This is a genomic window from Paenibacillus tarimensis, from assembly GCF_021532315.1.
Taxonomy (GTDB): Bacteria; Bacillota; Bacilli; order Paenibacillales; family Paenibacillaceae; genus Paenibacillus_I; species Paenibacillus_I tarimensis.
On sequence record NZ_JAKGAO010000007.1, the window covers coordinates 173,015 to 230,685 of the forward strand.

Consider the following 57,671-nt stretch of genomic DNA (forward strand, 5'->3'; position numbering starts at 1 on the left):
CAGCAGAAGAGCACAAGAGGGAAGTATTGTGGACCAATATTCTGTTCTATGGCGCAATAAGTCTATTTGTATTACTAATTTTATTATTTTTTATTCTTAAATCGAAAGTCAATCAACTAGGAAATACAAAAAGCCAAGAAAACCGTATTCGGCGGACGAGGCTTGCCAAAGCTGTTAACGCATTGAAATGGGGATCAATGGCTGCTTTCACTGCTGTTGTTGTGAGTGGTCTCGTTATGACCGGAAATCAACAAGATACAGAGATTTCAGGGCCGATGTTATTAGACGAAGTATCCATTCATCATGCTCACGGGATGAGCTACACACCGGATGGGAATAAGATATTCTTTGCGGTTCATGATGGATTGCGAGTGTACGAAGATGGACAGTGGATTCTTCCCGCTGGAGAGAAACATGACTATATGGGCTTTTCGATGGTGAATGACGGATTTTACAGCAGCGGGCATCCGGCGCCAGGCTCCAATAAGAAAAATCCGCTCGGAATCGTAAAGAGTACGGACGAAGGAGAGAGCTTTGAGACATTGGCGCTGTATGGAGAAATTGATTTTCACGGGATGAGCGTCGGATATGAATCCCATGTGATATATGTCTTCAACCCTTCGCCGAACGAAAAAATGAGCGAAACGGGCCTTCACTACTCGACTGATGAAGCAAAGACGTGGACAAAGAGTGAGGGGAACGGGTTAGCCGGAAAACCCTCGGTACTGGCTGTCCATCCAACCAACCCGGCTGTAATGGCTGTCGGCACTGACCAAGGGATATTTGTGACCAAGGATTATGGCGATCAGTTTGAGACGCTAGAACCATCTCTGGAAGCGTCCGCTGTGTTCTTTAACGCACGTGGTGAACTATATGCAGCAGGATTACGGCCAGAACCAATACTTGTCCGGATGGATGCCGAAATGAACGTGGCGAATGAAATTAACATTCCTGTCTTGAAGCAAGATGCAATCTCTTTTATTGGGCAAAGTCCGGTGAATCCGAAAGACATTTCCATTATGACCAACAATAATGATGTGTATGTTTCCGCAGATGAGGGCGGAAGCTGGACGAATATTATGAAGCAAGGTAAAGCGGCATCCACAAACACTAAAGATCGCCCCAATTTACCGAGTTAACACACGCAGAGAATATACAGCAGATGTATGGTAATCTGAAGGTATGTTTAAGAAGGGGTTGATTGATGTGAAGAGGTATCTGAATTCAATGCTGCTGTTGATCTTGGCCTGTATCATCCTGCCAGTTACAGCAGAAGCTCATACCGGTTTAAAGTCATCTGTACCAGCGAGCGGGGAGACGGTGCAGACCGAGCTTTCAACAATCGAGATGGTCTTCAATACCAAGATAGAAGATCTAAGCTCATTCGATCTGCTTAGTGAAGACAACGAGAAGGTTCCGCTCCAGGAAGTCAGCGTTGAAGGGACCGTTATGACGGGCACACTTAATGAGGCGCTGCCGTCAGGCAGCTATAAGATCGAGTGGAAAATTGTTGGAGAGGATGGACACCCTATTAAGGGTGAAATTCCATTTAGTGTTCAGCTGCTTGAAGCTGAGGGTTTTGATAATACAGAAAATCCTGAATCTCCGGCAGATTCAAGCGGTGAACAGGCACCAACTTCTGCTGACGGGACAGTTGAACAGGCACCAAGTCCAGAAGATGGAACAGAACCTGCCGACCAAGCATCGGATTCTTCGAACGAGCAGGGTGAGGAGCAGGCTAATGCTCAAGATCAGCCTGACGGGAACCGCGAATTTCTCACTCCTGCGCTGATTATGATTTTGGCCGCTGCATGTTTAGCAGGCTTGGGTATTATTCTTTGGATTAGAGGAAGGGGCAAGGGCTAAAGGTGTACGTTTTTCTGGAATCTTTAATGTATCTTAGTTTTTCCGTTCTCTTCGGTGCGTTTATTCTCGAAGCCATACCTGATAACCGTAAACCTGTCGTGACCGTTCCCAGGATATATATGACTGCATCCATTATCGGGATTATAGCAGGTTCAGGCGCGCAGGTAGTAAAGCTTATCATATTCTTTATGGTCGAATTAGGTTATGATCTGGGCTTCGTTGTATTCCGTGTTCTTAGAGATTATGATATCGGCCATGGATGGTTGTGGACGCTAGTACTTGGGATTCTGCTGTATGTCTTGCTGCTGATGAAGATCGAGCCCGAGTACGCACAGCAAGTTCCTTATATTAAACTGGCTATTCTTGTCCTGCTCGTTGGCGCTCAAGGATGGGCGAGTCATGCCAAAGCCGTTACAGGAATGCCGGGATTCTGGTCGCATACCTTTCATCTGCTGGCGGTCACAGTATGGATCGGAATCGTAATTGTCATAGGCTGGTTCACCCTGCGTTCGCAGAACTGGCGGCAGTGGCTAGGCTGGATGACTCCGCTGTCGCTCCTCTGCCTCTCCATAACACTGATTGCGGGTTTCATGATGATGTTCGATCTGGCTCCGAATTACCGTAATTCATGGGTGCTGGATTATGGGCAGGCCCTACTGCTTAAACACATCATGATAGTGCCGCTGCTTACGGTAGCAGGACTGAACAGTGTTTATCTGCGGAGTAAACTCAGACGCGTGCCGGATTACAATCCGCTCCCTGTTCTCAAGCTGGAATCGATGCTCGTGCTGCTGATTTTTGTTACAACAGCCTATATGGGGCATCAGGAACCGCCGCATGATCTGGCAGAAACGCTGACGGAAAGTGAAGTGCATGTTGGGCCTTCGGCGTTGTTTACCTGGTTCTATCCGGGAGAGGTCTTCCCTGAGATGCAGGTTCAGCTTGCGGTAAACCTCACCAGCATTGTGCTGGCCACTGTGGCGTGTTTGAGTCTATTGCTAGGTGTATGGCTTGCCGGGAAACGGAAAGCGGTTGGCAAAGCTTTTGCCGCCTTCATTGTATGTATCCTTACGGGGTATCTGGCTGTCATGACTGCGATCAGTTGAATATCACCTTCCTAGAAGGGGAGATGGACGATGGTCACAGCAGTATGGATTGCCGTTGGGCTTTGCCTGCTTGTTTCGGCGGGCTTTTTCTTCAAAAAGAAGAAGTAGTTTTTTATTCTTAATAAAAAGCCTGTAGAATGCTCCTTGACCGAGGCGGGAAATCATAGTAGGGGCTGACTCGATGATAAAAAAATGCTTGGCGGCGAAATAGCGGTTGTTCCCTGGTAAGGGGGCAATCGCTTTTTGTTGTATGCCTAGAATGAGCGTCATCTTTGGGATGAAAGCCCGAGCGGGGGCTGACGAACGCCTACCCAGAGAAGCCGCGCTGAATCTGCAGGAGTCAGTATTAACATACATACAGAATGTATGTTAAAATATTGATATCAAATATTGAGAGGGGTTTGACAATGAAAGCATTTAGTTTTTATCCCGTCATATTAACAAGGCAGGTTGCCGCTACGACTTCATTTTACACGGAAAATTTTGAATTTGTTAAGGTCTTTGAGGCGGATTGGTATGTTAGTTTGAGAATGTCAGGCAATGAATTCCCATACGAGCTGGCCGTTCTGGATGCAACTCACCCCACCGTTCCCGAAGCCTACAGGACACAAGTTAAGGGGCTGATTCTTAACTTTGAAGTAGACGACGTAGATGCGGAATACGATCGTCTAATACGGGGGGCTAAGCTTCCCTTGGAATTAGAGATCCGAAACGAGGATTTCGGTCAGCGGCATTTCATTACATCCGACCCCAACGGAGTCTTAATCGATGTGATTACTGTTATTCCTCCAACGGGCGATTACAAGAGCCAATATATCGAAGTGAACTAGACGAGAGCCTGACGGATGAACGAGGAGATAATTAATTATGAGAAGAACCAAGGCGGAAACAAATGAAACAATACTCAAATTGCTCAAAGTCGCTAGATTCCATTTTACCCGGTACGGCTATGTCGGTGCCGCTTTAGAATCGATTGTACAAGAAACAAACCTAACACGAGGGGCAGTATATCACCATTTTCGCAATAAGAAGGAGTTGTTCCGAGCCGTGTTGGAAGATGTAATGCGAGAGGTTGCAGAGAAGGTTGAGGAGGGGGCTTCTTCCAGCGGGGAACCCTGGCAACAGCTGTACATGGGTTGCCGGGCATTCATTATAACTGCCGTAGAAGAGCAAAGCAGGCGAATTATGTTAATCGACGGTCCAGCGATTCTAGGTTGGGGAAACTGGAGGGAGATGGATAAGAACCACTCCATGCGTTTATTAAGAGCACAACTCGGTGACATGCAGGAACAAGGATACTTACGGCCAATGCCCCTTGATGCCTTGACCCATTTTATCTCGGGCGGGTTAAATGAGATCGCGCTCTGGCTTGCGAATGAACCCGCGCCCCAAAGCGCTTTGGACGAAGCGATGGGCAGCCTTGCCTTACTATTGGAAGGAATGAAACAACAAACAACTTTGCCTTCCCGGTGAAAATGCAGGATCCTATGAATGACGAAGGAAGGCGCACGAGGGAGTAGAAAGAGGAGGGTGGGCAAAGTTGAGCAATTCATAACGCACAGAAATCCTCTTGAAGGCCTCAGGGCGGAGTTGTTCTATGCCCGGCCTTCATATGGATGGGATTGGAAATCCGAGGGGGCTAGCGTTACTATTAAGGAGGGGCGAGTGACTCTCTCATCGTCCCTATTCCCCCGGTTATCCCGAATGAAAAGAGGAACGCCTTCATGCCAATTAAAGAGATTTTCGTGATCCGCTGCATTTCCTGTCTGAGCGTTGTTCTGCTGCATGTTCTCTCCTTGGTCCTGATGCTGCATGCCGAACAGCTGGCGGGCGTCTCGCATACGATTGACTCACTACGCACGCTGCTGATGTTCAGCACGCCAGCGTTCATCTTCATCTCCGAGTTCCTGCTGGCCCGTTCCTATCCGGACGGGGTGCCGAAGGGGTTCTTGGCGAAACGCGGCCAAGTGATCTTCATTCCGTTCCTGTTTATCGCGGCTCTCGACGCCTTGATGATGACGAGCGCGGCCGAATCGGGCCTCACGGTCAGCGCTTATATGGAGAAGCTGGCGCAGAACGTGCTGCTGGGGAATTTCATCGGTTATTTCATCCTGGTCATCTTTCAATTCTATATCCTGCATATCCTCTTGCATTCCTTCTTGAGACAGGCCTCGCCCAAAGGGGTTCTGACTGTATCCTTCCTGGTAACAGCTGCTTATTTAAGTTATTTTACTTGGGTGGTTCCTCCAAAATCCGATACCGTATTTCCATTCTTCTGGGTTCCATTCCCCGGCTGGCTGTTCTACTTCTGTCTGGCATATTACTGCGGCAGAGAATACGAGACCTTCCTCCAGATGCTGGAGAGGTACCGGCGGGTGCTGTACGGCTCCGTCACCGTCTTGGCTGTCGTGGTCGTAGCGGTATCCTATTACGGGAATATCGGTATGATCAGCTCGAAGCGCCCTGATATTTTGCTGTATTCCACGTGTATGATCTGTCTTTTCTTTCATGTCTTCTCCACGTTAAGGAATGTACCGAAAATCATCATGACGATCAGCAACTATTCCTTTTCCATCTATCTGCTGCACTTCTACTTCATGAGTATCGGGTATGTGGTGCTGACCAGTACCCCCGCTATTCCGGCTCTAGCGGCATTCCTGCTGGTGTTCGCTGCAAGTGTTGTCGGCCCGGTCCTCCTCTCGTGGGCGCTGAACAAGCTGCGGTACGGCTATCTGTTTGTCGGTAAGATCTATCAGCCGAAGCGGCTGGAGAGGACAGCGGACAAGCGGGAGACCGCCGGTTAGGAATCGGATGCCGTACTATGTGGGATGCTGATATTTCGCTCATTAACTCGTATATCGGCGCTATAGTTAGCGGAGACTTGGTTTTTCTGCGGGAGATGAAGGGGCAGCGGCCTTAAGGGACAGGAGGCGAGGCTTGTGAGCAGGTCAGGCGGGATAATAGAGTACGTGCTGCCTAATCCCTTATCATTCCCCTCCTTTATCACGCTTGGTCCGGATGGGGAGATAACCGAATATGAAATTCCCACCGCCAGTGCGGAGCCTCATGGTATCGCCATTAGCTCTAGCGGTGAGATCTGGTTCGCTGAGGAGTGCGACAAGATTGGCCGTCTTCGGGTATCTGGCTGAATGATTATACGGCCGCTGCAATGGAGTAGCTGTCTTGCTGCTGCTTACCGCCCTGTATCCGGCCAATGTCTACGCAGCCCGCAAGAAAGCTTGCAGCGGTGGTATATGCTGCAGGGTCATGGAGAGACGTCCTTCTTGCTTAGGGACGCCTCTCCAAGGACACCCGGCGGCGGTACTCGTTATCTTGTATTAGTTGAGCCTTCTGAACAGATGCGGAGTATACATAACCAGAAATCCGGATCTTCCCACCGCAAACAACAGAAACGACAGCCAAAGCCCGTTGTTGCCATAAGACGGAACGAGGATGACGATGGCGAGCAGATATAAGACCAGTGAGATCAGCATGGAGTTGCGGACGGGATAGGTCAGTGTCATTCCTGTAAACACACCGTAGAAAACAAGGCCTGCACCGGCGCTCAGCGGAAACCAGATCAGCCAGTGGCTGTATGTGCCCGCGATCTCTTGCACGGCAGCATGCTCCGTAAACAAGGCAACCAGCGGCCGGTTAAGCCATCCATACAGGACGCTGATGAATAATGCTACGGCAGCAGTCCACATCCAGGAAAGCTTGAGCGTTCTTCTTAACAGCGGAATGCTGCCAGATCCGCGGGCTTGCCCGGCAAGGATGCTGCTGGCATTGCCGAAGCCATCGAAGAAATAAGCCATCATATAATGCAGTTGCAGCAGAATCGCGTTGGCAGCCAGCACTTCTGTTCCAAGTCCGGCACTCTGCGACGTGAACAGATTGAACATGGCAAGCAGGCAGGCGGTTCGGATCATCAGGTCGCTGTTGGTCGATATGATTCTCTTCCACTGCGAGCCTTGGAACCACTGCTTCCATTCGGACGTCTTGTTCTGGCGCCACTGCTTCCATATCTGTGAACGAAGAACCAGTATGATTCCGAATGCGCATCCCAGCGCTTCAGCAATCAAGGTAGCAGCCGCCGCTCCGGCAACGTTCCAATGAAACACCTGAATGAAGAGCAGGTCGAGCATAATATTAAACACATTCATAGAGATCTGCACGAACAGCGTTTCCTTCAAACGGGACAAGCCTATCAGCCAGCCGACAAGAACATAATTCACGAGTGTCAGCGGCGCGCCCCATATCCGGATATCGAAGTACTGAACCGCTTGAGCGGCGACATCCGGCTCGGGTCCTATAACATAAAGGGCCGCAGCAAGAAGCGGCTTTTGCAGCGCAATGAAGGTCATCGCGATTAGTAAGGCGATCATTAACGGACGGACAAGAGCAGCGATTCCCTCAGCCTGATTCCCCGATCCCGCCGCCTGTGCCGTGAATGCGGACGTGCTCACTCTGAGGAACCCGAACAGCCAGTATAAGGTATTGAAGATAAGCGTTCCGACAGCAATGCCTCCCAGATAGGCCGGGTTGTTCAAATGACCAATGATGGCCGTGTCCGCCGCCCCGAGCAGCGGGGTGGTAATGTTCGATATCGTCAGCGGCAGGGCCAAGGCCAAGTATGCCCGGTGGGAGGGGAGTTGAGATGACCGGTTCGTGTTTATCATTCGAACATGGAGATCAGCTCTTGCGTATACGGATGGCGGTCCGCAGCGAAGAGCTCTTCCTTATCAAACTGATCCACAATGACGCCATCCCGCATAACCATCATATGCTGGCTCATCATATGTACAGCTGCAAGATCATGCGAGATGAAGAGATAAGATAGGCCCAGCTGCTCACGCAGTCCATCCAGCAGCCGGAGAACAGACGCCTGAGACAGAACATCAAGACTCGACGTTGGCTCATCGAGAATAATGATGGCGGGTTCGATGCTGATCGCCCGGGCAATCGTCACCCGCTGCTTCTGTCCGCCGCTTAGCTCATGCGGATACCGGTCGGCCAGTTCCGCTGGAAGCTCTACAGCCTCCAGCAGCTGCGAAGCAAAATCCTGTTTATTCGTATAGCGAAAATGCTTCAGCTCTGTCTGTTCGCCGAACTGCAGATACGGGTCCATCAAGGAATCGATGATCTTCAGCTTGGGGTTTAACGCAGCCGAAGGATTCTGGAGTACAGCCTGGATATGCCTGCGGTAGGGTCTCAGACTGCGTTCCTTCTTGTTGTGAAGAGGGGTGCCTCCAAGCACGATACTCCCTCTATCAATGGGCTCTATGTTTAGGAGGCAGCGTGCAAGCGTACTCTTCCCGCAGCCGCTCTCGCCTACAAGGCCGACACACTGCTTCTTCCCAATTGTGAAATTTATGTCCTGGAGCACTGCCGCTCCGGAATCGTATGTTTTACAGACATTCTTAACTTCCAGCAAACTCATGGTGTCACTCCTGCAGCAGATAGTGGATTCCGGCTTCGAAATGCCGGGGTTGATTGGATCAGCAGCTCAGTATAAGCATGCTTCGGGTTATTCAGCACCCCGTGTTTATCACCTGCTTCGACGATACGGCCGTCTTTCATGACCGCAATACGGTCCGCATATTTCTTCACATGGCGCAGATCGTGGGTAATGAACAAAATCGCACAGCCCGTTTCCTTCTGCAGCCGGGATAACAGCTCCAGCACTCTGAAGGACGATACACTGTCCAAGGCTGTGGTAGGCTCATCGGCAATGAGCAGATCGGGCTTCAGCAGGAGCGCAATAGCAATCGAGACCCGCTGCAGCTGGCCGCCGCTTAGTTGCGATGGATACCGGGTGTACATGTCTTCGGACAAGCCAACGGAGACAAGCGCCGACTTGGCCTGCCGGATCCGTTCACTTTTGGGCAGCGACAGGTGTCTCTGCTGATATTCCTCGAAGTGGCGTCCGATCGTAAGGAAGGGCGTGAAGGAGCCCTGGTAGTCCTGGAAGATGTAAGACACATGCTTCCCGCGGATATGGCGCATTTCAGAGGCGGAGAGCGTAAGGAGATTCTTGCCCCTGTATGCCACTTCCCCTGACGCTTTAAGGTTGGGCGGCAGCAGCTGGCCGATGGCCGACGCCGTCATACTCTTGCCGCTGCCGCTCTGGCCAACGAGTGCCAGCCACTCTCCCTCCTTCATGTCGAACGAGATATCATGTACGATCCTATTGTGTGACCCGGCAACAGACAGATGATGAACCGTTATCATACTCATGATTGGACCTCTTTTTTCACATCAAATGTGTCACGCAGATAATCGCCGAGCAGGTTGGACAGGAGGACAACAAATACGATCATAAGACCCGGAGATATCATAAGTGAAGCGTTGGAATGAAAATAAGGCCTGGCTTCATTAAGCATCGCACCCCATTCCGGCGCCGGCGGCTGTGCACCGAGTCCGATATACGAAAGGGAGGAGATCAGCAGAATGATTTTCCCAAGATCCAGACTCGCAAGCACGAGAACGTGACCGATAATATGAGGGAACAGGTGCTTGGTCATAATCCGGCCCGTACGCACACCATTAATTCTGGCCATCATAATGTAGTCCTTCCGGCGCTCAGTCAGCACGGTGCTGCGTGCAAGCCGGGCGTAGCTAACCCACTTCACAACCACGATGGCGAGCAGCAGATTTTCGATACCCGCACCAAGCAGGCCGGCCAGGACGATCGCTACGATCGTATCCGGGAACGACAGGAAGGCGTCCGCGATTCGCATGAGAATCCGGTCCGTGAGGCCGCCTTTAAATCCGGCTAACAGGCCAATAGGAACGCCGATTACCACTGCAGCGAGCAGTGCTATAAGTCCGTAGCCAACCGTCTGCTTGAAGCCGTGCAGAAGCCTTGTCAACACGTCACGTCCCAGATGGTCCGTACCGAGCGGATGCTCGAGGCTCACTGGCAGTAAACGTTCTGTCAAGTTGACCAAAGCTGGGTCATACTTCAGTACAAGGAAGGCATAGAGAACAGCAGCCAACGGTAAAATCAGCATGCAGAGCAGAGCGGCTGTTTTCCAAAGTCTTCTGTTAGAGCTGGTGCTTATTGCATGTGCGATCTCCATCAGCTGCTCTTCCTTTCCTGTAGTCTTAGTTCAGGGTTAAGATAGCGGTAGGACAAGTCCACCGCGCTGTTCACGAGGAAGACGATAACCGCCATGACAAGGATGTAGCCCTGGATGACCGGATAGTCCCGTGACCTGATCGAGTCGACCACCAGCTTGCCAATACCGGGGTAGGCGAATATCACTTCGATAACGACAACGCCCCCGATCAAGCTGCCCAGACTGACACCAAATACTGTAATAACAGGCGGAAGACTATGGCGGAAGGCATGGCCGAAGAAAATACGCATCTCCGTCAATCCCCTTGAACGTGCTGCCCGTATGAATTCACTGCTAAGCGAGTCGAGCAGGCTTGAACGCAGCAGCCGTACGTACACGCTTGTGATGGCAAGTCCTAATGTAATGGATGGAAGGATGGCCGATACGAAGCCGTCTCTCCCCATCGGAGGAAGGACACCCCACCTCACGGCAAACAGATCAATGAAAATAAGGGCCATCCAGAAGCTCGGGACTGCCGCACCAAGCAGCGAGACAGCCCGGCTGATCTGGTCAATCCAGCTTCCGCGGTACAGGGCACCGAGTGAACCGAGAGGAATCGCCACAGCAAGCATGACAATCAGTGAACCAATTGCCAGTTCAAGCGTTGCGGGAAGTCTGCCTATAACCATTTCCATTACGGGCTGATTCGTAAGGTATGATTTTCCAAAGTCCAAACGAACAAAGTCAGCTAACCAGCGGCTGTATTGAGTGAGAAGCGGGTCGTTAAATCCCAGTTCCTCCCGCAGGGCTTCAACCTGTTCCTTCGTAACGGAGACATCATCCACACGAAGTATTGATAATACCGGATCACCCGGGGCCAGCCGTGCAAAGGCAAAGCTGATGAACGAAACCGCGAGCAGGAAGATAACGACCTCGAGGAAACGTCTCGCTAATATCTGAAACAATTATTTCACATCCAGTTCATTCGTCAGCATGTAGTATTCGCTCCGGGATGTCACCCAGTTCCCGACTGTATCGGACTTGTAAGCGACAAGTGTGTTAGGGTGCAGCACAAATGAGTTATAAGCTTGTTCGTCTACATATAAAGCGATTTGTTCCGCAATATCCGAACGCACCTCTTGTCCGATCGCTCCGTTCAGCTTGTCGATCATAGCCGTAAGTGTCTCGTCCTGGACGCCGCTGAAGTTTAGCGCGCCCTTGGGATGAAAGGTTGCGTTCAAATAATAACCGGCATCACCGCGAGGCGCAGTCAGATTGCTGTAGGTTGCCAGATCCCAGTCCCGGTTAGCGGCCATGTACTCCTCCGGCTTTTCAATTTGTTCAATGGTTACGTTGATCCCGAGCTTGCCTGCATCCGACTGCAAGATCTGTGCAATCAGAGGCAGGTCGGCGCGCGAGCTGTAAGTCAGGAGCTTAAGTGCCAGCGGCTCACCGTCTTTTTGCATAACGCCGCCCGCTTCGGTATATCCTGCCTGCTGAAGATAGGATTTGGCAGCCTCTAAGCCGTGATTTTTACCAGGATAGTCTGGCGCAAAGGAAAAGGTGGACGGGAATGGGCCTGTCGCTGCTTCCGCATGTCCGTTCAGAATCGTATCCACAATAGCCTGCCGGTCAATCAGCGCGTCGATTGCCTTGCGTACATTCACATCTTGAAGCGGCTTGCGGTCCAGATTCATCGTGATTTGATGCACCCGGAAGGTGGACGTGGATTCTACGGTTACGCCCTTGATGGCCTTCAAGCTGTCCAGCGATTCCACAGCAGGCCGGAACACAATGTCAGCGGCCCCCGATTGAAGTGCGAGGGAACGTGCATTGGCATCCTCGTTAAAAGCAAATCTAGCGGTATCCAGCTTGGCAGGACCGTTCCAGTAAGCGTCATAACGAACCAGATCCACTGCAGAGCCCGGCTTGAACGACGATACGGCAAAAGGGCCAGTGCCAATTGGCTTATTCATATAGTCCGTCTCCGTTACATCAATGACCGATGTGTTGGGATGAACCAGCTCCGACGGAAATTCGGGGAAAGGTACTTCTGTCTTGATAGTCAGTGTGTAGCCATCGGCATCAATTGATTCAATGCGAAGGGCATTCTGGATGGCGACATTGTCTTTCACTGCCCGTTCAAGGGAAGCCTTCACAGCGGCAGCATCTACCGGCTTGCCATTGTGGAACGTGACGCCTTCTCTTAATTGGAACGTCCACACCTGCCCGTCTGTACTGTCCCAGCTCTCTGCAAGCCATGGCTCGATGGTCAGAGTCTTATCATTGAGATGGATTAAGGTCTCCGTAATCCCTGCGCGAAGCGACACGTAGCTGGAATCCACATTCGGATCAAGCGAGCTTGTTGCAAAGTTGAAGAGGAAGTTCAGGTGTTTACCTGCTTCGCTTTGTTTATCTGCCGTTCCAGAAGAGCATGCTGCCAAGAGAGCAAGTGATACTAATAAGAACAAAGACGCCATAATCCGGTTCGTCATTCCAATCCCCCATTATGTATAATTGACGTTATATGATAGAGCATGCGATATGTGTAATCATTACGACTAGTAATGCTGTAAAAACCGGACGATATGTCCGGCTGGTTTAGATCGTAATGTTTACATTAGGGTAGTATAGCAACCATCGTATTGCTCGTCAATCCTTTAATAGAGTGATAGGTTAAACGAGCTGAAGAGCAGTGGACAACTAGAAGGGATGGCTAACGTTATGGGAGATTTGTTCGCACATTGGTATGACGATCTGATGAGACCGCTGGAAAAAAGGAGATTTCAGGCCATCCGCAAGAAGCTGATCGGAAAAGCTGCAGGTAATGTGCTCGAGATCGGGTCGGGAACCGGAATTAATTTTGTTCACTATAATCAGGCGGATGAAGTCACTGCCGTTGAGCCTGATGCTGTGATGCGGGAGAAGTCCCGTCAGCGAATGAAGGAGGCTCCTGTCAAGGTGACCCTGCTGGATTCGCCAGCCGAGAAGCTCCCGTTTGCGGATCATACATTTGATACGGTTGTAACGACCCTTGTGCTTTGCACGGTGCAGGATCCGGCTTTGGTTCTGCAGGAATTGCATAGAGTATGCAAACCGGAGGGCCGCCTGCTGCTGTTCGAGCACGTCCGTCATGACAATCGTCTGCTCAGCGCAATCCAAACGCTGCTCACGCCGCTGTGGAAACAGCTTTGCGGGGGATGTCATTTAAACCGTGACACGCTCACCCTTGTGCAGCAGCATGGTTTTCATATCGTCAGCACCGAGCAATTCTACAATCGCATCTTCGTCGCCGTGGAAGCAGCGGCCAGCGTAAAAAGACAGTCCGCACAGTCCAATCCCTAGATACGGGTTATAGGTTATGAAGCTGAGGCTGATCCTGGTTGATCCTGACACTTAAGACCAGACCCACCGCGACCATATTGGTAAGCAGAGAGCTTCCCCCATAGCTGATAAATGGCAGCGCAATACCCGTGAGGGGCAATAATCCCATATGCATGGCGATGTTTTCCACGATTTGTAAAATTAGCATGGACATTATGCCCACTACGATATACGTACCGGTGATATCGCTGCTGTCGTAAGCTATGCGAACCATTCTGTAGATTAGCAGAAAATATAGAGTCAGCAGCACTGCGCTCCCCGTAAAGCCGAATTCTTCTCCAATGACCACGAATATCGAATCGGCGTAGTCATACGGGATGAACCCGTTTTGCACGATAACCCCTTGTCTATATCCCTTGCCGAACAATTCCCCGGTACTAATCGCACGGATGGAATTCAGAACATGCCAGCTTTTGTCCGGATCGGAGGCAGGGTCGATAAATGCTTGTATTCTGGATAATTGATGGGGCTTTACAATCTTGGTTAACAGCTCATTATTCGCCTCATATAACCAAACCAGCAATGCCGCGGTAACAGCAAGCATGGCGGTACTGACCGCTGCATGAATCCAGCGCATATTGCCGAGCAGAAGCAGTCCGGCCAGAATACCGAAATATACAATCGAAGTTCCTAGATCCGGCTGCTTTAAGATAAGCAGTACCGGGATCAACGTAATAATTGAGATGGGAACGATATCTTTGATGATTTGAAGGGGTTCGCCGTTTCGCTTTGTTAACATGCTGGCAATCATGAGAATAACGAATATTTTCACCACCTCGGAGGGCTGGAACTGAATAGGTCCCAAGCTGATCCAGCGCGTGGAACCATTCAGATTCATGCCTTTGAAGTGGACGAACACAAGTAAGCCTACTCCCAGCACATACAACGCAGTAGAGAAGTAACGCACTATTATCCGGTAATCCAGAGCGGCGATGAGAATCATCGGTAGCATTAGAACAGCGTACATCACCAAATTATTGACGTGTAGTCCCTCATATCTGGTGCCCATCGTTGAACTCTTGATTGCAATCGTGCTGATTGCCATAAAACAAATCAGGATTAGCAGGATTGGATAATCTAACCGCTTCGCTAATGTTTTCATCCTAATGAAGGCCATCCTTATGTCGTTGTATTTATGATCCTGTTGTTCTATCTATAGAAGGCCGGTCAAGCGATACAAACTGTCTCAGCAGTACATCCAGTTCCTCTGGCTCAGCGTCAACGTACGGAGCATTCCAATGGCCCGGAAACGGCAAGCTGTAGATATTGTCCCTGGTCATTTTCCCGTAGTATTGTCTTACAAGTGAAATCATCATGTTCGGAGACATATCGGTTTTGAGATTGGATGCGACAATATCCATGATTTCAAATGCCTTTGGAAGGTTATCCCAGGATGTCAGCTTATCAATGAGTGCAATAATGATCTGCTGCTGGCGCATACCGCGTTCAAAGTCGTTGGAATGAAAGCTTGCGCCGCGGTTATCTTTGCGAAAACGAGCGTAATGCAGCGCTTTTTCCCCATCCAGCACCTGCAGGCCCGGTTCGAATCTTATGAACATATTCTCGGAGGGGGCATCGTACTCCATGCTCCGTTCAACATTGATTTCTATGCCGCCTACCTCATCGACCAGCGAAATCAAGGACTGATAATTGGCCAGGAAAGTGTAATCAATATTGATCCCCATGTAACGCTCTAGTGTCTCTCTTGCCATAACCATGCCTGAGCTTATGTATTCTTCGGGCACACTCTTATTACCGAGCCGCACATTTTTGCCCGAAAGCAGACCCGGATTCTCGTGAGACTGCCGAACAGCATAATTGTATCCGTTGGCGAAGATGGAATTAATCTTAGCTTCTGAACCGCGCAAATTAGTGACACGCAAATCCCGCGGGATCGATATCAGCTTGATGATATTGTGGCCGGGTATGACATGGGCAACCAATAACGTATCGGTATTAAGGCCGGCATGGCTGTCGCTGTTATCAAGGCCAATGATCAGTGTGTAAAAGTCCTCTGTCACGATTCCCGCGTCTGACAGCTTCTGTTCCCGATTCTTACTATCTTCCTTCTCTGCCTCATCTAGAATGACATTAGCCAGATTAATCGTCGATTTATGCATGTTCTGGTAGACAGCGACGCATCCCAGTGCGCCGAAGAGTAATAGAATCATTATGCCAAGTATAGTGGTCTTCTGTAACCGTGAACGTCTGGCGTACCATTGCCGCAGGCGTGCAAATCCCGTTCTGGAGCTTCTGGTTCTCAAACACTGTCCCTCCTGAGATGCCAACTAATTCAAGGGCTGAATTGGCATGTTTATAGATTGCAGTATACCAATATACCCACCTGTTGACAAATTGTCAACGCGATAGGTATATTAGTATAACATGCAGCCCGCCTGCCTTTCTTGTATCCTTCAATGGCAGGATATCAGCAATTCTTCAGGAAAGGACATGCACATTATGGCCGAACAACCAATAGACAACAAACTGGGAACGATATTAAAAGACCTGTTGAACGAACGTTCGCTTTCTATACGAAAACTAGATCAGCTTACGGGTATTGATGCCGCTACTATATCCCGAATAATCAATGGCAAACGCAAGGCAACTCCAGCCCATCTGCAGAGACTGGCTGAGTGCCTGGATGTTCCTGTGTCGCGGTTATTCGCTGCTGCCGGTTACCCCGCATCTTCCGGCCAATCCGAGCTTAACAGCTCGATTGCCAATATTGAAGAAGTGCTGCAATCCACTCATTCCTATGACCAGAACTTTAGTATGGGGAGCATGCAAGAGAAATTGTCACAGTATGAGCAGTTCTCACTAACAGACGAAGGAAGACAGACGATTCTTCAGAAGTTTATCGGCAAACTCCAGGAAGTAGGAAGCTCAGGTCCATTCATTCAACAGCTAAAAGAAATGTACGACCGTTTCCGCTTAAAACGCGGCACTGCCCTTGAACTTGCGATAATCGGAAGTGCGCTGATCTACTTCATCCTGCCAACAGATTGTATCCCCGATTTCGTATTCCCGATTGGATATATCGATGATGCGGTCGCTGTAAATTTTGTCTTTAATACACGGTTAGTGAGACCGCGAGAGAACAAGGATTAACAAGAAACTAACCAGCTATCGGAATCGGTGTAGACACTTTGCATTATCCTCGTATTCAATAACGGCTGCTCTAAGCTTCACGATTAAAGGGGCAGCCGCCTTCTTATACCCATAAATCCCTCGCCCCCAAGCACCCGCAGTAGCGGCATGCAGCCCGTTTTGCAAATTAAAGTTGAATTTTTAACGAAAGTGCCACAGAAATTATGACAAATTGATGATGGCTGATGGAGAAAACGAAACAACGGATGATTTTTATGATAGTATGTAGAGGATAGTAAGGGAGGAGGCGTGTTTGACACATGCGCACGATAAGAGAAAATCCGCTTGATGCCGGCTACGATATTTCCGCAGCTTCGTTCTCGAAGGTGCTTTTTGATACGATCAAGACAGGAATCATCAAGTCCAACCTCATCGCGATGTTCGCGGGGCTCAGTATGGCACTGCTCGTTCATCAGATCCCGTTCTTCGATAAAATCGGCAGCATCGTGCTGGCGCTGATCGGCTCGGCGCTTGTCATCGGCTCTGCAGGTGCCTTCAATAATCTGTACGACCGGGATATTGACATTATAATGGAACGGACCAAGAAGCGTCCGACGGTAACCGGTCAGATCACCACGAAAGCGGGACTGGCTCTCGGCTTTGTGATGGCGGCTGTGGGACTCGTCACCCTGTATTATGCTTCACCGCTCGCTGCGTTATTTGGGTTCCTGGGCTTGTTCCTCTACGTGGTACCTTATACGATGTGGACGAAGCGTACGACGATTTATAACACCGAGGTAGGCAGCCTCTCGGGGGCGACACCTCCGCTGATTGGCTGGGCTGCGATCTCGTCTGATATGATGCATACCGGCATTCTGGCGCTCTTCGTGATGATGCTGATCTGGCAGATGCCGCATTTCTACGCGATTGCGATCCGCCGGATGGAGGAATACCGCGCGGCCAAGGTGCCCATGCTGCCGGTTGTGAAGGGCCTTCGCAGAACGTACCTGCAGACGAACGTTTATCTGGTGCTGCTGCTGCTCTCTAGCGTACTGTTCTGGGATTTCAGCCCATTCGTTGCCGTAACCGCGGCACTGCTCAGCCTCGCATGGTTCGTGCTTAGCCTGGCCACCTACCGCCGCAAGCAGGCGGAAAGCTGGGCCAAGACAATGTTTATTTTCTCATTGAATCACATTACGGTTCTGCTGTTTATTATTATCGGTTATTCACTGATTATGCCGCTGTTCTAATTCATATTCGATGTCCGCATGCACCCCCGCTGCGTTCATGGTGACACACTTTGCGTGTGCGAACCATGGAAGCTGCGGGGGTGTTTTAATAACGTGGAAAATAATCGTCAGCCGGAAGGCATATTCGGAATAAAAACCCCCGTATAATCAGACCATAAACCGAATGCAGCTGAGGGGGGGGGGGACATGGTGGATCTCGCTTTGGTACTGGAATATGCCTGGGTTTTGCTGGTCCTGATAGGACTAGAAGGGATTCTGGCGGCAGATAACGCGCTCGTTATCGCCATTATGGTTAAGCACCTGGATGAGAAGGAGAGGAAGAAGGCATTATTTTACGGCTTGGCCGGCGCTTTTGTTTTCCGATTCGGGTCATTATTCATCATTTCCTTCCTGGTGGATGTCTGGCAGGTGCAGGCCATTGGAGCGGCATATCTGCTGTTTATATCCCTTAACCACATGATTAAGAAATTCGTATTGCGCAAGGGCCACAACAAGGAGACCGGGAACACCAAGCAGGGCAGCGGCCTGTGGTTGACAGTACTCAAGGTAGAGCTGGCTGACCTTGCGTTTGCTGTCGATGCTATATTGGCGGCTGTTGCCTTCGCGGTAACGCTGCCCGAGACCAACTTGCCTAATGTGGGAGGGCTTGACGGCGGACAATTCGGCGTCATTCTCGCGGGCGGGATTATCGGACTGGTCATCATGCGGTTTGCCGCTTCCTATTTTGTAGGTTTGCTGCAGCGGAAGCCGGGCCTGGAGACGGCTGCGTTCTTCATCGTGGGCTGGGTTGGCGTGAAGCTGACCGTATACACCCTGTCCCATCCGGAGCTCGGGTACCTGCCTGAAGGGTTTCCGAAGTCGATCGGGTGGAAGCTCACGTTCTGGGGCGTTCTGCTGTCGATTGCTGTACTTGGCTGGTTCCTCTCCAAAGCTAAAGAACCAGGCATAGAGAAGCCGACAGTTTAGTTAAACACAGCAGATACGTACAATGGATGATGGTTTTGATAGTTAAGATTAATGTTACGAGGTTACCGGCATCCGGTCAGGATGCCTTTTTTGCTGCTTGCAGACGCCATTGTTTCCACAATATTCATTTATTAGTTTTCCTGATAGCTATTATAAATTGTTAAGCTTTGACCGCTTCACACGGCTGTGTTACATTCAGATAAGTTAAACTGCGATTTTTGTAAAAAATTAATATACGTTCGTTAGGTGAGGTGGGATTTAAGTTGGAACTTCAAGTGACTAACAGTCCATTCAATCAGGAGCAGGCAGAGCTGCTGAACCGTCTTCTTCCCGGGTTGACGGATGTGCAGCGAATGTGGCTCAGCGGGTATTTGACAGCTACGCAGGGAGCGGCGCTGGCTGTACAGCCAGGCGCGGCGGCAGCGCCGGCAGCAACAGCAGCTGCGGCACCGGCTCCATCGGCGCCTGTCTCCAAGGAAGTGACCGTGCTCTTCGGCTCCCAGACAGGGAACAGCCAGGGGCTCGCGAAGAAGGTAAGCGCCAAGCTCGAAGAGCAGGGCTTCCAGGTCACACTGTCGTCGATGGGTGACTTCAAGACGAATAATTTGAAGAAAGTTCAGAACCTGCTAATCGTAGTCAGCACGCATGGTGAAGGCGAGCCGCCGGACAATGCGATCCCATTCTACGAATTCCTTCACAGCAAGCGGGCACCGAAGCTGGAAGGTCTGAAATATTCCGTACTGGCTCTTGGCGATCTCTCATATGAGTTCTACTGTCAGACGGGCAAAGATTTCGACAAGCGGCTTGGCGAGCTGGGTGCTCAGCAGCTGACACCGCGTGTGGACTGCGATGTAGACTTCGATGAGCCGGCTGCGGAGTGGATGAACAAGGTGCTGGATTCGTTGAGCGCTGGCTCAGCATCCGTGTCCGTGAGCGTAGGCGAAACCTCAGCCATTACAGGACCGTCGGTTGCTTCTGAGTATTCCCGCTCGAACCCGTTCCGTGCTGAAGTTCTGGAGAATCTTAACCTTAACGGACGCGGCTCGGCGCGTGAGACCCGTCACATCGAGCTGTCGCTTGAAGGCTCCGGCCTTCAGTACGAGCCGGGTGACAGCCTGGGTGTCTATCCGGAGAACCATCCCCAGCTCGTTGAGGAGCTGATTGCGGCGATGGGCTGGCAGGCGGATGAGGCTGTAACGATTAACAAGAACGGCGAGAAGACTTCCCTCTATGAGGCGCTTCGCACGCATTTTGAGATAACGGTATTGTCCAAGCCTCTGCTTGAGCAGGCGGGCAAGCTGGTTCCGGGCAGCAAGCTGAAGGATTTTGTCGAAGCTTCCAGCCAGCAGGAGCTGAGAGCGTACATTCAGAACCGTGATCTGCTTGATCTGGTTCAGGACTACGAAGAATTAAAGGGTATTCCGGCCGGAGAGTTCGTACAGGTACTGCGGAAAATGCCTGCGCGTCTCTACTCGATCGCGAGCAGCCCGAAGGCTTACCCGGATGAGGTTCATCTTACCGTTCGTACGGTTCGCTATGAGGCTAACGGCCGCAACCGCTACGGCGTATGCTCGACCCATCTGGCAGAGCGCGTGGCAGCAGGTGATTCCCTGCCGGTCTACATTCAAGCGAACCCGAACTTCAAGCTTCCGGAAAACCCAGATACACCGATCATTATGGTTGGCCCGGGAACGGGCGTTGCCCCGTTCCGTGCGTTCCTTGGCGAGCGTGAAGAGACCGGAGCAGAAGGCAAGACATGGCTGTTCTACGGCGACCAGCATTTTGCAACAGACTTCCTGTACCAGGTGGAATGGCAGCGCTGGCTGAAGGAGGGCGTGCTGACGCGTATGGATGTGGCGTTCTCGCGTGATTCCGCCGAAAAGGTGTATGTACAGCACCGGATGATGGAGAGAAGCGCCGAGCTGTACCAGTGGCTGCAGGAAGGCGCAGCAGTATATGTGTGCGGCGATGAGAGCCAGATGGCACATGATGTTCATGCAACACTTCAGACGATTCTTATGCAAGAGGGCGGCATGAGCCCGGAGGAAGCGGCAGAATATCTGACCCGCTTGCAGCAGGACAAACGATATCAGCGGGATGTATATTAAGTCGGAACCCCGGAAGGAGAGATAAGCATGTCACAGGAGAAGCATTATCCTCCGCATGATCGGCCGCATAGTGATGTAGAGGCGATCAAGCGCAGGAGTAATTATTTAAGAGGAAGCCTTACCGAAACATTGGAAGATCGGATTACGGGATCGATCCCCGAGGACGATAACCGCCTAATGAAATTCCACGGCAGCTACATGCAGGATGACCGCGATCTGCGTAATGAACGGAACAAGCAGAAGCTGGAGCCTGCTTACCAATTCATGCTTCGTGTCCGTGCAGCTGGCGGCGTTGTAACGCCTGAGCAGTGGCTGATGATGGACCGTGTCGCGCAGAAGTATGCGAACGGCACGATCCGCTTGACGACACGTCAATCTTTTCAGCTGCATGGTGTTATCAAGTGGAACCTGAAGAACACGATTCGTGAAGTGAACGAGTCCATGCTGAGCACGCTGGCCGCCTGCGGCGACGTGAACCGCAACGTCATGTGCAACCCGAATCCGTATCAGTCCGATATACATGGCGAGGTATATGAGTGGTCCCGCAAGATCAGTGATCACCTGGACCCTAGAACAAGGGCATATCACGAGATCTGGCTGGACGGCGAGAAGGTAATCGACTCCCGTGAGCTTGAAGGCGAGCAGGAGCCGATCTATGGACCGGTCTACCTGCCGCGTAAGTTTAAGATCGGGATCGCGGTTCCGCCATCTAATGATGTGGATGTATTCTCGCAGGATCTTGGCTTCATCGCGATCGTGGAGGACGGCAAGCTGAAGGGCTTCAACGTATCGGTAGGCGGCGGCATGGGGATGAGCCACGGTGATCCGAAGACTTACCCGCAGGTCGCACAGGTGATCGGCTTCTGTACGCCGGAGCAGGTCATTGAGGTAGCCGAGAAGACCGTTATGATTCAGCGGGACTTCGGCGACCGTGCCGTACGTAAGCATGCGCGGTTCAAGTATACGATTGACGACCGGGGCATCGACTGGTTCATTGGCGAGCTGACCGAGCGTCTTGGCTGGCAGCTGCAGGATGCGCGCCCGTTCCACTTTGATTCCAACGGCGACCGCTACGGCTGGGTCAAGGGCAGCAACGGCAAGTGGCATTACAACCTCTTCATCCAGAACGGCCGCGTTAAGGACGAGGAAGGCTACCTGCTGATGACAGGCCTTCGGGAGATCGCCAAGATTCACGGCGGCGACTTCCGCCTGACTGCGAACCAGAACCTGATTATCGCCAATATCAGCACGCAGAAGAAGAAGAAGATCGAATCGCTGATTAATGAGTATGGCCTCACGGACGGAGCTCATTACTCAGCCCTCAAGCGCAATTCAATGGCTTGCGTATCGCTGCCGACCTGCGGTCTGGCGATGGCTGAATCGGAGCGTTATCTGCCTTCTCTGCTCGACAAGATCGAGCCGATGCTGGAGGAAGCAGGTCTGCGAGACGAGGACATCGTCATTCGTATGACGGGCTGCCCGAACGGCTGCGCCCGGCCAATGCTGGCTGAAATTGCATTTATCGGCAAGGCGCCTGGCAAGTACAACATGTACCTGGGCGGCGGATTTGCGGGTCAGCGTCTGAACAAGCTGTACAAGGAGAATATCGGCGAAGCCGAGATTCTGGATTCCTTGAAGCCGATCATCAGCCGCTATGCGAAGGAACGCCATGAGGGAGAGCATTTCGGAGACTTTACGATCCGTGCGGGCTATGTGAAGGAAGTTCGCTGCGGACAGGAGTTCCACGCTTAAACCGAAGTATCATTTCCACAATTAAAAGGGTAGGATACTGCAGATCATCTGCAGTGTCCTACCCTTTATATTTTCACACTAGCTCTTGGGTAGACTTTGTCAGCGTGGTCGCGGTGAAGCTTCTGATAAGCATCTCCCTTAAGTTATGTCGCTCTATGAGCTATAATATTGCCAAACAATACGGCGTTGTTATTATGGAAATTATGGTATAATATGGCATGTATATGGATGTCAATAAACACGGCTTCATAGAGATAATTACAAGCTAGAACTGGATGGTTGTATTGATAGTCAAGGGCAGGGTATGAAATAATGGTAGTGGTGTGCTTTGTTTAGGGAGTGGGCTCGTGAGAAAAATAGTTACAGTACTGATTGTTACTCTGCTAATCTTGTTAATCGTTGCAGCGGCCTATTCCTATAATCCCCGTTCGGGAGTGGATCCCGTAGATATTAGCTACAAGGGCTATGCATATATGGCTGAAGACAGCTTGTACAACAAAGAAGTTACGATTTCGCTGAAGGGCAGCTATGATGCGGATAAGGAAGCTTTTGCGGGGGCTATATCGGTCAACCGAGTGTCGTTTACCGACTGTTCGCTGTCACCGTACACAGGACTTGTATGCAGCTATGAGGGCGGCAGGATTCGTAGCGGCACGGTGTATTTCAGCAGCGGCCTGAAGCAGTTGAGTATCCTGGTGGGCAAAGGCCCGCTCTATTCCGCTATCGAAGAGAGCGGTACGTATAACGGCGATCTGGTTGTCACGATTCCTTCTTTCGACCGGGCATCTGCGCTGCTGATCCATGATATGCTGAAGAATGAATTCCAGTCCAGACAGCAGTCCGGCAAGGTTCCTTACAGCTGACTGTCCAGCGGAACACTCCGGGCTTGTATGATTCAGATGATCGCCTCCAGGTTATGATAACAGGAGGAGGTGGTTACAATGGAACAATCACTAATCATTCAACAGTGTATTGATGAATGCTTGAAGTGTATGAGGGCCTGCAACACCTGCTACGATGCCTGTCTGAAGGAAGATAATATTGACATGATGCGCGAATGTATCCGTCTGGACAGAGAGTGTGCGGACATCTGTGCCTTTGCAGCCAGTGCCATGACACGCAACAGCCCGTTTGCGAAGCAAATCTGTGAGCTGTGCGCGACGATCTGCGAAGCATGCGGCAAAGAATGCCAGAAGCACAAAGCCGACCACTGCCAGCGTTGTGCAGAGGTTTGTCTCTCTTGTGCGGAAACATGCCGTAAGATGGCAATGCAGATGCAGTAATCTACTGACATATGAGTCGAAAGGCAGGGCATGCCAGCGCATACCCTGCCTTATTTGCCGTTAAATGATTCTTGCAGACTAGTGAAAGAGTTCTGCCTATCATATAAACTGATCTATTGATACATAAGCTGGGTCAGCAGAGGGAGAAGATGAGAGCAGGATGAAGGATAAGATGAAGTATGAATACTATACGGCAGGCAGCAGGCCGAGGCTGTGGGCTGCCGCTGGATTGGCTGCCGTTATGATCGCACTATCCGGCTGCGGGGCCAGCGGTAACAGTGATACGGCTAATGCTCCAGTGGCCGGCAGCAGCGGGAATGCCGAAGTGGGAAGCACCAAGGCTCAAGACGGCAGCCAAGCGGCAGAGACGCTGGAGGAAGGTAATGACTCTTCTTCTGTCGATATGGAAATTATAACGAATGCATCGGCTGAGGACGCACCTGAAGACCAGGGGAGCCCCGAGGTGTGGATTCAAGGCAGCGTCACTGTGGAAGCGGATAAGCTGGTTGTGGAAGGCATGACGAACGTCGTGCCGGGTGCGGAGCTTCATGCGAACGTCACAGCTGAGGGATACAGCATGTGGGGGTATAACGACCGGGCAGAAGTAGAGCCGGACGGGAGCTTCCAGATGGAGATGAAGCGTCCGGATATTAAGGGAGGTGCCGTGCTGGAGCTGGAGATCGCATTTGACCCATCCGGCCAGTCCGCTGTACACGAACAGTATGGTCCGAATGGAGACAAGCTTACAGGTCCGTATATACATAAGACAGAAGATGGCATAACCGTGATCAAACGTGCTGTGGCCGTCATCCATATTGACTCGGATGCGCCAGCCTCCAGCACATTTGAAACAGAGGAGCCGAGCAGGGATATTCCGGAGGATTACGGGGATCCGAATGTATGGATCAAGCCGGAAGTAAGGCAGGAGGATGGCAAGTACATCATTAAGGCAGCGAGCAATCTGCTTGAAGGCACTGTAGTGAGAGCTGGCGTTGATATTCCGGATCATATTCATTTCGGTTATAATGACATGGCGAGTGTGCAGCCGGACGGTTCTTTTGAACTGGTGATTGGCAAGCCGAAGAAGGCGGAGATGTTCTATCTGATGATCAGCGTGATGCCGGAAGACCAGACGGCCGGCTCGGTGATTGAAGCTTACGGAAGCAGCGGGGAGAATTTCTCGGGTAAGCTGCTGAAGATTGAGCAGACGGATGACGGCCCGGTAACCGGTATTGAGATGAAGATGAAGATAAACAACGACTGATGATCTTGGCATAATACAGCAAACCGCCTGTCCCGGTGATGCCGGGCAGGCGGTTTTCGTGTAAGCAGTTTTTCTTTATGTAAGCGAATAGATGAGAACGGCAGTACCGGCAATGACACAGTACCACGAGAAGATTTTCAAGTTGCCGCGGGCCATGATGTTCATGAACCACCTTAAGGAGTAATACGACGCGACAAGTGAGCCGATGAATGCCAGGATGTAAGGAATTAGCAGGGTATCGAGATGCGGATCATTGGCCAGCTCTTTAAATTCAAGCACCATGCCGCCAAGGCTGATCGGAATAAACATCAGGAAGGAGAAGCGGAGCGCGGTCGCCTGCTTCAAGCCTATGCCCATGGCAGCTACGATCGTGGCACCCGAACGGCTGATTCCGGGAATAAGCGCGACGGCTTGTCCCAGACCAATAATAATGGCATCCTTGATCGTAATTTCGCTTTCACCCTTATGCCCGCGCATATTGCGGATGAGCCACAGGGCCAGAGCGGTGACCAGCAGTGTGGCGCCGACGATCGTCAGCCCTTTTAGCCGTTCCGCAATAAAATCATTGAACAGTACGCCGATTACGCCTGCAGGAATCGTAGCAATGACAATGAAGACGATGAACCGGTAATCGGACCGGTACTGTGCATCCCGGTGTCTGAGGTAGAGCAGACCGCCTCGGGCCAGACGGATGAGGTCCTCGCGGTAGACCAGCAGAACGGCAAGCAGTGAAGCGAAGTTAACCAGCACCTCGAAGCTCAGACCCTCGATTTTGAGTCCGAACAGATTCTGGGCGATAACCAGATGGCCGCTGGATGAGACGGGGATGGGCTCCGTAAAGCCCTGAAACAAACCTAGCAGTGTGTACTTTAGCCATAACCATAAATCCATGATTGTCGTGTCCTCCCTGAATAACGTGCTGCTGTTAATGTGAAGCGAAGTGACAATATGTATCGGATGCGTGTCGTAATGTATCACGAATGCCGCCAGACTGCATCCGAACCTGCCCCAAGTGCATGAACCTGATTCTGTTATACGGGCAGGCCGCATTGGTATAGTTCCAACCTACTTATCATAAAATGAGGACAAGCCTATGTCAAAACTAGACAAGTATATAGGCAAGAGGAAGGAATTCGCAATTGCTGCTCCGAATACCTATAAATGATTAATCTGTTCACCGGTTCAGCACAATCACATAACGAGCAGCATGGTCAAAAAGTTTGACGAAGACGAAGTTTTGTGTAATTAAAAATAGCGAAAGATTTGCTAAGGCCTATTACAGCTCAGGGAGATACATATGGAAAATGCACTTATAGGAAGTTTGATTTCAGCTATGGCAACCGTGCTCGGGGCAGTGCCTTTGCTGTTTGTTAGGTCGCTGTCAGAGCGCTGGAAGGATGTCCTGATCGCTTTCACGGCTGGGATTATGGTGTCAGCGTCGATGTTCGGCTTGCTGCCGCAGGCGCTGGAGGAATCGAGCCTGCTGGCCGTGACCATCGGCCTGCTGGTCGGAATTGTCGTCCTTGATATTATTGAGAAGAATATTCCGCATATTGATGTGGAGAACGATAAGAGCGAAAGCCCGTTTGACTATAAAACCTGGCTCGTCATGATTGCACTCATTATACATAACATCCCTGAGGGAATGAGTACCGGCTTCAGCTATGCCAGCGGCAACGAAAGCCTAGGGCCAATGGTCGCCATTGCCATCGGGGCCCAGAATATGCCGGAGGGTCTTATTCTGGCGGTCTTCCTGCTGAATTCGAATGTGGGCAAGGGGAAGCTGTTCTTGATCGTTGCGCTGACCGGGTTTATGGAGGTCATATCCGCGGGCATCGGGTATTTTGCTGCTAGCTATGTCAGCTCTCTTATTGGTTATGGCCTTGCCTTTGCAGCGGGGGCTATGATGTTCATTGTCTATAAGGAGCTCGTACCGGAGACACACGGTCATGGCTATGAGCGTCAGGCGACCTATTCCTTCATGTTCGGCCTGTTGATTATGCTCTATATCAGCCACTGGTTTGGTTAAGGAAGCATGCTTGGGGGAGGCAGTGATGTCTCCCTCTTGTTATGCCGCCGCCTCCGGACTGAAGCATGGGAACTGAAACATATTGGCAGCTATAACGTAGTTATTGTACAGTACAGTTACGGAAGGGATGTGTCAGAGTGGATACGATGCGGGTGATCGTGTACGAGAAGAGGACGGGCGGAGAATTGGTTACCATTGATGAACGAAGATGGTCGGGCCTGATGATTGCCTCACTTGAGCATGCCAATTATATTACAATCGGCGGCAGGGAATATGAGACGGTTGAGGGCCGGCTTAATGTGGACCATGAAACGTTCGAGCTGCTTGTTGTTCCCATGCAGGGCTAGGGCGGTTGTTTCAATCAGGGCCGGTCAATATCCAGCGGAAGGGAAGTGCGGGAATGAAAGAAGAAACCAGACGGCCAGCGGCTTCGCTGTTCTCGGCTGACGGCAAGCCGCTGCGTGTCTTATCGACCTCGCTCGGTATTGCACTACTTGCCAACACGATGCTGGTGCCGGGCGGCACCGTACAGGCATCCAGTACAGAAGCAGATACACCACAGCTTGTAGAGTGGTCAACAGAAGAGGTTAAGGCGTTCTATGATCCAAAAGTGGATTGGAGCCTGCCTCTTCCTGCAGAGGAAAGTACCGAAATTATAGAGGAAGAAGGCCAGGGTGCAAGCGGCAGCGGTGGAACCACCATCATCCATTCGGGATTCGGCTGGGGCGATCTGATGCTGTACCATCTGCTGTTCAACCGCGGCGGGGCCTACTCCTCGACCTCCTGGCACAACAACAAGAGATCGTACCGCACGGGGAGCAGTACGCCATACAAGCCCAAGACCTATACGAGCGGCTCGTTTCAGAATAAGCCGGTAACCGGATCGGCCGTTCCACCCAGAACATCCAACAGCACGGGAAGCATTACGCGCCGTTCGACTTCATCCTCGCCGGGCGGAATTGGCGGCAGGTCCAGCAGCATGAGCTCCTCAGGCTCTTCTTCGAGCTCGAAATCAAGCTCATCCGCTTCGTCCGGGTCTAGCGGGTTTGGCGGATGAGTGACACAGCTCCGGTGTTTGAAGTGTTCGGCCAGCCTGCACCTGACCGGCAGCAGCGTGTCCGGCATCTTCGTGAGCTGGGCTTTGGCTGGGCTGACTTGGAAGAAGAAGTTTACTGGATTGATCAGGCCGCAGGAATGCGTAGAGATGTCTATGATGATTTAATGAAGGCATCGGCCGAGCTGTGGCGCATATTTGATAAGGCGGCGCGTTATGTAATCCGGCGGCATGACCTGTACCAGCTTATTGGCATACCCGAGCTGCTCTGGGACCTGCTTGATGAGCTGCCGGTCAATGAGGAAGAGGGGAAGATCAGCCGCTACGCCAGATTTGATTTTGCCGTGTCGGAATCAGGTGACATTAAGCTGCTTGAGCTCAACGCAGACACACCGACTGGATATGCGGAAGCGTCTGTGGCTACGCCGTGGCTGTGCAGGCAGCTGGGACTTGATTCTCCCAATGAGCAAATGGCGGACAGAGTTGCGGCAGCTTGGGCTGTGGAACAGCCGGAGGCGGCAGCCTGTGTGTCCTACGGCTCGCATTTGGAGGATTCCGGCACGATTGAACTGCTTGTGAAGCACAGCGGCTTGGACATGCGCTGTGTCGATTGTCTGGACCTATGGGTCGATGAGGGTGTGCTGCGGGATGCGGAAGGCCGGGCAATCGAGCGGTTATTCGCCCTGTATCCGAAGGAATGGATGGCTGTCGATGAAGGCGGGGATGCCCTCGCTTATGCGATTGAGACCGGGAAGCTGCAGCTGTTTAATCATCCCCATGCGATTATCCTGCAGTCCAAGGGACTGATGGCTGTCATCTGGGGGATGTATGAGCTTGGTATTCTGTTCACGGCATCAGAGCGGGATGCGATAGCGCGGTATATGCTGCCGACTTACAATAAGGCAGTCTTTGACGGCAGCTTCGTATCCAAATCGATGTTCGGCCGTGAGGGAGGATCTGTTCAGCTGTTCGGGGAAGATGGCGGGCTGGAGGTGCGGGATGAGGACGGCTATGATACCAGCAGCCTGTTTCCGCTTGTCTATCAGAAGCGGGCTGAGCTCGCTAAGATTCGCACGGCGGCCGGGGAGCTGCATCTGCTGACAGGGGTGTTCGTCATTAACGGGGAACCATGCGGCCTTCTGGGGCGTGCAGGCGGCCTAATAACCGGCAATACGAGCCATTTTATTGCTATAGGGGTGAGAGATTAGATGAAGCGTGCGGGAAAAGTAGAGGGCAGACAGGGGCCAATACCTGCAAGCATAGGAGGACCTGCCGGGACAGCCAAACGCCGGGTAAGACACAGTCTTTACGGAGTGAGGCTGTTGCTGGCGCTGATAATGGTCCTGCTGGCTGCCGGCTGCGGCAACTCCCAGTCTGTCTTCTATACGGGTTCAGAGCCCGAGGAAGCTCTCCCTAGTACAGCCAGAGTTCCTTGGGATTACCGGATTGTCGAAGGCAAGGTCGGTGATCTGGTAGGCAGTGATATAACAGTGCTGCCGGATAATGAGATGCTGCCTAACGATGCTAATTACGCTACGGGGGATCCTGTGTGGACCCTGCAATATATGACGGCTGAGCTGATCGCGGGACCGGATAACCGGAACGATCTGGTGCTGTCTTCCTGGCAGACAATCAAGTCGTTTAAGACGGAAGCCGAGGCCAAGTCCGATCTGGAAGAGCTGAAGGTGAGTGTAACAACAGAGGTTGACCTGGTCGGCGTCTATAAGACGGAGTATCAGGGTGCGACCCGTAATTTTGCGGTGCTCAGTCTTCCCTCGGGACATGAGATCAAGCAGCCGGTCAACGATGGGCGCTATGCAGCGCTGAAGGATCAGAAGACCGCCAAGGTAGTGCTGGAAGAAGTACATGATTATATCGATTACGATGCGGCTTATGCCAAGTTCAGGGGGTGGGCGGAGTGATAGTGGTTATGAATGTGGTTATCAGCGTCGCGGTCATTATTGTGCTGCAGCTGCTCGGAATGCTGATTTTCAGCTGGATGACGCCATATAATGATTTGGAAGAGCTCAAGAAAGGGAATCTGGCGGTCGGTTTGGCGATGGGCGGCAAATTTTTGGGAACAGCAATCATTCTTGGGGTAGCGGCCTATACCAACCATAACATTTGGTTTATGATGCTGTGGTTTGCTGTGGGATATGTATGCCTCGTGGTTACCTACTGGATATTCGAGCTTGCAACTCCCGGCCTTAAGCTCCCCGAACACTTGAAGAACGGCAATGTCGCTGTAGGCGTGCTGCTGTGCTTCGTATTCATCGGCATGAGCTTTGCCATCAGCAGCTTGATTATCTAGCGAGCCGTGCAGATCGATTAGCTGGAGCCAATGATTGTATACAGGGCAGCCGTACCCGGCAGAGAAGACCGGTGCGGCTGCTTTTGCATGCATGATGATAGCAGAGCTCTCATTTGGGCGGCTGAAAGCACCTCCTGCATCCATAACTTACTGCCGTTTCCAGTAAACGAAATAAAAGTCCATGATAAATACAAGAATGTCCATTCCAGCATTTGAATTATCGTGTAGAATAGTTGGAGGTGATAATGATTATCACTTGCGCTTGATAAAGGAGCTGGACAACCCAGCCCATTTCGCAATCAACTATAATAAGGGCCTTCATTTGCCAGGCACTCTTACAGGCTGCATCGGCCGGATCGGCAGGGCAGCATAATTTACGCCCTTCATTGAGAATGATTATCCATCACAGTCCAAAGGAAGTCCTATGAAAAAACGATATCTCTGGCTTGCGCTCATTGCACTATCGATCACTTCGGTATTCGTCGGCGTTAAGAACATTACCCCGCTGGACTTGTTCAGCCTGACCGAAGCCCAACAGCATATTCTGCTTGTCAGCAGACTGCCCCGGCTGATCAGCATCATTATCGCAGGGGTGAGTATGAGCATCATTGGCCTCATCATGCAGCAGCTGACCCGCAATAAGTTCGTGTCACCGACCACGGCCGGCACGATGGACTCAGCAAGGCTGGGCATCTTGGTTGCCATGCTTCTGTTCACTTCCGCTTCACCGCTGGAGAAGATGCTCGTCGCCTTTGTATTTGCGCTTGCAGGAACCTTCATATTCATGCGGATATTGGATAAGGTGAAGTACAAGGATGCGATCTTCATACCGCTCGTAGGCCTTATGTTCGGAAGCATCATCGGCTCGGTAACGACATTCTTCGCTTATAAGCATGACTTAATTCAGAATATATCCTCCTGGCTGCAAGGGGACTTCTCAATGGTCCTGAAAGGCCGCTATGAGATGTTATACATAAGTATTCCGCTTGTTATTATTGCCTACTTGTATGCTAACCGGTTTACGATTGCCGGAATGGGTGAGGAATTCTCAACTAATCTGGGTTTGAAGTACAAGCAGGTCGTCAATATCGGCCTCATTCTGGTAGCCGCGGTAACCTCCGTCGTCCTGCTGACGATCGGATCGATTCCGTTCCTGGGTCTTATTATCCCGAATATCGTAACGATCTACATGGGGGACAACCTGAAGAAGGTGCTGCCTCATACGGCGCTGCTCGGTGCGGTGTTCGTACTTGCTTGTGATATTCTGGGCCGGGTGATTATTTATCCGTATGAGATTCCAATCGGCCTTACGGTCGGGGTTATCGGCAGCGGCATATTCGTTTACTTACTAGTGAGAAGAAGGGCATTCGCATGACACTAAAATGGAAATTCAGCCTGCTGGCAGCCGCTTCTGCCGCTTGTGCACTGCTGTTCATCTTCTGGAACGTGATCGGCAGCTGGGATTATGTAGTGCCCCGCCGGTCGCTGAAGATCGCGGCGATTATTCTGACGGGCGGCGCCATTGCTTTCTCGACGGTCGTATTCCAGACCTTGACGAACAACCGGATTTTGACGCCAAGCATTATCGGGCTTGATTCACTCTATATGCTGATTCAGACGGGAATCATCTTCCTGTACGGCTCGGCGAGCATTAACATGCTGAACAAGAATATCAACTTTTTCGTCTCAGCTGTCTGCATGATCCTCTTTGCGGGTTTGCTTTATAGATTTCTGTTCCGGCGTGAAGGGCAGAGTATTTATTTTCTGCTGCTCGTCGGCATTATTCTAGGTACCTTCTTCGGCAGTGTGACAACGTTCATGCAAGTGCTGCTGGACCCGAACGAATTTGCCATTGTGCAGGACCGGATGTTTGCGAGCTTCAATAATGTGAACACCGACCTGCTGGTGCTTTCGGTTATCGTGGTAGCGCTGGTCAGCCTGTACAGTCTGCGATTCACCAAATATCTGGATGTGCTGTCGCTGGGCCGCGAGCATGCGGTAAACCTGGGGGTCAACTATGACCACGTCGTCAAGCGGCTTCTCATGGTCGTAGCCGTGCTCATCTCGGTGGCCACTGCGCTGGTTGGACCGATTACATTCCTGGGACTGCTTGTCGCGAATGTTGCCTATCAGTTCTTCGGTACATACCGTCACAGCGTGCTGATTCCGGGATCGATGCTGATCAGCATCATCGCGCTGACAGGCGGACAGTTCATCGTGGAACGTATCTTTACCTTCTCGACTACGCTCAGCGTCATTATCAATTTTGTCGGGGGCGTGTACTTCATATATCTGCTCTTGAGGGAGAATAAGTCATGATTGAAGTGAAGAATGTTTCCAAGAAATATGGAAACAAGACCGTGGTAGAGCCGGTATCCGTCAACGTTGCCAAGGGGAAGATCACCTCGTTCATCGGCCCAAACGGCGCAGGCAAGAGTACGCTCCTGTCGATGATGAGCCGCCTGATTACGAAGGACAGTGGGGAGGTTCTCATTGACGGTGTGGAGCTCGGGAAGAGCAAGAGCAGCGATCTTGCCAAGAAAATCTCGATCCTGAAGCAGTCCAATCATCTGAATGTCCGTTTATCGGTCCGCGACCTTGTTGCATTCGGCCGCTTTCCCTATTCGCAGGGCAGGCTGAGCAAGGAGGATTGGGTGTTCGTCGATGAAGCGATCCGGTATATGGAGCTGGACGATATGCAGGAGAAGTTTTTGGACCAGCTGAGCGGCGGACAGAAGCAGCGCGCTTTTATCGCGATGACGCTTGCCCAGGATACCGAGTATATCCTGCTGGATGAGCCGCTTAATAATCTGGATATGAAGCATTCCGTGCAGATTATGAAGGTGCTTCGCAGACTTGTCGATGAGCTCGGGAAGACCATTGTCATCGTCATTCATGACATCAACTTTGCCTCCTGCTACTCGGACCACATTGTGGCGCTGAAGAACGGCCGGATTGTTAAAGAAGGGCCAACCGATGAGATGATCGATACAGATGTGCTTCGCGAGGTTTATGATATGGACATTCCGGTCCAGACTATCGGCGATCACAAAATTTGCGTCTACTTTGCCTAGTCTACAGCGTGTTGAACAACGGGATAAAACTTATTCAGGCGGAGACGTCCGCCGGGATAAATTTTATATACAAAAATTTTTAGGGGTGTGAAGCATGAGCAAGAAATTTTCTGTCCTTATTCTCACAATCATTATGGCTGTACTGGTAGCCGCATGCGGCGCTGGTAACAGCAACAATACGAACACAGCACCGGCCAATAGTACTGCTGGTGCAGCAGCAGAGAACACAGCCTCGAATGCACCGGCAGACGAAGCAGCACAGCCTGCGGAGACTGAAGAGCTTACCATTACACATCAGTATGGCGATACGAAAGTGAAGAAGAATCCTAAGAAGGTTGTTGTGTTTGACTTTGGCGTACTGGATTCCCTGGATAAGCTGGGTGTAGAAGTAACCGGCGTACCGCAAGCGAACATTCCGCCGTACTTGGAGAAGTATGCGGATGCGAAGTATGAGAATGTTGGCAGCCTGAAAGAACCTGATTTCGAGCGAATCAGCGCGATTCAGCCTGACCTGATTATTATCTCCGGCCGTCAAGGAGAAGCTTATGAGGAGCTTAGCAAGCTGGGATCGACCATCTTCATGGGCGTTGACGCTAACCGTTACATGGAATCGTTTGAAGAGAACATGAAGACACTCGGCGAAATTTTCGGCAAGGAAGCGGAAGTTGAACAGGAGCTGGCTGCAGTTGAGCAGGCGGTTGCCGATCTGAAGGCGAAAGCGGAAGCAAGCGGCAAGAAGGCTCTTATCATTCTTGCGCAGGATGGCAATATTAGTGCTTATGGCCCAGGTTCCCGTTTTGGCATCATCCATGACGTATTCGGATTTGAAGCAGTAGACCCAGAGATTAAAGTCGACACGCATGGGCAGAGCATCTCGTCTGAGTATATTGTTGAGAAGAACCCGGATTACCTGTTCGTCATAGACCGTGCAGCTGCAGTGGGCGGCGAATCCTCCGCTAAGCAGACTGTAGAGAACGAATTGGTCAAAACGACCAAAGCGGCACAGGAAGGTCATATTTTCTACCTGAATCCAAACTACTGGTACCTGTCTGGTGGCGGTCTGATTTCGGTATCCGAAATGGTTAAGGAAATCGCCGCTACCCTGGAGTAATGGAATTTGGAGTAATGGAATAATTGTTTTGCCAAGAAGGAGCCTCCCTGTCCATTCGGATAGAGAGGCTCCTTTGCTGTATTTGCCGGTCGTTAATTGGCTGTAGTGGGAAGGGGCGCAGGCCCGGTAGTATCACCGAGAAGTACACGGGAGGATATACGTATATTCTCGAAGGGCCGGTGCGGGTTGCCCATCCTCCACAACAGCTGCTCGAATGCACGCTGGCCGAGATCTTTGCCTATTGCTTCTACGGTAGACAGGCGGAGCTGGACGGGGGAAGAGTCCCACCAGCGGGTCATGTGGTCAAAGCCGGTTACCGATATTTGACCGGGTATCCGAACATCCATCCGGGTTAAAATTTTACTCAGCTGCAGGGCGATCAGATCATTCGCGCAGACGAATGCGCTCGGCAGCTTAGGCATAGCGCGGATGGCTGGCTCAAGCTCTTCGGGACTATAATAATGCTTGGGCATAGGCGAGACCAGGCAGTACTCCGGTTGAACGCCGATGCCTGCGTCAAACATAGCCCGCCTGAAGCCAAACCAGCGCTCGGTGAAGGAACGGCAGTTGTCAATGTCGCCGATGAAGCCGATCTCCCGGTGCCCAAGCTGGAGCAAATGACCGGTGAGCTCGTATACGCTCTGTTCGCATTCCATCAGGACGACATCACAATACAAGTCATTGGTTCCGATCCGGCAGTACCCGTCGATGGACACAGCCGGAATATTAAGGTCCTGAACTGCCTTTACGTAAGGAAAGTCGGTCAGCCCGGCTAGCAGAATACCGCCAAGCCGCGGATGTGCGAGCTTATCCAGGAGATTGCCTTCTTCTGCATCTTCAGCTGAGGCAAAGTGAAAGATCATCTCGTAGTTATGCCTTCTCGCCGCTTCTTCCACACCGCGCAGCACATCCATCCAGTAGCCTTCATGCAGGACATCCTTGGACGAGTTAATGAGAAAAGCGAATGCTCTCCGCTGCCCGGTTTCGCCGGCGGCACTGACGCCTGTCGTGTTCCATGAAACATCCAGGCCTGAATGAGTGCCGTATAATGCCGGACCGGCTGTTTCGCTTCCCTGGCCGTCTTGGCTGCCAGGAGCAGCCAAGACGGCATGAGGTTTAAGCTTTTCCTTGAATGATTTGTAGCCGACACGTGCGGCTGCTTCCAGAACAGCCTGCCTGGTTTCCTCAGGTACGCTTGGATGCTGGTTTAATGCCTTGGAGACGGTTGTACGGGAGATATCCAGCATTTTGGCTATATCTTGTGTGGTATATTTCTTCTTCATCAGGTACACCCCGGCAGTCAATATCGTCACAACTGCTGTCTATTATAACAGAATAAAGCGCGCTTTAACGTATTTAACAATTATACAGAGAAAATAGGGTTGTTATTTGAACAGAATGAACATAAATATCTGTTAAGTGTGTATACTTTGTGAAAAAAGGTCGTTATAATGGGGGCGAAAGCCGGTAAGGCCTTCCCTTAACGAGGAATGTAAAATAAGCCAGCGGATCATAATTTATTATGCCGGTTAACGGCACTTGAACAGGAGGTTCTCCATGAACGAGAAGCGGCTAGCACTTACAAACTGGAAGTTCAAGGCGGCAGATGAAGCGGAATGGCTTCAAGCCGTTGTTCCCGGATGTGTACACATGGATCTGCTTCGGAGCGGCAGAATCGACGCTCCCTTCTACGGTACGAATGAACGGGGACTGCAGTGGATCGACAAGAAGGACTGGGATTATGAAACAACGTTTGAGGTAGCAGAGGACATACTGGAACTGCCGCATATTGAGCTCGTGTTTGAAGGCCTGGATACATATGCGGATGTAAGCGTTAACGGTAAGCATGTACTTTCTGCGGACAATATGTTCCGAGTATGGAAGGCCGATGTGAAGCCGCTGCTTCAGTCCGGAGTTAACCGGCTGCATGTCCGGTTTCGTTCCCCGATCATGGAGGATCTTCCGAAGCTGGAGCAATTAGGCTACCCGCTCCCGTCAACGAATGATCAATCCGAAACGGGTGGTCTCGGCGATAAGAAGGTCAGCATATTTGCCCGCAAAGCGCCCTACCACTATGGTTGGGATTGGGGCCCGCGTTTTGTGACAAGCGGAATATGGCGCGAGGTTCGGCTGGAAGCATGGACAGGCGGCCGGATCATTGATTTGTTCATCAGGCAGGATCATATATCCGCCCAGGAGGCAAGAGTGACCGCTGTAGTGGAGGTTGAAACGGACGCTGCCTGGTCCGGCACACTGCATCTGGATACAGAAGGCTTCAACTGGCACACGGAAGTCCGGCTCTCGGCGGGTTCCAACACGGTAGAGCTGGAGGCTGTGATTCAAGAACCGGAGCTTTGGTGGAGCAGAGGACTTGGCAAGCAGCGGCTGTACACGTTCACGGCAGCGCTTCAAGATGGCGGCCGCGAAGTCGCCAGACGCAGCGCGCGAACCGGCCTGCGGTCTATCCGGCTGGTGCGGCAGAAGGATGCCGATGGAACGAGCTTTTATTTTGAGCTGAATGGTAAGCCTGTCTTCGCCAAGGGGGCCAATCATATTCCGAATGACAGCTTCGTTACTGAGGTGACGGAGGAGCGTTACCGGCATGAGATCGCAAGTGCTGTGCAGTCCAATATGAACATGATCCGTGTCTGGGGCGGGGGAATCTATGAAGCGGACCGCTTCTATGAGCTTTGCGATGAATATGGCCTACTGGTCTGGCAGGACTTCATGTTTGCCTGCAGCATGTACCCGGGAGACGAGGCATTTCTTGAGAATGTCCGGATCGAAGCGGAGCAGAACGTGAAGCGTCTGCGCAATCATCCGTCAATTGCACTCTGGTGCGGCAACAATGAGATCGATTCGGCGTGGGCCCATTATGATGAGAATGCGGGCTGGGGCTGGAAGCAGCAATATACCCATGAGCAGCGTGAGAAGCTGTGGGCCGATTATGAGGCGATCTTCCACCGAATCCTTCCGCTGGCAGTAAGCACATATGATCCGCTGGCTGATTATTGGCCTTCTTCACCGATGCAGGACCTGACTGGCGATATTAATCAGCATGCTCACCCGGAGAGTTCTACCGGCGATATTCATTACTGGGGTGTGTGGCACGCTGTCGAGCCGTTCGAGAATTATAAAACCAAGCTGGGCCGGTTCATGAGCGAATACGGGTTTCAATCTTTTCCGGAGGAGCGGACGGTCCGCACCTACGCAGAGGAAGCTGACATGGAGCTGGAGTCGGATGTAATGGTCTGCCATCAGCGGCATCCTTCGGGCAACAGACTGATTAAAGAGTATATGGAAATCTATCTCAAGGACCCGAAGGACTTTCCTTCCTTCCTGTATATGAGCCAGGTGCTTCAGGGAGAGGCTATGAAGATGGCCATTGAGGCACACCGCCGCCGGAAGCCCTATTGCATGGGAACGCTCTACTGGCAGCTTAATGACTGCTGGCCGGTTGCATCCTGGGCGAGCATGGATTATTACGGGCGCTGGAAGGCTGCCCAGTATTATATCCGCTCAAGCATGAAGGATATATCCGTGTCCATCGATTCCGAAGACAGCCGGATTGATATCCACGTTATGTCGGACCTGCCTGAAGCGCTGGACGGAACCCTGCTTATTAATGTTTATCAGTTCGACGGAACGGTCATTCGTTCACTGGCTGTTCCGGCTGCTCTTCAGCCTAACAGTACGGCAGTAATGTATTCCGCACCGGCTGCAGAGCTGTATGGCGATTATGATCCGGCGGAAGTTGTCCTGCAGGCTACGCTTACCGGCGAAAGCGGGATACTGGACCGTAAGGAGCACTATTTTGTACCCTCTAAAGAGATTAAGCTGGCAAAGCCGGCGATTCAGATTACGGAGGTGCTTGGCACAGAAGGTGTCTTCTATAGGCTGGAGACGAATGTGCTCGCGAAGCAGGTATGGCTGCAGGCTGCGCAGGAAGGTATCTTTACCGACAACTTCTTCGATCTGGTTCCGGGCGTGCCTGTAACCGTACAATTCCTAGCCCGCGGCATGGAAGACAAGGCATTCGCGCCGGCCGCTGCAGAATCGCTGGAGCTGCGTTCAATGGCAGATTTCGTGTCTCTTAATTGAGAACAGACGTAACACCCTGCCGTTATAAGCAACAGCAATCCCAGTTATACACTCGATTTGTCATGGATAGCAGATCAGTTATCGGACTATCTCACCTCAAGCAACACAAGCGGCCGCTTCCGAAGCATCGCCAATCAGACGGATGATTTCTACGGCGTGGCCGTATACGACAAGCTTGTGCAGCATTACGAAAGGGAAACACGCGAGCAGCATGAAATCGATCTACGGCCGCTATATCTATTGTGGGAACACAAAAAGCTGATGCTTCACCGTATGATTTTCCTGGAGGAACGGGGTTATCTGAATAAAGGCGGTCTTACGGCTCCTTACACTGCTGTGGAGAGGAAAGCCAATAATCTTCTCAATCTGTTCATCAGAAGCAAGCTGGTAAACAGCAGTGCCTCAAACTATGAGCTGCTCGGCAAGCTGAAGGAGCTTCTAGCCCGCTTGAAAGAAGAGGAAGAAGCCACACTGTCGCGCATGCTGGTGCAGATTAATGATGGCGTAAGGCAGATACAGCGGCAGGAAATGAGTGACAGTGCGAAGAAACCATAATAGGCATATATACTGGACGATGGGGTGGTAACGAATGGCACAGCCATATGATCTTCCGCTGCACGAGCTGGAAAGGTATAAACCGGAGTTAACAAAAGAGCAGGATTTCGACAAGTTCTGGGAAAAGACGCTTGAGGAGCTGAACCGTGTTCCGCTTGAGGTAGAGATGACACCGCACGATTATCCTGCCAAAGGCGTCTCCGTTCACCGCATCGCATTCAGAAGTTACGGCGGTGCGCGTATCGAGGGCTGGCTGGCTATGCCTAAGGGGAAAGGACCGCATCCCGGTCTGGCCTTGTTCCATGGGTACAACTGGGCGATGGACGGCAATCTGCATGATACCGTCAACTGGGCGGCCCATGGCTATGCGGCCTTGCAGATGTTCTGCCGGGGCCAGCATGGGGGCAGTCAGGATACGACCATCTATTCCAACGGCGGACCGGCCGGGTGGATGACGCGAGGCATCCTGTCACCGGAAGAATATTATTACCGCGCCGTCTATATGGATACAGTCCGTGCGGTCGAGGTGCTGGCTTCGCTGGAGCAGGTGGATGCATCCCGAATTGGCGTTTGCGGGGGCAGTCAGGGCGGGGCGCTGACTTTGGCTGCTGCTGCATTCTCTCCGATTCCTGTAGTTGCGACAGCGGATTACCCGTATTTATCGAACTTTAACCGGGCGATCGATATTACGCCGGAAGGCCCTTACGGCGAGCTGAACGAATATTTCAGGAAGGTAGGGGGAGATCCGGAGATTGAGCAGCAGGCGAAGCGGACGCTTTCCTACTTTGACATCATGAATCTGGCAGGCCGTGTAAGCTGCCGTACTTGGATGTCGGTCGGTCTCGTGGATGTGATCACGCCGCCTTCCACTATCTTTGCTGTCTATAATCATCTAACCTGCCAGAAGCAAATATCGGTGAACCGGTATTTCGGTCATGAGTTTATTCCGCGTGCGCATGAGGAGCGTTTGCGCGTGCTGCTGGAAACAATCGGCTGAGTTGGGGCAGGTCGAGCTTGAACGTTAAAAACTCGAACAAAGTCCCGCCTGACACGCTAAATCTAGCGCGTCAGGCGGGACTTTATAATGTGGATTATCTATTTAATATAGACACCGCCGAAGGGCAGCAGCTCCCGCAGCAGCCGCTTGATAAAACCGCCTCCCTGCAGCTCTTCAGCGAGTGCATGGTCGCGGGAGCCGGTCTGAATAAGGACCGGGCCTCTGCCCGTAAGCTGCCACTGCACGTTCATGTGCTGGCTGGCAATTTGATTGCCGTAGACGGAGAGCTTCACGCGGGCGGATTCCGGATAGGCTACAAGCGATCCGGCTTCCACGAACAGCGGCGTATCCGGCTGCAGCTGCATGGGAACCAGATCACCAGTTGTAATCACACCCAGCTGACCGGGACCGCTAAACCGGATGCGAATGAGTTCTCGTGTAATCCAGGCGGTCTTGATCTTCTGGACCCGTGTCGCTGTTCCGATGCCTTCGGTGAAGAAGAGCACATGGCGAAAGTCAAACAGCAGATCGCCGCCCTCCTCAATATCGATGGTCTGCAGCATGCAGCCCGGAGGAAGACCGATAATAAATTCGGAAGGTCCCCTCATCCGGGATCGAATCCAGCGCTTCTTGCGATAGGCATCGGCGAGATCGGTGATCTTGTCTTCGCGATGTCCGGGAGGGCCTTGGTAAGCGACCACGGATTTGGGGTGCAGCACATGAAGTACCTCTCCATCCTCCAGCTCAACCCGGACATGACCGACAGGCTGCGGGGCTGTTACCTTCACAGGATGGAACCCCCGCCCGTCTGCTTCTGTCTGCGCCATACGAGATAGCGCCATACACGGACCGACAGCAGATACAACAGCCCCATCCCGGCAAATACCAGCACGGACTGGGCAATTTTTCGCGTGAAGGAAGCCCGTTCAGCCTGACTTTTCTCCATTGCCGCAAGTCTGTCTGCAAGCTGAGCGTTCTGCTCGCTGAGCACTTCATTGCGCTGCCTGTACTCCTCATTCTGGCGGAGCAGCTCCTGCTGCTGACTGGCATACAGCTCTGCAGCCCGCTCGGCCTTCTCCATCTGCTGCTCCAGGGCGGCCTGGGTTTCTAAGTATTTTGACTGCAGCTCCTCCACCTTCTCGGGTGCGTTATAAATATCCTTGATCCTGTCCATAACACCGGCTTTAGCAGGATGGATGAAGAAGGGCAGAAGAAACAGGCAGGCGGTCAGGAGCAAGGATGCGGTGACTGTTCGACTGGTCAAGGTTATCATTCCTTTCTTTTAACGGGACTAAAAGGACAAGCCCTGATGTCATTGTACCTTGTTTTCCGGCATAAATGAACGGCAAACTACAGGCTTCGCTCGCCAAAGACAGCTGGTCTGCTCGCCCGCAGCCCATTAAAGGCATGTACTATTTAAAACGTTAAGGAACGTATTTTGTTTCAATTGTTTCCGGACGGGCGGAGCGAGGGGCCCTAGAGCCAAAAAGCTGAGGCAGACCATGAAAGCCATGCCTTTAGGGGCATGCTTCGCATGATACGGCCCTAAACAGGGGAGAAGGCTGATTGACGGCAGTACAGCAGCGCTCTAAACTGTGTGTACTGTTAACAAAGCCCGTTTGAGGCGACTCAGGCGGATAGAGGAGAAATCATACTATGCAAACAGCTGCATCATCACGCACGGCTGCGGCCGTCACGCAGTCCACTGTTTATTCCATGCTCTTCGCCATTAGTATCGTACATATGCTGAATGACTCCATGCAGACGGTTGTCACGGCCATGTATCCCGTTTTCAAGGGGGCGCTGAATCTGTCTTATACTCAAATTGGCTGGATCGGATTTGCGCTTAACATGACGTCATCTGTACTGCAGCCTCTTGTTGGGGTATATTCCGACAAGCGCCCGACGCCATCCATGCTGCCGTTTGGCATGGGGCTCAGCCTGATTGGTATAGCCGGGATAGCGCTCGCACCTAACTTTTGGCTGCTGCTGGCGAGCGTCATGTTCGTCGGATTTGGCTCAGCGATCTTTCATCCTGAAGGTTCACGGGTCGTATTCTTCGCCGCGGGCGGCAGAAGAGGGCTTGCCCAGTCCATCTATCAGGTGGGCGGGAATGCGGGGCAGGCGCTTGCGCCTCTGATGACCTTGTTGATTTTCATTCCGCTAGGACAGATTGGCGCGATCTGGGCCACCGCTTTGGCGGCGGCGGCTATCCTTGTCCTGCTGGCTATCGTGCCTTGGTATAGAACTCAGCTGGCCGAGAGGGGCAGGCCTGTCAAGAAGCGGAAGCAGGCTGCTTCGCGCACAGAGCTGCCTATAGGCAGCGGGTCAGCCGGAGTTAACCGCCGGGTAGGCCTTGCGATGTTCCTACTGGTGTTTATTGTGTTTGCAAGGTCCTGGTACGCGGCGGGAATCGTCAATTATTATCAGTTCTATCTGCGTGATATCTATGGCATCCGGATCGAGAACGCACAAATTCCGCTGTTCCTGTACATGGCCGCAGGTGTGGCAGGCACTTATTTCGGCGGGCTGTGGGGAGACAAATACGGGCGTAAACGGATGATTGTTTTCTCCATAGTCGGAGCTATTCCGTTCGCACTGCTGCTGCCGCATCTGCCGCTGATGTGGGTATATCCGGTTGTCGTGCTGCTTGGCTTTATCATCATGTCCGGTTTCTCTGTCAGTGTTGTCTACGCGCAGGAGCTGCTGCCGGGAAATGTCGGTATGGCCTCAGGCCTGATCGTCGGACTCGCATTCGGCATGGGGGCAATCGGGGGGCTGGCGATAGGCTCAGCTGGCGATGTATGGGGCATGGAGCCTGTCATGATCGCATGCAGCCTGCTGCCGCTGCTCGGCCTGCTGTCCTTCCTGCTTCCGAAGGACGCGCCGCGGCAGTGAGGAAAGTAAATATATTATCAACAAACGGACGGCACCATGGAGCAGTAAACCTGCTGTATGGTGCCGTCCTGTATGCTTTCAGTTCTCAATCAGCTGCTTGCTGCTGGCGTGCCGCGAATAACTGCATGGCCTCCCGCATGTAATCCGCCAGCCGCGGATGGTAGCTGTCATACAGCTTCCGGAAATCCGGATGCTCCACGTAGAGATCGCCAAGACCGCTGTACATCGCAGGCGATGGATCATAGAAGCGGCTGACGACATCATAATGCCGCCTTACGAGCTCCTGTACTTCTTCCTCATCTGGCTGAGCCCCCTGCTCAAGCAGCCCGGTAAAGGCCCGGTGAAGTTGATCATATTCCTTCTGAACAGCCTCATAATCACCGCTGTTCCAGTCCTTTACGCGGCTTTTGCTCTCGTCTACCGGCTTATCGCCGTATTTCGCGCGTATCTCCTTCTCATACTGTTCCTGCTTTCGGGCGTCGAATCCGCGGTACAATTCCTCATCGCTCATGTCCGCATCTCCCTTCAATTGTCGGATCGTACGGTCAATAGTTGTGACAAGCATATCTAACCGGTCTTTTTTCTCAAGCAGGTGACGCCGGTGCCCTTGCAGCGTCTGTATCTTGTCTTCTGATCCGGCTGCGAGCAGCGTCTGCAGATCGGCAAGCGGGACATCAAGCTCGCGGTAGAAGAGAATGCTCTGCAGCTGAAGGAGCTGCTCGCGCTCATAATACCGGTACCCGTTGTCTCCGTAATAGGCCGGCTTCAGCAAGCCGATCTCATCATAATAGTGCAGAGTCCGCACGCTGACGCCCGAGAGCTTAGCCAGCTGCTTCACCGTATAAGCCACCGATCATCACCTCCTTGGAATAACAATAAAGGATCACGCAGCGTGAGGGTCAACAGGATAGCTGCAAAAAAACGGACTCCCCGGATAATCGGGAAGGTCCGGTATGGTGAAATGCTGTAAAGGGAGCCGCTGCTTCCTAAGCGAGCATCTGCTCCCAAGCTTCATAAGCTGCCTGCAGGGCGGCCTTCTTCTCGTCGATCTGCGCCTGTTTTTCCTGTACGAGTACATAGTCGTTGTATACATCCGGGAGGGTAAGCTCTGCTTCAAATTCGGCAATCACCGCTTCAAGCTCGGAGATTTCCGTTTCAAGCTGTTCAAGCTTGCGCTGGCGCTGGCGCTCGTCCCGTTTTGCCTGTTTCTCGGCTTCATAACCCGTAACCTCGGCCGCTTCGGCCTGTGACTTGCTTGCCCCGGCCTTTGCTGTCGATTCCCGCTCCTGACGAAGCTCTTCGATTTCCCGTTTTTTCTCCACCATATCGTCATAATTTCCCAGGAAATGATTGGCGCCCTCTGGAGTGAGTTCGACAATCCGCTCGGCCATTTTGTTCAGAAAATAACGGTCGTGCGATATGAAGAGCAGGGTGCCCTCATAGTCGAACAAAGCCGATTCAAGAACTTCTTTACTGTAGAGATCAAGATGGTTAGTAGGCTCGTCGAGGATGAGCACGTTGGCCCGCTCGAGCATCAGCTTGGCTAGAGCCACGCGTGCCTTCTCGCCGCCGCTGAGTGCAGCGATCTTCTTTAGAACGTCTTCTCCGCTGAACAGGAAGTTGCCAAGGACGGTGCGGATGCGGGCTTCCTCCAGATGGGGGTAAGCGCTCCATACCTCTTCCAGAACCGTATTAGCTGGCGTAAGAGCGGTCTGCTCCTGGTCGTAATAGCCGAGTTTAACGTTCGACCCGAACCGGAAGGAGCCTTCCTTGGGAGACAGCTGGCCGGTAAGCACCTTAAGAAGCGTAGACTTGCCGATCCCGTTCGGACCGATGAGCGCCACGGTTTCACCGCGCTGCAGCTGGAACGACACCTGGCGGAACAAGGGAGCGGAGTCCGGGTCGAAGGAAACGGACAAATCCCGCACATCCAGCACATCCTTGCCGGTCTGCTTGTCGATTTCGAAGCGAAAATGCGCTTTCTTCAGATCGCCCAGCGGCTTGTCGAGCCTGTCCATCTTATCCAGGGCCTTGCGCCTGCTCTGGGCACGCTTGGTGGTGGACGCGCGGACAATATTCTTCTGGATGAACTCCTCCATCCGGGCAATCTCGTCCTGCTGCTTCTCGAACTGCTTCATGGCTGATTCGTACTCGGCTTCCTTGACCTCGATGTACCGGGTGTAATTGCCGGTATACCGCTTGGCTTGATGACGCTCAATTTCGACAATCGTACCAACAAGCGCATCGAGGAAGTAACGGTCATGGGAGACGACAAGGATGGCGCCGCTGTAGCTGCGCAGGTAATCCTCCAGCCAGGTGAGCGTCTCAATGTCAAGATGGTTCGTCGGCTCGTCAAGCATCAGCAGATCGGGGGCCTGAAGGAGGATCCGGGCGAGGGCAAGTCTCGTCTTCTGGCCGCCGCTCAAGGTGGAAATCCGGGTATCGGGCGGGAAGGAGCCGAAGCCCATTCCGTGCAGGACACTCCGGATTTTGGTATCGATTTCGAAACCGCCGCGCTCCCGGAACCACTCGGACCGTGTGGCGTATCTTGCCAGCACGTCCTCATAGCGCTTCTCATCCTGCTGCACGGCAGGATCGGCAATCTGCTGCTCAAGCTCGCGGAGCTCCTGCTCGGTGCTGAGCAGATCGTTAAATACTGCGCGCATCTCCGCTTCAATGGTAAGGTCGGAATGAAGCCCGCTGTTCTGGGCCAGATAGCCGATCTTCGTTTCCTTAAGCTTATGAATCGTTCCGGAATCGGCTGTCATTTCACCGGCAATAATCTGCAGCAGTGTGGACTTGCCGGCGCCGTTAACGCCTACAAGACCAACCCGCTCGCGCGGCTGTATTTGAAAGGTGATATTAGAGAGCACGGGCTTTACGCCGTAGCTCTTGGATAAACCTGAAACCTGCAGAAGCATGAGACCTGACCTCCAAAACATCAATCCGTTATTTAAATACACATCACTGTACTTAACAAAAATAAATACGGATTAAGTTTACCATGTCTCCGAGTGCTCGTGCGACTCTTTTCCGGTGGAAAGCAGGCTCGTTCCCGTACGCAAATCGTGAACAGACAGTTATTGAGCTCCCAAGAAAGCTTATGCTAATGGGCGGCTCTAACAACCAGCCTGCGTTCCTGGCGGGATACCGTCCCGGTGCTCTGATAAAAGCTGGATGCCAGGGAGATTCTATCTCCCATATTCGACCGTGATGCTGGCAGGCTCTGACTGGCAGGTGCATTGGCGAAACGGGCGTACAGTGGTAAACTAGAAGCAGATGAATGGAAATGATTGAAAGGCGGTATTCTCTTGGCCACACGGAATGAAGCGAAGACCAAGCAGGAGCTCCGCCAGGCCATGGCAGCTAAGCGGGATTCGCTGGCTCCGGCAGTTAGGCAGCGCAGATCGGAAGAAGCCTGCGCCCGGGCTGCGGACTGGCTGTCAGCCGCCAGGGCAGGGAGTGTCATGCTGTATATTGGGTTCCGGTCCGAGCTTGATACGCGGCCGCTGATAACCTCCTGCTGGGCTCGCGGAATTGAGGTAATCGTGCCCCGCAGCATTCCAGCAGACCGTTCCATGGAGCTGTTCAGGCTGCGAAGCTGGGAGGAGCTTGCTGCAGGAGCGTATGGCATACTGGAACCGGATCCGGCGATTGCGGCGCCTTGGGCGGAGGGCAGGCTGCCGGACATCGTCATAACACCTGGCCTGGCTTTCGACCGGAGTGGAGGAAGACTCGGCTATGGGGGCGGATATTATGACCGCCTGCGGGCAAGGTTGGATGAATCGGAGTATTCCGGGACGACGCTTTGGGTAGGATTGTGCTACGATATCCAGCTGGTCAGCGAGGTTCCGATGGAAGACCATGACGCCAGGCTGCACGGACTGATAACAGAGACTGGCTTCTATGCAGCAGTATAAGGAGGGAGACTGCGTGGACGCTGATCTGACGCATTTTAACGAGCAGGGCAGAGCTAGAATGGTGGATGTATCGGACAAGGAGACGACGGCCCGTACGGCCGCAGCAGCCACAGCAATCCGGATGGCGCCGGATACGCTGGCCCGGATCAAGTCCGGAGGCATCGCGAAGGGTGACGTCCTGGCAGTGGCACAGGTGGCAGGCATTATAGCCGCCAAGAAAACGTCGGACTGGATACCGATGTGTCACCCGCTTCCGCTTACCGGCATTGATATTTCCTTTACCGATAACGGGACGGATGAGCTGATTATTGAAGCGGCTGTGAAAACAACAGGCAAGACAGGAGTTGAGATGGAGGCGTTAACTGCTGTCTCGGCGGCTGCTTTAACCGTCTATGACATGTGCAAGGCGCTCCAGAAGGACATGGTAATTGGTCCAACCCGCCTGATCAGCAAGACCGGCGGCAAGAGCGGAGATTACCGGATAAACGAGTAGCCTGAAACAGGCAGAACGAAGGTCACGGTGGGAGGGATGACGATGCGGTGGAAAGTGGCAATACTGACGGCAAGTGATAAGGGCTCGCGCGGTGAACGGGAGGATACAAGCGCACAGGTCATCAGGGAGCTTGTAGAAGAGGAGATCGGCGGGGAAATAGTCGACTACCGGATCGTACCGGATGAGCAGGACGAAATTATGGCCGCACTAATAGAGATGACCGATTATTACCAGGCAGACCTGGTTCTGACAACTGGGGGCACAGGCCTCGCAGCCAGGGATTTAACGCCGGAGGCTACCCTGCGCGTGATTGACCGTCAGGTGCCGGGCATTGCGGAAGCGATGCGTATGGCTTCGCTGCAGAAGACACGCCAGGCCATGCTATCGCGCGGTATTGCCGGGCTGCGGGGTCAATCGCTTATTATCAACCTTCCGGGAAGCCCGAAGGGCGTACAGGAAAATCTTATGGCAATAATCGATCAGCTGCCGCACGCGCTTGCCATCCTCTCCGGCCGGGTTGGGGAGCATGTCGATGAACGGTGATAAGCGTACGACTGTGCTGCGTGAGGTACCGGCAGCCGAAGCAGTGGGCATGGCACTAGCGCATGATCTGACCCAGATTATTCCCGGTCAGTTCAAAGGCCGCCTATTCAAGAAGGGATACGTGATCACTGAAGCGGACATACCGAGACTTCTTGACATCGGCAAGGAGCATATCTACGTTATGGAGCTGGGCGAGGATGAGCTGCATGAGGATGAAGCGGCTCAGCGGATGGCCTTGGCACTGGCAGGCGACGGCGTTGCCTGCAGCGGAACGCATGAAGGCAAGGTGACGCTTCGTTCTTCGCTGAGTGAGCCGGGCATTGCCGACATTCCCGAGGAGCTGGTCTACCAGATTAATTCACTTGGGGAGATCGCGCTTGCTACTGTTCGGACTCATACGGTAGTTGGGGCTGGCAAGCCCTTGGCGGCGACACGCGCTATCCCGCTTGTGGTGAAGCGCGAGAAGGTAGAGGCTGTTGAAGCTCTTGCAGGGCAGTGGCGGGAACAGCACGGGGCTTCGGGTCCAATCCGGATTAGGCCGCTCCGTAAGCTTCGCGCCGGACTGCTGACTACTGGAGGCGAGGTCTTCAGCGGACGGATCACGGACAAATTCGGCCCGGTTGTGAAGGCTAAGCTGGAAGCGCTGGGCTCTGAGGTAGCTGAGCAGCGCTTCGCGCCGGATGACCGACAAGTAATTGTCAAGGAAATACACTATTTGCTAAGCCAAGGGTATGATATGATATTAATTACAGGTGGCATGTCCGTTGACCCCGATGACCGCACACCGGGTGCTATCCAGGCAGCCGGAGCAGAGATCATCAGCTACGGAACCCCAATGCTTCCGGGCTCCATGCTGCTGATGGGCTATTTGCAGGGAGTGCCGATCCTCGGGCTTCCAGGCTGTGTCATGCATGATCCCTACACCTCGTTCGACGTGCTTCTGCCCCGCATACTCGCGGGCGACACGATCACGAAGGGCGATATCGTTAGCATGGGCTATGGCGGCTTATACGGCTGTTGACCTTGATTGCTGCCAAGCCTTCCGGGCATACGCTGCCCATACAGCGGAGTGAGTTACTTAGACGAAGGAGGTTTTGAGAGCATGCCTAATATCGGACCCACAGGCTTTATCCTGTTGATTCTTGTTGCCCTGCTGCTGTTCGGGCCAAGCAAGTTGCCGGAGCTCGGAAGAGCATTCGGGCGGACGCTTAGAGAATTTAAGAATGGTGCCAAGGACATCATGGAAGATGATGACCGCAGCGACAAGAAGCGCGTGGATGTCAGCCGATCCGAATCGGATGATCAAACGAACAATAAGCGGCTTCCGGAGTAACCGGGATACGCTTTTTTTTTGAAGCGGGAAACGGATGGAAGGAAGTGACATGATTGGCAGGTCCGGAGAAGAATAGCAGCCGGGACAAGCTTGGCGGAATGCTGGGCGATGAACATAAGCTGATGTCGCTGATGGAACACATCGGGGAGCTCCGCAAGCGGCTGCTGGCTGTGGGGGCTGTCCTGGTGCTTGGTCTGATTGGCGGATTGGCGGCAGCCCGGCCGATATACGAATATTTAACAACAACCGACCAGGCCAAGGATCTGGCGCTGCATGCTTTTTCCTTCTGGGACGGCATTGGCTTATATATGAAATTCGCGCTGGTCACTTCGCTTGTTCTGGTCATTCCGTTCGGCTTCTATCAGCTGTGGGCTTTCATTAAGCCGGCTCTGGAGCCGAGAGAGCAGCGGGCGACGCTGCGCTATGTGCCGTTTGCGCTGCTTATGCTGCTGGCAGGTTTGGCATTCTCATATTTTGTCGTATTTCCGCTGGCATTCGGCTTCACAAGAGAGGTCAATGAGCAGCTGGGACTGGAGGAGACATACGGTGTTGTGCAGTATTTCACCTTCATGTTCAACATCGTTATTCCGATTGCGCTGCTCTTCGAGCTGCCGATTGTTATCATGTTTCTGACACGACTCGGCATCCTGAATCCGATCCGGCTGCGCAGGATGCGCCGTCTGGCCTACTTCCTCTTGGTCTTCATAGGGGTGCTTGTGACACCGCCGGATGTAATATCCGACCTGCTCGTTATTTTCCCGCTGATCCTGCTGTATGAGTTCAGTGTGTATCTGTCCGTCTCGGTCTATCGCCGGATGGAACGGGAGAGAGCGGAGCGTGAGAGCGAGCCGGAGGAGAATTAGTTAACAGTGGCAGACTGTATATGATACCATGCAAGGCTTGCAGCAGAGTAATGCGCTGCGATTTAGATGCAGCATAATAAGAGCCAGACCGGCTATCGGTCTGGCTTTTTTGCGCCTGTTATGGCACGCAGATTCGTCTACAAGAAAATTTAACCTTATTTTCGGCTGAAGGACTTGAAATCTGATTTCAAGTTGAGTATTATAAAAATGGTTATTAGCACTAGACGACGTCGAGTGCTAACAGACATAGGAACCATTTTAAAAGGAGGCTATTTTTCATGATCAGACCTTTGGGTGAACGCGTATTGATTGAACCGATCGCGAAAGAGGAGACGACTGCCAGCGGAATCGTTCTGCCGGACACGGCGAAGGAAAAGCCGCAGGAAGGTAAAGTTGTCGCTGTAGGAAGCGGGTCGCTGAAGGACGGCGTACGTGTTCCGCTTGAAGTAAAAGAAGGCGATCGCGTCCTGTTCTCCAAATACGCAGGCACGGAGATCAAATACGAAGGTAAAGAATATTTGATTATGAAGGAAAGCGACATTCACGCCATCTTCGGATAAGACGCATGCACCTGTTAGTCATGCGACACACATACACACAAGAATGAGGTCCTCCGGGGCAGGAATTGGAAGTCCGGGGACGCACATTGTACATGAGCCGGCAAATATGCCGGCATGAACTGAAATCCAAGGAGGTTATTTACGAATGGCTAAAGAAATTAAATTCAGTGAAGACGCTCGCCGTGCAATGCTTCGTGGTGTTGACGCGCTGGCAAATGCGGTTAAGGTAACACTTGGACCGAAAGGCCGTAACGTTGTACTCGAGAAGAAATTCGGCAGCCCGCTGATCACGAACGATGGCGTGTCCATCGCGAAGGAAATCGAGCTGGAAGATGCATTTGAGAACATGGGTGCACAGCTGGTTAAAGAAGTTGCTACAAAGACTAACGACGTAGCAGGTGACGGTACGACGACAGCTACGGTTCTTGCGCAAGCGATGATCCGTGAAGGTCTGAAGAACGTAACGGCTGGCGCAAACCCAATGGTTATCCGCAAGGGTATCGAGAAGGCTGTTAAAGCTGCTGTAGAAGAGCTGAAGCAAATCGCCAAGCCAATCGAAGGCAAGCAGTCCATCGCTCAAGTTGCAGCTATCTCCTCCGCTGACGATGAAGTTGGCCAGCTGATCGCTGAAGCAATGGAGAAGGTCGGCAACGACGGTGTTATCACTGTAGAAGAATCCAAAGGCTTCGCTACGGAGCTTGAAGTGGTTGAAGGTATGCAGTTCGACCGCGGTTATATCTCCCCTTACATGATCACGGATACGGACAAAATGGAAGCTGTTCTCGACAACCCGTACATCCTGATCACAGACAAGAAAATCACGAACATCCAAGAGATCCTGCCGGTTCTCGAGAAGGTTGTTCAATCCGGCAAGCAGCTGGTTATCATCGCTGAAGACATCGAAGGCGAAGCGCTCGCTACGCTAGTTGTCAACAAGCTGCGCGGAACCTTCACTTGCGTAGGCGTTAAAGCTCCTGGCTTCGGCGACCGCCGCAAAGCTATGCTGCAGGATATCGCTGCTCTGACTGGCGGCCAAGTCATCACTGAAGAGCTCGGACTTGAGCTGAAATCGACTACGGTTGAGCAGCTTGGTTCCGCACGTCAAGTTCGTGTTACGAAAGAAAATACAATCGTTGTTGACGGTAACGGCAACAAAGATGATATCGATGCTCGCGTTAACCAAATCAAGGCTCAGCTGGAAGAAACAACTTCCGAGTTTGACCGTGAGAAGCTGCAAGAGCGTCTGGCTAAACTCGCTGGCGGCGTAGCCGTTATCAAAGTCGGTGCAGCTACGGAAACTGAGCTGAAAGAGCGCAAGCTGCGCATCGAGGATGCTCTGAACTCCACGCGTGCTGCTGTTGAGGAAGGTATCGTTTCCGGTGGCGGTACAGCTCTGGTTAACGTATACAACGCAGTGTCTGCCGTTCAAGCTGACGGCGACGAGCAAACAGGCGTTAACATCGTGCTTCGCGCTCTGGAAGAGCCAATCCGCACGATTGCTGCGAACGCAGGCCAAGAAGGCTCTGTTATCGTAGAGCGTCTGAAGAACGAAAAGGTTGGCGTAGGCTACAACGCGGCAACCGGCGACTGGGTGAACATGTTCGAAGCGGGTATCGTTGACCCTGCGAAGGTTACCCGTTCCGCACTGCAGAACGCGGCTTCCGTAGCGGCTATGTTCCTGACCACTGAAGCAGTTGTTGCCGACAAGCCTGAGAAGGACAAAGGCGCAGGTGCCGGCATGCCAGACATGGGCGGCATGGGCGGTATGGGCGGCATGATGTAAGAAGGACCATAAGTCCTTCTATAAGCGGCAGCCGCTGCCGCATAACGCCTGGCATATATGGAAGAAGCTTTCAGCGAGCGTTTGCTCGTTGGAAGCTTCTTTGCGTTTGTTCGGATGTCAGGTGGTCGTGTCATCCCGCAACTAAAAGTTTAAACAGGCAAACTTTTGGTTGCTATCACTCAAGGTAGTTGTTGGGTAAACTAAAGTTGGGCACAGGCTGCCCTAAGCAGGATTGAATACGCTTACTACGGTGAACCATGAGCATACACTTACGATAGATTACGATTAGGATGGACATAAAATATGAACAAACAATGCTTCAACCCTTACTTGCCCAGTTACGAATATATACCCGACGGGGAACCTTATGTGTTCGGGGACCGGCTGTACGTTTATGGTTCCCATGACCGGTTTAACGGAAAGCTGTTCTGCCTGAATGACTATGTCTGTTGGTCAGCGCCCGTCAGCGATCCTAGCGATTGGCGGTACGAAGGCGTCATCTATAGGAAAACGCAAGATCCAATGAACAAGCTGGGACTCTATCAGCTGTTTGCCCCCGATGTCGCGCAGGGGAGAGATGGCAGGTACTACTTGTATTATACGGTTTCATTCAGCAGTGTCATGGGGGTAGCCGTATCCGATACACCGGCAGGCAGCTACGAGTTCTATGGTTATGTCAGTCTTCCGGACGGGACTAAACTATGGGACAAGAAGGGAGACCCCATGCTGTTCGATCCGGGTGTCCTGGTAGATGATGACGGCAGCGTATATTTGTATTCCGGATTTGCTCCCAGGAGGGGAGTGCCGGCTTTTCTGACCGGAGGCAAGAAACGCTCCTTCAGAGGTGGATACGTGATTCCGCTAGAGGCGGATATGAAGACGGTCGCAGGAGAACCCAAGCTTTTGTTTCCGAGAGCAGGTGAAGCGGAAGGCACCGGGTTTGAGGGACATGAATTCTTCGAGGCGAGCTCTATACGGAAAATCAGGGATACATATTATTTCATCTACTCTTCCATCAATGGACATGAATTATGCTATGCCACTAGCAAGAGTCCCATCGGAGGATTTAAGTATGGAGGAACGATTATAAGCAACGGGGACCTGTATCTGAACGGGAGAAGCTCGGATCAGGAAGCATATAATTACATCGGGAACAATCATGGCAGTATCGCCCAGGTAGGAAAGCAGTGGTATGTCTTTTATCACAGGCAGACCAACCGGCATCATTATTCGAGGCAGGGTTGTGCGGAACCGATCGAGATTCGAGAGGATGGAACGATTGCCCAAGTCGAGATGACCAGCTGCGGATTAAACAATGGACCTCTACTGGGGAAGGGAGAGTATGAGTCCCGCATAGCATGCCATCTAATGTCGGCCAAGGGCGCGGGCAGATACGGTGTTTATTGTGGCAATATTACGTTTCGGGGACATCCGTATTTTACCCAGAGCGGAAAGGACCGAGAGGATAATCCGACGCAGCTGATTGCGAATATGCGAGATGGAGCGGCAGCGGGTTACAAGTATTTCTTAATGGAGGATACGTGGAAAATCTCTGTATGCGTCCGCGGCAGCGCATCTGGTTTCATGCTGGTATCGAATGCTCTGCATGAGCAGCCTTTCGCCAGGATACCCATTCATCCCAGCAAGGAATTCGCTTATTACAGCTCAGAAATAACAAGCATGCCAGAGGGAAAGCAGGCACTCTATTTTACATTCGAAGGCACTGGGGCACTGGACTTTCGTTCGTTTGTTCTGGAATAAAATAAATAAAGGGGCGAATCGCAAGTCACGATCCCCCCTTCACATTATACTTTATTCGCCCAACTCAGTTTGGATTGTGGTTAGAGCTTCTCCGATCACCTGATGCATATCGTAATACTTATAAGAGGCCAACCTGCCGCCAAAAATGACATTCGTTTCCCTGTCGGCCAGCTCTTTGTACTGTCTGAAAATCTGAGTGTTCTTATCATCGTTGATGGGATAATAAGGTTCAAGCCCCGGTTTCCATTCCATCGGATACTCTTCGGTTACGACCGTCTTTTCCTGGGTCCCATAATCGAAGTGCTTATGTTCAATGATACGGGTATAAGGTGTGTCTGCATCTGTAAAATTGACGACGGCATTCCCTTGGAAGTTGTCCATATTAAGAACTTTGGTCTCAAATCTCAAGCTCCGGTATTCGAGAATGCCGTACCTGAAGCCATAGTATTGATCAATCATGCCTGTGAAGACGGTCTTCTTGGCTAATGCCGCGAGCTGATCGCGTTCTTCAAAGAAGTCGACGTTCAGCCTAACATCAATGCCTGCCAGCATGTTCTGAATGATCCGGTGATAGCCGCCGATCGGAATACCCTGGTAGCGGTCATTGAAATAGTTGTTATCGTAGGTAAACCGAACCGGCAGACGGTTGATAATAAAGCTGGGCAGGTCTTTGGCGGATCTTCCCCACTGTTTCTCCGTGTAGCCCTTGATGAGCTTCTCGTAGATATCGGTACCGACCAGTGAGATCGCCTGCTCCTCAAGATTACGCGGCTTCACAATACCGGCCGCCTTCTTTTGTTCTTCGATGATTTGTTTCGCTTCTTCAGGCCTGACAACCCCCCACAGCTTGTGGAATGTGTTCATATTGAAAGGCAGATTATAGATCTCTCCCTTATAATTCGCAAGCGGAGAGTTAGTATAACGGTTAAAGTCGGCGAAACGATTGACGTAATCCCATATTTTCTTGCTGTTGGTATGAAAGATATGAGCGCCGTATTTGTGGACATGTATACCTTCCATCTCTTCTGTATACACATTGCCGCCAATGTGGTCTCTTTTGTCAATAACAAGACAGCTTTTGCCTCTTTGAGTGGCTTCGTAAGCAAAGACGGCTCCGAACAAGCCGGCGCCTACGATCAGGTAATCATACATGAGGGTCTCCTTCTACATATACAGTAAATATGTCAATCGTTCATCAGGATATATGCTATACTTAACGTTACTATTATGCCCGCAACTGTCGAAAGGAAGCAACTATGAATATAGAGGCATTAGAATATTTCATCAAGGTCTACGAGAAAAAGAGCGTCAGCGCTGCGGCGAAGGACTTATTCATCACTCCGCAGGGGATAAGCAAAACAATCAAACAATTGGAAATGGAGCTGGAGGCCGAATTGTTCTCGAGGGGTCCGCGAGGGATGGAAGCAACGGAAGCCGGGGAACTACTGCATGCCCGGGCGAAGCACATCCGCTATCTCCTTGAAGACATAAAGAAGGAAATCAGCATTTTGAGCGGGAAGAAGGGCGGCTTACATATCGTCGTTGCCTACTCGGCTTCCTGGGAGCTGCCGGCCGATTATTTGTACGGCTTTACAGCGATGTACCCGGATATCAAGATTAAACTGAGGGAATCTGCAGATGAATATCCGGTGGATGAAATGCTGCAGGATGAAGTGGATATTGGGCTTGTGATCGGGCCGGACGACTTTGATAATTGCGATGTTGACTTGATTACAACCGGTGAAATGGTAGCTGTTATCGCCAAAGATCACCCGCTTGCAGCGAAAGATGTCATATCAATCACAGAGCTCGAGAACGAACCGCTGATTGTAAAGGCGACGGACAAGAGGAAAGAGCATGCCTTCGTTGAGAAATGCCTGGAACAGGGCTTTACACCGAACGTTATGCACCAATACGGCAGTGTTTATACGGCTCACAGATTATGCGAGATGAGCGGGTTCGTGGCGATATCCATTGATTTTATAGAAGAGGCAGTGCGGAACGACAAACTGAAGGTTGTAAAATTCAGGGAAAAAATACCACAAAGTATTTATCTTATGACGAGAAAAAACGGATTTCAGACGACAGCTATTTCCTTATTCAGGAATTATATAAAAGAAAAAAAGAAATCGTGATGATGTGATTTATAATCCAGCATCACGATTTCTTTTTTATTCACTAAACTAAAAGTTACACCCCCCTAACTTTTGGTTGATTCTGCTTTCTACATGAATGCGGTAAGCTTATTTTTGCAATCGGAAAAAGCGCGCATAACTTTTCATTGAAAAGCTATGAAAGCGATTTTAATTTACTTTTATTGGGGGAAAAAGAGATATGGCAGGAAAAAGCAAGAAGAAGTTCCGTATTATCATGAGTTCGTTGTTGTCCTTGCTATTGATCGTTGGCGTAGGGGCAAACATTGCAATGGCCTACTACTCTGACGTCATTACGGCTTATTTCAGCAAGATCGACATTACGACGCCGGAAGCTAAGGAAGCTCGCGCGCATTCCGAAACGATCACCCAGCTTATTACGGACGAAGGGATTGTCGTTCTCCAGAATAATGACAGCATGCTGCCTATGACAGAGAACAAGAAGGTGAACGTCTTCGGCTGGAGCTTTACGGCTCCTGTGTACCTCGGCTCCGGCTCAGGCGCAGCAGACGCATCGACGGCTGTAACGCCAAAAGCCGGCCTCGAAGCAGCCGGATTTGAAATTAACGAGCAGTTATATAACGACTATGTTGCTACAGGGATCAAGAGACCGGTATCCGGTATTGAAGGGTATGACTGGACGATTCCAGAGCCTGTGGCCACTGAGTTTTACACCGAGGAGAGAATGAAGCAGGCAACGGAGTTCTCCGACACTGCTGTTATCTTCATCGCCCGCGCAGGCGGCGAAGGAAGAGACCTTCCATCCGTTCTGGATGGCCCGGACACCTACGACCCGGATGGCAGCACAATGGGTCCAAGCGGGGAACGCTTCGGTAATCCGGATGATCTGGACCCGAACAAGCATTACCTGGAGCTGAGCAATCGTGAACTGGGTATGATTGATGCCGTTACGAAGCATTTCGACAAGATTCTCCTGGTTGTAAACAGCTCGAACACCTTCGAACTGGACTGGGTAAGAGACTACAGCCAGATCAAGAGTAT

Annotated in this window: 57 protein-coding genes (2 of these 57 running past the window's edge); 41 read left to right on the forward strand and 16 right to left on the reverse strand. The window is 51.9% G+C overall.

Features of this window, described 5'->3' with window-relative positions:
- The 3 genes from L1N82_RS07480 to L1N82_RS07490 all read left to right on the forward strand — a co-directional run.
- A protein-coding gene (locus L1N82_RS07480) for a F510_1955 family glycosylhydrolase (protein WP_235286763.1) crosses the window boundary here: on the forward strand, nt 1–1,139 show its 3' portion. It extends 79 nt beyond the left edge of the window; only the last 1,139 of its 1,218 coding nucleotides appear in the window; its start codon lies off the left edge, out of view; its stop codon occupies nt 1,137–1,139.
- Nucleotides 1,140–1,227: 88 nt separating this feature from the next.
- Nucleotides 1,228–1,866 carry a copper resistance CopC family protein gene (locus tag L1N82_RS07485; protein WP_235286764.1) on the forward strand — a complete coding sequence of 213 codons (639 nt, stop codon included), beginning with the start codon at nt 1,228–1,230 and terminating at the stop codon, nt 1,864–1,866.
- Nucleotides 1,867–1,892: 26 nt separating this feature from the next.
- Nucleotides 1,893–2,972: a copper resistance D family protein gene (locus L1N82_RS07490; protein ID WP_235286765.1), complete on the forward strand. Its 1,080-nt coding sequence runs from the start codon at nt 1,893–1,895 to the stop codon at nt 2,970–2,972.
- Between the two features lie 3 nt (nt 2,973–2,975).
- On the opposite strand, the gene L1N82_RS23655 is transcribed toward L1N82_RS07490, so the two are convergent.
- Entirely contained in the window at nt 2,976–3,242 is a 267-nt protein-coding gene (locus tag L1N82_RS23655; protein ID WP_235286766.1) for a hypothetical protein, read from the reverse strand.
- Nucleotides 3,243–3,379: 137 nt separating this feature from the next.
- Between L1N82_RS23655 and L1N82_RS07500 the strand changes: the two genes are divergently transcribed.
- The 4 genes from L1N82_RS07500 (at nt 3,380) to L1N82_RS07515 (ending at nt 6,121) form a co-directional block, all read left to right on the forward strand.
- On the forward strand, nt 3,380–3,802 hold the full coding sequence (locus tag L1N82_RS07500; RefSeq protein WP_235286767.1) for a VOC family protein: 423 nt from the start codon (nt 3,380–3,382) through the stop codon (nt 3,800–3,802).
- Between the two features lie 37 nt (nt 3,803–3,839).
- Nucleotides 3,840–4,445: a TetR/AcrR family transcriptional regulator gene (locus tag L1N82_RS07505; protein WP_235286768.1), complete on the forward strand. Its 606-nt coding sequence runs from the start codon at nt 3,840–3,842 to the stop codon at nt 4,443–4,445.
- A gap of 251 nt (nt 4,446–4,696) precedes the next feature.
- Nucleotides 4,697–5,776, forward strand: a complete 1,080-nt coding sequence (locus tag L1N82_RS07510; protein ID WP_235286769.1) for an acyltransferase family protein — start codon at nt 4,697–4,699, stop codon at nt 5,774–5,776.
- A gap of 135 nt (nt 5,777–5,911) precedes the next feature.
- Nucleotides 5,912–6,121, forward strand: a complete 210-nt coding sequence (locus tag L1N82_RS07515) for an NHL repeat-containing protein (protein WP_235286770.1) — start codon at nt 5,912–5,914, stop codon at nt 6,119–6,121.
- 189 nt (nt 6,122–6,310) lie between these two features.
- On the opposite strand, the gene L1N82_RS07520 is transcribed toward L1N82_RS07515, so the two are convergent.
- The 6 genes from L1N82_RS07520 to nikA form a co-directional block, all read right to left on the reverse strand.
- The gene (locus L1N82_RS07520; protein WP_235286771.1) at nt 6,311–7,651 is read right to left on the reverse strand and encodes an MATE family efflux transporter; all 1,341 of its coding nucleotides are present in this window, start codon (nt 7,649–7,651) and stop codon (nt 6,311–6,313) included.
- Nucleotides 7,648–8,412: an ABC transporter ATP-binding protein gene (locus L1N82_RS07525; RefSeq protein WP_235286772.1), complete on the reverse strand. Its 765-nt coding sequence runs from the start codon at nt 8,410–8,412 to the stop codon at nt 7,648–7,650. Before L1N82_RS07525 ends, L1N82_RS07520 begins: the two co-directional genes overlap by 4 nt.
- Nucleotides 8,409–9,209: an ABC transporter ATP-binding protein gene (locus L1N82_RS07530; protein WP_328284451.1), complete on the reverse strand. Its 801-nt coding sequence runs from the start codon at nt 9,207–9,209 to the stop codon at nt 8,409–8,411. The genes L1N82_RS07525 and L1N82_RS07530 overlap by 4 nt, the downstream gene beginning before the upstream one ends.
- On the reverse strand, nt 9,206–9,985 hold the full coding sequence (nikC, locus tag L1N82_RS07535; RefSeq protein WP_235286959.1) for a nickel transporter permease: 780 nt from the start codon (nt 9,983–9,985) through the stop codon (nt 9,206–9,208). Before nikC ends, L1N82_RS07530 begins: the two co-directional genes overlap by 4 nt.
- A gap of 68 nt (nt 9,986–10,053) precedes the next feature.
- Entirely contained in the window at nt 10,054–10,998 is a 945-nt protein-coding gene (nikB, locus tag L1N82_RS07540; RefSeq protein WP_235286773.1) for a nickel ABC transporter permease, read from the reverse strand.
- Nucleotides 10,999–12,528, reverse strand: coding sequence for a nickel ABC transporter substrate-binding protein (gene nikA, locus L1N82_RS07545; protein WP_235286774.1), 1,530 nt, complete (start codon nt 12,526–12,528; stop codon nt 10,999–11,001).
- 217 nt (nt 12,529–12,745) lie between these two features.
- Here nikA and L1N82_RS07550 point away from each other — a divergent pair, with 217 nt between their 5' ends.
- Nucleotides 12,746–13,378: a class I SAM-dependent methyltransferase gene (locus L1N82_RS07550; protein ID WP_235286775.1), complete on the forward strand. Its 633-nt coding sequence runs from the start codon at nt 12,746–12,748 to the stop codon at nt 13,376–13,378.
- Between the two features lie 7 nt (nt 13,379–13,385).
- Here L1N82_RS07550 and L1N82_RS07555 read toward each other — a convergent pair whose 3' ends face one another.
- Nucleotides 13,386–14,519 (reverse strand): FtsW/RodA/SpoVE family cell cycle protein, encoded by a 1,134-nt coding sequence (locus L1N82_RS07555; protein ID WP_235286776.1) that lies wholly within the window; start codon nt 14,517–14,519, stop codon nt 13,386–13,388.
- Nucleotides 14,520–14,550: 31 nt separating this feature from the next.
- Entirely contained in the window at nt 14,551–15,681 is a 1,131-nt protein-coding gene (locus L1N82_RS07560) for an LCP family protein (protein ID WP_235286777.1), read from the reverse strand.
- 196 nt (nt 15,682–15,877) lie between these two features.
- Between L1N82_RS07560 and L1N82_RS07565 the strand changes: the two genes are divergently transcribed.
- From L1N82_RS07565 to L1N82_RS07600, 8 genes are all read left to right on the forward strand, one after another.
- A complete protein-coding gene (locus L1N82_RS07565; protein WP_235286778.1) occupies nt 15,878–16,528 on the forward strand; it encodes a DUF1232 domain-containing protein in 651 nt (216 codons plus the stop codon).
- A gap of 299 nt (nt 16,529–16,827) precedes the next feature.
- Entirely contained in the window at nt 16,828–17,757 is a 930-nt protein-coding gene (gene cyoE, locus L1N82_RS07570) for a heme o synthase (protein ID WP_235286779.1), read from the forward strand.
- A 189-nt stretch (nt 17,758–17,946) separates the two neighbouring features.
- Nucleotides 17,947–18,723 carry a TerC family protein gene (locus L1N82_RS07575; protein ID WP_235286960.1) on the forward strand — a complete coding sequence of 259 codons (777 nt, stop codon included), beginning with the start codon at nt 17,947–17,949 and terminating at the stop codon, nt 18,721–18,723.
- A gap of 263 nt (nt 18,724–18,986) precedes the next feature.
- On the forward strand, nt 18,987–20,831 hold the full coding sequence (locus L1N82_RS07580) for an assimilatory sulfite reductase (NADPH) flavoprotein subunit (RefSeq protein ID WP_235286780.1): 1,845 nt from the start codon (nt 18,987–18,989) through the stop codon (nt 20,829–20,831).
- A 27-nt stretch (nt 20,832–20,858) separates the two neighbouring features.
- The gene (gene cysI / locus L1N82_RS07585) at nt 20,859–22,583 is read left to right on the forward strand and encodes an assimilatory sulfite reductase (NADPH) hemoprotein subunit (RefSeq protein ID WP_235286781.1); all 1,725 of its coding nucleotides are present in this window, start codon (nt 20,859–20,861) and stop codon (nt 22,581–22,583) included.
- Between the two features lie 347 nt (nt 22,584–22,930).
- Nucleotides 22,931–23,446, forward strand: coding sequence for a hypothetical protein (locus L1N82_RS07590; RefSeq protein ID WP_235286782.1), 516 nt, complete (start codon nt 22,931–22,933; stop codon nt 23,444–23,446).
- A gap of 78 nt (nt 23,447–23,524) precedes the next feature.
- Nucleotides 23,525–23,866 carry a four-helix bundle copper-binding protein gene (locus tag L1N82_RS07595; protein WP_235286783.1) on the forward strand — a complete coding sequence of 114 codons (342 nt, stop codon included), beginning with the start codon at nt 23,525–23,527 and terminating at the stop codon, nt 23,864–23,866.
- 160 nt (nt 23,867–24,026) lie between these two features.
- Entirely contained in the window at nt 24,027–25,130 is a 1,104-nt protein-coding gene (locus tag L1N82_RS07600; protein ID WP_235286784.1) for a hypothetical protein, read from the forward strand.
- Between the two features lie 75 nt (nt 25,131–25,205).
- Here the strand turns inward: L1N82_RS07600 and L1N82_RS07605 are convergent, their stop codons facing one another.
- Nucleotides 25,206–26,021 (reverse strand): undecaprenyl-diphosphate phosphatase, encoded by an 816-nt coding sequence (locus tag L1N82_RS07605; RefSeq protein ID WP_235286785.1) that lies wholly within the window; start codon nt 26,019–26,021, stop codon nt 25,206–25,208.
- Nucleotides 26,022–26,427: 406 nt separating this feature from the next.
- Between L1N82_RS07605 and L1N82_RS07610 the strand changes: the two genes are divergently transcribed.
- The 10 genes from L1N82_RS07610 (at nt 26,428) to L1N82_RS07655 (ending at nt 34,709) form a co-directional block, all read left to right on the forward strand.
- Nucleotides 26,428–27,159 carry a ZIP family metal transporter gene (locus L1N82_RS07610; RefSeq protein WP_235286786.1) on the forward strand — a complete coding sequence of 244 codons (732 nt, stop codon included), beginning with the start codon at nt 26,428–26,430 and terminating at the stop codon, nt 27,157–27,159.
- 146 nt (nt 27,160–27,305) lie between these two features.
- Nucleotides 27,306–27,506, forward strand: a complete 201-nt coding sequence (locus L1N82_RS07615; protein ID WP_235286961.1) for a hypothetical protein — start codon at nt 27,306–27,308, stop codon at nt 27,504–27,506.
- Between the two features lie 53 nt (nt 27,507–27,559).
- Nucleotides 27,560–28,216 carry a hypothetical protein gene (locus L1N82_RS07620; protein WP_235286787.1) on the forward strand — a complete coding sequence of 219 codons (657 nt, stop codon included), beginning with the start codon at nt 27,560–27,562 and terminating at the stop codon, nt 28,214–28,216.
- On the forward strand, nt 28,213–29,421 hold the full coding sequence (locus L1N82_RS07625) for a glutathionylspermidine synthase family protein (protein ID WP_235286788.1): 1,209 nt from the start codon (nt 28,213–28,215) through the stop codon (nt 29,419–29,421). Before L1N82_RS07620 ends, L1N82_RS07625 begins: the two co-directional genes overlap by 4 nt.
- A gap of 105 nt (nt 29,422–29,526) precedes the next feature.
- Nucleotides 29,527–30,135, forward strand: coding sequence for a signal peptide protein (locus L1N82_RS07630; protein WP_407946712.1), 609 nt, complete (start codon nt 29,527–29,529; stop codon nt 30,133–30,135).
- The gene (locus L1N82_RS07635) at nt 30,132–30,524 is read left to right on the forward strand and encodes a DUF350 domain-containing protein (RefSeq protein ID WP_235286789.1); all 393 of its coding nucleotides are present in this window, start codon (nt 30,132–30,134) and stop codon (nt 30,522–30,524) included. The genes L1N82_RS07630 and L1N82_RS07635 overlap by 4 nt, the downstream gene beginning before the upstream one ends.
- 424 nt (nt 30,525–30,948) lie before the next feature.
- The gene (locus L1N82_RS07640) at nt 30,949–31,899 is read left to right on the forward strand and encodes an ABC transporter permease (RefSeq protein ID WP_235286790.1); all 951 of its coding nucleotides are present in this window, start codon (nt 30,949–30,951) and stop codon (nt 31,897–31,899) included.
- Nucleotides 31,896–32,843, forward strand: a complete 948-nt coding sequence (locus L1N82_RS07645) for an iron chelate uptake ABC transporter family permease subunit (protein WP_235286791.1) — start codon at nt 31,896–31,898, stop codon at nt 32,841–32,843. The genes L1N82_RS07640 and L1N82_RS07645 overlap by 4 nt, the downstream gene beginning before the upstream one ends.
- Nucleotides 32,840–33,598: an iron ABC transporter ATP-binding protein gene (locus tag L1N82_RS07650; RefSeq protein ID WP_235286792.1), complete on the forward strand. Its 759-nt coding sequence runs from the start codon at nt 32,840–32,842 to the stop codon at nt 33,596–33,598. The genes L1N82_RS07645 and L1N82_RS07650 overlap by 4 nt, the downstream gene beginning before the upstream one ends.
- A 94-nt stretch (nt 33,599–33,692) precedes the next feature.
- Nucleotides 33,693–34,709, forward strand: a complete 1,017-nt coding sequence (locus L1N82_RS07655; RefSeq protein WP_235286793.1) for a siderophore ABC transporter substrate-binding protein — start codon at nt 33,693–33,695, stop codon at nt 34,707–34,709.
- 92 nt (nt 34,710–34,801) lie between these two features.
- On the opposite strand, the gene L1N82_RS07660 is transcribed toward L1N82_RS07655, so the two are convergent.
- Nucleotides 34,802–35,992, reverse strand: coding sequence for a LacI family DNA-binding transcriptional regulator (locus L1N82_RS07660; protein WP_235286794.1), 1,191 nt, complete (start codon nt 35,990–35,992; stop codon nt 34,802–34,804).
- A gap of 274 nt (nt 35,993–36,266) precedes the next feature.
- On the opposite strand from L1N82_RS07660, the gene L1N82_RS07665 reads away from it, so the two are divergent.
- The 3 genes from L1N82_RS07665 to L1N82_RS07675 are packed head-to-tail and all read left to right on the forward strand — an operon-like array spanning nt 36,267 to nt 40,362.
- Nucleotides 36,267–38,810: a beta-mannosidase gene (locus L1N82_RS07665; RefSeq protein ID WP_235286795.1), complete on the forward strand. Its 2,544-nt coding sequence runs from the start codon at nt 36,267–36,269 to the stop codon at nt 38,808–38,810.
- A 57-nt stretch (nt 38,811–38,867) separates the two neighbouring features.
- Nucleotides 38,868–39,365 (forward strand): hypothetical protein, encoded by a 498-nt coding sequence (locus L1N82_RS07670; RefSeq protein WP_235286796.1) that lies wholly within the window; start codon nt 38,868–38,870, stop codon nt 39,363–39,365.
- Nucleotides 39,366–39,399: 34 nt separating this feature from the next.
- A complete protein-coding gene (locus L1N82_RS07675) occupies nt 39,400–40,362 on the forward strand; it encodes an acetylxylan esterase (protein ID WP_235286797.1) in 963 nt (320 codons plus the stop codon).
- 98 nt (nt 40,363–40,460) lie between these two features.
- Here L1N82_RS07675 and L1N82_RS07680 read toward each other — a convergent pair whose 3' ends face one another.
- Together L1N82_RS07680 and L1N82_RS07685 are read right to left on the reverse strand one after the other, a co-directional pair.
- A complete protein-coding gene (locus L1N82_RS07680; protein WP_235286798.1) occupies nt 40,461–41,189 on the reverse strand; it encodes an AIM24 family protein in 729 nt (242 codons plus the stop codon).
- Nucleotides 41,147–41,626: a hypothetical protein gene (locus L1N82_RS07685; RefSeq protein ID WP_235286799.1), complete on the reverse strand. Its 480-nt coding sequence runs from the start codon at nt 41,624–41,626 to the stop codon at nt 41,147–41,149. Before L1N82_RS07685 ends, L1N82_RS07680 begins: the two co-directional genes overlap by 43 nt.
- Before the next feature lie 392 nt (nt 41,627–42,018).
- Here L1N82_RS07685 and L1N82_RS07690 point away from each other — a divergent pair, with 392 nt between their 5' ends.
- Complete coding sequence (locus L1N82_RS07690) at nt 42,019–43,260, forward strand: MFS transporter (protein ID WP_235286800.1); 1,242 nt, start codon at nt 42,019–42,021, stop codon at nt 43,258–43,260.
- A gap of 85 nt (nt 43,261–43,345) precedes the next feature.
- Here L1N82_RS07690 and L1N82_RS23430 read toward each other — a convergent pair whose 3' ends face one another.
- Together L1N82_RS23430 and L1N82_RS07700 are read right to left on the reverse strand one after the other, a co-directional pair.
- The gene (locus L1N82_RS23430) at nt 43,346–44,110 is read right to left on the reverse strand and encodes a MerR family transcriptional regulator (RefSeq protein WP_235286801.1); all 765 of its coding nucleotides are present in this window, start codon (nt 44,108–44,110) and stop codon (nt 43,346–43,348) included.
- 136 nt (nt 44,111–44,246) lie between these two features.
- Nucleotides 44,247–46,181, reverse strand: coding sequence for an ABC-F family ATP-binding cassette domain-containing protein (locus L1N82_RS07700; protein WP_235286802.1), 1,935 nt, complete (start codon nt 46,179–46,181; stop codon nt 44,247–44,249).
- A 390-nt stretch (nt 46,182–46,571) separates the two neighbouring features.
- On the opposite strand from L1N82_RS07700, the gene L1N82_RS07705 reads away from it, so the two are divergent.
- The 9 genes from L1N82_RS07705 to L1N82_RS07745 all read left to right on the forward strand — a co-directional run bounded on the left by L1N82_RS07705 (nt 46,572) and on the right by L1N82_RS07745 (nt 54,516).
- On the forward strand, nt 46,572–47,180 hold the full coding sequence (locus tag L1N82_RS07705) for a 5-formyltetrahydrofolate cyclo-ligase (RefSeq protein ID WP_235286803.1): 609 nt from the start codon (nt 46,572–46,574) through the stop codon (nt 47,178–47,180).
- Entirely contained in the window at nt 47,167–47,673 is a 507-nt protein-coding gene (gene moaC / locus L1N82_RS07710) for a cyclic pyranopterin monophosphate synthase MoaC (RefSeq protein ID WP_407946713.1), read from the forward strand. Before L1N82_RS07705 ends, moaC begins: the two co-directional genes overlap by 14 nt.
- 42 nt (nt 47,674–47,715) lie before the next feature.
- Nucleotides 47,716–48,216: a MogA/MoaB family molybdenum cofactor biosynthesis protein gene (locus L1N82_RS07715; RefSeq protein ID WP_235286804.1), complete on the forward strand. Its 501-nt coding sequence runs from the start codon at nt 47,716–47,718 to the stop codon at nt 48,214–48,216.
- Entirely contained in the window at nt 48,206–49,237 is a 1,032-nt protein-coding gene (locus tag L1N82_RS07720) for a molybdopterin-binding protein (RefSeq protein ID WP_407946714.1), read from the forward strand. The genes L1N82_RS07715 and L1N82_RS07720 overlap by 11 nt, the downstream gene beginning before the upstream one ends.
- An 81-nt stretch (nt 49,238–49,318) precedes the next feature.
- Nucleotides 49,319–49,549, forward strand: coding sequence for a twin-arginine translocase TatA/TatE family subunit (locus L1N82_RS07725; protein WP_235286806.1), 231 nt, complete (start codon nt 49,319–49,321; stop codon nt 49,547–49,549).
- 98 nt (nt 49,550–49,647) lie between these two features.
- Nucleotides 49,648–50,412: a twin-arginine translocase subunit TatC gene (tatC, locus tag L1N82_RS07730; protein ID WP_235286964.1), complete on the forward strand. Its 765-nt coding sequence runs from the start codon at nt 49,648–49,650 to the stop codon at nt 50,410–50,412.
- Nucleotides 50,413–50,690: 278 nt separating this feature from the next.
- The gene (gene groES / locus L1N82_RS07735; protein WP_235286807.1) at nt 50,691–50,972 is read left to right on the forward strand and encodes a co-chaperone GroES; all 282 of its coding nucleotides are present in this window, start codon (nt 50,691–50,693) and stop codon (nt 50,970–50,972) included.
- A gap of 145 nt (nt 50,973–51,117) precedes the next feature.
- A complete protein-coding gene (groL, locus tag L1N82_RS07740) occupies nt 51,118–52,755 on the forward strand; it encodes a chaperonin GroEL (RefSeq protein ID WP_235286808.1) in 1,638 nt (545 codons plus the stop codon).
- 303 nt (nt 52,756–53,058) lie between these two features.
- Nucleotides 53,059–54,516, forward strand: coding sequence for a family 43 glycosylhydrolase (locus L1N82_RS07745; protein WP_235286809.1), 1,458 nt, complete (start codon nt 53,059–53,061; stop codon nt 54,514–54,516).
- 51 nt (nt 54,517–54,567) lie between these two features.
- Here the strand turns inward: L1N82_RS07745 and glf are convergent, their stop codons facing one another.
- The gene (gene glf / locus L1N82_RS07750) at nt 54,568–55,668 is read right to left on the reverse strand and encodes a UDP-galactopyranose mutase (protein ID WP_235286810.1); all 1,101 of its coding nucleotides are present in this window, start codon (nt 55,666–55,668) and stop codon (nt 54,568–54,570) included.
- 104 nt (nt 55,669–55,772) lie between these two features.
- Between glf and L1N82_RS07755 the strand changes: the two genes are divergently transcribed.
- Both L1N82_RS07755 and L1N82_RS07760 read left to right on the forward strand, forming a co-directional pair.
- Nucleotides 55,773–56,651: a LysR family transcriptional regulator gene (locus L1N82_RS07755; RefSeq protein WP_235286811.1), complete on the forward strand. Its 879-nt coding sequence runs from the start codon at nt 55,773–55,775 to the stop codon at nt 56,649–56,651.
- A gap of 235 nt (nt 56,652–56,886) precedes the next feature.
- A protein-coding gene (locus L1N82_RS07760; RefSeq protein WP_235286812.1) for a glycoside hydrolase family 3 protein crosses the window boundary here: on the forward strand, nt 56,887–57,671 show its 5' end (the start). It continues 2,041 nt past the right edge of the window; only the first 785 of its 2,826 coding nucleotides appear in the window; the start codon lies at nt 56,887–56,889; the stop codon falls past the right edge of the window.

What these genes read in the sequence shown, in the direction of transcription:
- L1N82_RS07485 (WP_235286764.1), top strand. Translation starts at nt 1,228, where the DNA reads ATGCTGCTGTTGATCTTGGCCTGTATCATCCTGCCAGTTACAGCAGAA.
- L1N82_RS07490 (WP_235286765.1), top strand. Translation starts at nt 1,893, where the DNA reads ATGTATCTTAGTTTTTCCGTTCTCTTCGGTGCGTTTATTCTCGAAGCC.
- L1N82_RS23655 (WP_235286766.1), bottom strand. Translation starts at nt 3,242, where the DNA reads ATGACGCTCATTCTAGGCATACAACAAAAAGCGATTGCCCCCTTACCA.
- L1N82_RS07500 (WP_235286767.1), top strand. Translation starts at nt 3,380, where the DNA reads ATGAAAGCATTTAGTTTTTATCCCGTCATATTAACAAGGCAGGTTGCC.
- L1N82_RS07505 (WP_235286768.1), top strand. Translation starts at nt 3,840, where the DNA reads ATGAGAAGAACCAAGGCGGAAACAAATGAAACAATACTCAAATTGCTC.
- L1N82_RS07510 (WP_235286769.1), top strand. Translation starts at nt 4,697, where the DNA reads ATGCCAATTAAAGAGATTTTCGTGATCCGCTGCATTTCCTGTCTGAGC.
- L1N82_RS07520 (WP_235286771.1), bottom strand. Translation starts at nt 7,651, where the DNA reads ATGATAAACACGAACCGGTCATCTCAACTCCCCTCCCACCGGGCATAC.
- L1N82_RS07525 (WP_235286772.1), bottom strand. Translation starts at nt 8,412, where the DNA reads ATGAGTTTGCTGGAAGTTAAGAATGTCTGTAAAACATACGATTCCGGA.
- L1N82_RS07530 (WP_328284451.1), bottom strand. Translation starts at nt 9,209, where the DNA reads ATGAGTATGATAACGGTTCATCATCTGTCTGTTGCCGGGTCACACAAT.
- nikC (WP_235286959.1), bottom strand. Translation starts at nt 9,985, where the DNA reads ATGCTGATTTTACCGTTGGCTGCTGTTCTCTATGCCTTCCTTGTACTG.
- nikA (WP_235286774.1), bottom strand. Translation starts at nt 12,528, where the DNA reads ATGACGAACCGGATTATGGCGTCTTTGTTCTTATTAGTATCACTTGCT.
- L1N82_RS07550 (WP_235286775.1), top strand. Translation starts at nt 12,746, where the DNA reads ATGGCTAACGTTATGGGAGATTTGTTCGCACATTGGTATGACGATCTG.
- L1N82_RS07555 (WP_235286776.1), bottom strand. Translation starts at nt 14,519, where the DNA reads ATGAAAACATTAGCGAAGCGGTTAGATTATCCAATCCTGCTAATCCTG.
- L1N82_RS07565 (WP_235286778.1), top strand. Translation starts at nt 15,878, where the DNA reads ATGGCCGAACAACCAATAGACAACAAACTGGGAACGATATTAAAAGAC.
- cyoE (WP_235286779.1), top strand. Translation starts at nt 16,828, where the DNA reads ATGCGCACGATAAGAGAAAATCCGCTTGATGCCGGCTACGATATTTCC.
- cysI (WP_235286781.1), top strand. Translation starts at nt 20,859, where the DNA reads ATGTCACAGGAGAAGCATTATCCTCCGCATGATCGGCCGCATAGTGAT.
- L1N82_RS07595 (WP_235286783.1), top strand. Translation starts at nt 23,525, where the DNA reads ATGGAACAATCACTAATCATTCAACAGTGTATTGATGAATGCTTGAAG.
- L1N82_RS07600 (WP_235286784.1), top strand. Translation starts at nt 24,027, where the DNA reads ATGAAGGATAAGATGAAGTATGAATACTATACGGCAGGCAGCAGGCCG.
- L1N82_RS07605 (WP_235286785.1), bottom strand. Translation starts at nt 26,021, where the DNA reads ATGGATTTATGGTTATGGCTAAAGTACACACTGCTAGGTTTGTTTCAG.
- L1N82_RS07610 (WP_235286786.1), top strand. Translation starts at nt 26,428, where the DNA reads ATGGAAAATGCACTTATAGGAAGTTTGATTTCAGCTATGGCAACCGTG.
- L1N82_RS07615 (WP_235286961.1), top strand. Translation starts at nt 27,306, where the DNA reads ATGCGGGTGATCGTGTACGAGAAGAGGACGGGCGGAGAATTGGTTACC.
- L1N82_RS07620 (WP_235286787.1), top strand. Translation starts at nt 27,560, where the DNA reads ATGAAAGAAGAAACCAGACGGCCAGCGGCTTCGCTGTTCTCGGCTGAC.
- L1N82_RS07625 (WP_235286788.1), top strand. Translation starts at nt 28,213, where the DNA reads ATGAGTGACACAGCTCCGGTGTTTGAAGTGTTCGGCCAGCCTGCACCT.
- L1N82_RS07640 (WP_235286790.1), top strand. Translation starts at nt 30,949, where the DNA reads ATGAAAAAACGATATCTCTGGCTTGCGCTCATTGCACTATCGATCACT.
- L1N82_RS07645 (WP_235286791.1), top strand. Translation starts at nt 31,896, where the DNA reads ATGACACTAAAATGGAAATTCAGCCTGCTGGCAGCCGCTTCTGCCGCT.
- L1N82_RS07650 (WP_235286792.1), top strand. Translation starts at nt 32,840, where the DNA reads ATGATTGAAGTGAAGAATGTTTCCAAGAAATATGGAAACAAGACCGTG.
- L1N82_RS07655 (WP_235286793.1), top strand. Translation starts at nt 33,693, where the DNA reads ATGAGCAAGAAATTTTCTGTCCTTATTCTCACAATCATTATGGCTGTA.
- L1N82_RS07660 (WP_235286794.1), bottom strand. Translation starts at nt 35,992, where the DNA reads ATGAAGAAGAAATATACCACACAAGATATAGCCAAAATGCTGGATATC.
- L1N82_RS07665 (WP_235286795.1), top strand. Translation starts at nt 36,267, where the DNA reads ATGAACGAGAAGCGGCTAGCACTTACAAACTGGAAGTTCAAGGCGGCA.
- L1N82_RS07675 (WP_235286797.1), top strand. Translation starts at nt 39,400, where the DNA reads ATGGCACAGCCATATGATCTTCCGCTGCACGAGCTGGAAAGGTATAAA.
- L1N82_RS07680 (WP_235286798.1), bottom strand. Translation starts at nt 41,189, where the DNA reads ATGGCGCAGACAGAAGCAGACGGGCGGGGGTTCCATCCTGTGAAGGTA.
- L1N82_RS07690 (WP_235286800.1), top strand. Translation starts at nt 42,019, where the DNA reads ATGCAAACAGCTGCATCATCACGCACGGCTGCGGCCGTCACGCAGTCC.
- L1N82_RS07700 (WP_235286802.1), bottom strand. Translation starts at nt 46,181, where the DNA reads ATGCTTCTGCAGGTTTCAGGTTTATCCAAGAGCTACGGCGTAAAGCCC.
- moaC (WP_407946713.1), top strand. Translation starts at nt 47,167, where the DNA reads ATGCAGCAGTATAAGGAGGGAGACTGCGTGGACGCTGATCTGACGCAT.
- L1N82_RS07715 (WP_235286804.1), top strand. Translation starts at nt 47,716, where the DNA reads ATGCGGTGGAAAGTGGCAATACTGACGGCAAGTGATAAGGGCTCGCGC.
- L1N82_RS07720 (WP_407946714.1), top strand. Translation starts at nt 48,206, where the DNA reads ATGAACGGTGATAAGCGTACGACTGTGCTGCGTGAGGTACCGGCAGCC.
- L1N82_RS07725 (WP_235286806.1), top strand. Translation starts at nt 49,319, where the DNA reads ATGCCTAATATCGGACCCACAGGCTTTATCCTGTTGATTCTTGTTGCC.
- tatC (WP_235286964.1), top strand. Translation starts at nt 49,648, where the DNA reads ATGCTGGGCGATGAACATAAGCTGATGTCGCTGATGGAACACATCGGG.
- groES (WP_235286807.1), top strand. Translation starts at nt 50,691, where the DNA reads ATGATCAGACCTTTGGGTGAACGCGTATTGATTGAACCGATCGCGAAA.
- groL (WP_235286808.1), top strand. Translation starts at nt 51,118, where the DNA reads ATGGCTAAAGAAATTAAATTCAGTGAAGACGCTCGCCGTGCAATGCTT.
- L1N82_RS07745 (WP_235286809.1), top strand. Translation starts at nt 53,059, where the DNA reads ATGAACAAACAATGCTTCAACCCTTACTTGCCCAGTTACGAATATATA.
- glf (WP_235286810.1), bottom strand. Translation starts at nt 55,668, where the DNA reads ATGTATGATTACCTGATCGTAGGCGCCGGCTTGTTCGGAGCCGTCTTT.
- L1N82_RS07755 (WP_235286811.1), top strand. Translation starts at nt 55,773, where the DNA reads ATGAATATAGAGGCATTAGAATATTTCATCAAGGTCTACGAGAAAAAG.